This is a genomic window from Psychromonas algarum (assembly GCF_004376845.1).
GTDB lineage: Bacteria > Pseudomonadota > Gammaproteobacteria > Enterobacterales > Psychromonadaceae > Psychromonas.
Genome location: NZ_SNUW01000013.1, coordinates 1 through 55,362, shown reverse-complemented (window position 1 = coordinate 55,362; position 55,362 = coordinate 1). Strand labels below are relative to the sequence as shown.

Annotated in this window: 52 protein-coding genes; 29 read left to right on the top strand and 23 right to left on the bottom strand. The window is 35.4% G+C overall.

Annotation, left to right across the window (positions count from 1 at the left end):
• Positions 1-103 precede the first annotated feature (103 nt).
• Positions 104-871, bottom strand: coding sequence for an AraC family transcriptional regulator (locus E2R68_RS12175; RefSeq protein ID WP_134277957.1), 768 nt, complete (start codon positions 869-871; stop codon positions 104-106).
• 176 nt (positions 872-1,047) lie between these two features.
• On the opposite strand from E2R68_RS12175, the gene E2R68_RS12170 reads away from it, so the two are divergent.
• From E2R68_RS12170 to eat, 3 genes are read left to right on the top strand one after another with little or no spacing between them, the layout of a single operon-like run.
• Positions 1,048-2,445, top strand: coding sequence for an ethanolamine ammonia-lyase subunit EutB (locus tag E2R68_RS12170; RefSeq protein WP_134277956.1), 1,398 nt, complete (start codon positions 1,048-1,050; stop codon positions 2,443-2,445).
• Positions 2,445-3,290 (top strand): ethanolamine ammonia-lyase subunit EutC, encoded by an 846-nt coding sequence (gene eutC / locus E2R68_RS12165; protein ID WP_134277955.1) that lies wholly within the window; start codon positions 2,445-2,447, stop codon positions 3,288-3,290. The genes E2R68_RS12170 and eutC overlap by 1 nt, the downstream gene beginning before the upstream one ends.
• 39 nt (positions 3,291-3,329) lie before the next feature.
• Entirely contained in the window at positions 3,330-4,721 is a 1,392-nt protein-coding gene (gene eat, locus E2R68_RS12160; protein ID WP_208380233.1) for an ethanolamine permease, read from the top strand.
• 434 nt (positions 4,722-5,155) lie between these two features.
• Here eat and E2R68_RS12155 read toward each other — a convergent pair whose 3' ends face one another.
• A complete protein-coding gene (locus E2R68_RS12155) occupies positions 5,156-5,443 on the bottom strand; it encodes a pyocin activator PrtN family protein (RefSeq protein WP_134277953.1) in 288 nt (95 codons plus the stop codon).
• A 948-nt stretch (positions 5,444-6,391) separates the two neighbouring features.
• Between E2R68_RS12155 and E2R68_RS12150 the strand changes: the two genes are divergently transcribed.
• The 5 genes from E2R68_RS12150 (at position 6,392) to E2R68_RS12130 (ending at position 9,113) form a co-directional block, all read left to right on the top strand.
• Positions 6,392-7,327: a hypothetical protein gene (locus E2R68_RS12150; protein WP_134277952.1), complete on the top strand. Its 936-nt coding sequence runs from the start codon at positions 6,392-6,394 to the stop codon at positions 7,325-7,327.
• Between the two features lie 89 nt (positions 7,328-7,416).
• Positions 7,417-7,788: a hypothetical protein gene (locus E2R68_RS12145; RefSeq protein ID WP_134277951.1), complete on the top strand. Its 372-nt coding sequence runs from the start codon at positions 7,417-7,419 to the stop codon at positions 7,786-7,788.
• A gap of 13 nt (positions 7,789-7,801) precedes the next feature.
• Positions 7,802-8,215 carry a hypothetical protein gene (locus tag E2R68_RS12140; RefSeq protein ID WP_134277950.1) on the top strand — a complete coding sequence of 138 codons (414 nt, stop codon included), beginning with the start codon at positions 7,802-7,804 and terminating at the stop codon, positions 8,213-8,215.
• 45 nt (positions 8,216-8,260) lie between these two features.
• Positions 8,261-8,707, top strand: coding sequence for a hypothetical protein (locus tag E2R68_RS12135; RefSeq protein WP_134277949.1), 447 nt, complete (start codon positions 8,261-8,263; stop codon positions 8,705-8,707).
• Positions 8,697-9,113: a hypothetical protein gene (locus E2R68_RS12130; RefSeq protein WP_134277948.1), complete on the top strand. Its 417-nt coding sequence runs from the start codon at positions 8,697-8,699 to the stop codon at positions 9,111-9,113. Before E2R68_RS12135 ends, E2R68_RS12130 begins: the two co-directional genes overlap by 11 nt.
• A 74-nt stretch (positions 9,114-9,187) precedes the next feature.
• Here E2R68_RS12130 and E2R68_RS12125 read toward each other — a convergent pair whose 3' ends face one another.
• Positions 9,188-10,615: a zincin-like metallopeptidase domain-containing protein gene (locus tag E2R68_RS12125; RefSeq protein ID WP_134277947.1), complete on the bottom strand. Its 1,428-nt coding sequence runs from the start codon at positions 10,613-10,615 to the stop codon at positions 9,188-9,190.
• 228 nt (positions 10,616-10,843) lie between these two features.
• On the opposite strand from E2R68_RS12125, the gene E2R68_RS12120 reads away from it, so the two are divergent.
• Genes E2R68_RS12120 through E2R68_RS12100 form a run of 5 tightly spaced genes read left to right on the top strand, consistent with a single transcriptional unit; the run spans position 10,844 to position 19,362 of the window.
• On the top strand, positions 10,844-12,082 hold the full coding sequence (locus tag E2R68_RS12120; RefSeq protein ID WP_134277946.1) for an SIR2 family protein: 1,239 nt from the start codon (positions 10,844-10,846) through the stop codon (positions 12,080-12,082).
• Complete coding sequence (locus E2R68_RS12115) at positions 12,083-14,050, top strand: ATP-binding protein (RefSeq protein WP_134277945.1); 1,968 nt, start codon at positions 12,083-12,085, stop codon at positions 14,048-14,050. It abuts the gene before it with no gap.
• Between the two features lie 45 nt (positions 14,051-14,095).
• Positions 14,096-16,468: an EcoAI/FtnUII family type I restriction enzme subunit R gene (gene hsdR, locus E2R68_RS12110; protein ID WP_134277944.1), complete on the top strand. Its 2,373-nt coding sequence runs from the start codon at positions 14,096-14,098 to the stop codon at positions 16,466-16,468.
• Entirely contained in the window at positions 16,469-17,878 is a 1,410-nt protein-coding gene (locus tag E2R68_RS12105; RefSeq protein ID WP_134277943.1) for a class I SAM-dependent DNA methyltransferase, read from the top strand.
• Complete coding sequence (locus tag E2R68_RS12100) at positions 17,869-19,362, top strand: restriction endonuclease subunit S (RefSeq protein ID WP_134277942.1); 1,494 nt, start codon at positions 17,869-17,871, stop codon at positions 19,360-19,362. The genes E2R68_RS12105 and E2R68_RS12100 overlap by 10 nt, the downstream gene beginning before the upstream one ends.
• A gap of 40 nt (positions 19,363-19,402) precedes the next feature.
• On the opposite strand, the gene E2R68_RS12095 is transcribed toward E2R68_RS12100, so the two are convergent.
• Both E2R68_RS12095 and mobC read right to left on the bottom strand, forming a co-directional pair.
• Positions 19,403-21,217 carry a relaxase/mobilization nuclease domain-containing protein gene (locus tag E2R68_RS12095; protein ID WP_134277941.1) on the bottom strand — a complete coding sequence of 605 codons (1,815 nt, stop codon included), beginning with the start codon at positions 21,215-21,217 and terminating at the stop codon, positions 19,403-19,405.
• A complete protein-coding gene (gene mobC, locus E2R68_RS12090; RefSeq protein WP_134277940.1) occupies positions 21,217-21,591 on the bottom strand; it encodes a plasmid mobilization relaxosome protein MobC in 375 nt (124 codons plus the stop codon). Before mobC ends, E2R68_RS12095 begins: the two co-directional genes overlap by 1 nt.
• Before the next feature lie 359 nt (positions 21,592-21,950).
• Between mobC and E2R68_RS12085 the strand changes: the two genes are divergently transcribed.
• The gene (locus tag E2R68_RS12085; protein ID WP_134277939.1) at positions 21,951-22,364 is read left to right on the top strand and encodes a hypothetical protein; all 414 of its coding nucleotides are present in this window, start codon (positions 21,951-21,953) and stop codon (positions 22,362-22,364) included.
• Positions 22,365-22,687: 323 nt separating this feature from the next.
• On the opposite strand, the gene E2R68_RS12080 is transcribed toward E2R68_RS12085, so the two are convergent.
• Positions 22,688-23,626 carry an HNH endonuclease gene (locus E2R68_RS12080; RefSeq protein WP_208380231.1) on the bottom strand — a complete coding sequence of 313 codons (939 nt, stop codon included), beginning with the start codon at positions 23,624-23,626 and terminating at the stop codon, positions 22,688-22,690.
• A 362-nt stretch (positions 23,627-23,988) separates the two neighbouring features.
• Between E2R68_RS12080 and E2R68_RS14210 the strand changes: the two genes are divergently transcribed.
• From E2R68_RS14210 to E2R68_RS12070, 3 genes are all read left to right on the top strand, one after another.
• Entirely contained in the window at positions 23,989-24,120 is a 132-nt protein-coding gene (locus E2R68_RS14210) for a hypothetical protein (protein WP_279587481.1), read from the top strand.
• A gap of 144 nt (positions 24,121-24,264) precedes the next feature.
• On the top strand, positions 24,265-24,954 hold the full coding sequence (locus E2R68_RS12075; RefSeq protein ID WP_134277938.1) for a hypothetical protein: 690 nt from the start codon (positions 24,265-24,267) through the stop codon (positions 24,952-24,954).
• A gap of 58 nt (positions 24,955-25,012) precedes the next feature.
• A complete protein-coding gene (locus E2R68_RS12070; protein ID WP_134277937.1) occupies positions 25,013-25,726 on the top strand; it encodes a hypothetical protein in 714 nt (237 codons plus the stop codon).
• Between the two features lie 23 nt (positions 25,727-25,749).
• Here the strand turns inward: E2R68_RS12070 and E2R68_RS12065 are convergent, their stop codons facing one another.
• Together E2R68_RS12065 and E2R68_RS12060 are read right to left on the bottom strand one after the other, a co-directional pair.
• Positions 25,750-26,661, bottom strand: coding sequence for an Abi family protein (locus E2R68_RS12065; protein WP_208380229.1), 912 nt, complete (start codon positions 26,659-26,661; stop codon positions 25,750-25,752).
• 155 nt (positions 26,662-26,816) lie between these two features.
• Positions 26,817-27,947, bottom strand: coding sequence for a site-specific integrase (locus E2R68_RS12060; RefSeq protein ID WP_134277936.1), 1,131 nt, complete (start codon positions 27,945-27,947; stop codon positions 26,817-26,819).
• A gap of 178 nt (positions 27,948-28,125) precedes the next feature.
• Between E2R68_RS12060 and dusA the strand changes: the two genes are divergently transcribed.
• Both dusA and E2R68_RS12050 read left to right on the top strand, forming a co-directional pair.
• Positions 28,126-29,118 carry a tRNA dihydrouridine(20/20a) synthase DusA gene (gene dusA, locus E2R68_RS12055; RefSeq protein ID WP_134277935.1) on the top strand — a complete coding sequence of 331 codons (993 nt, stop codon included), beginning with the start codon at positions 28,126-28,128 and terminating at the stop codon, positions 29,116-29,118.
• A gap of 9 nt (positions 29,119-29,127) precedes the next feature.
• Positions 29,128-29,745 carry a DUF4136 domain-containing protein gene (locus E2R68_RS12050; RefSeq protein WP_134277934.1) on the top strand — a complete coding sequence of 206 codons (618 nt, stop codon included), beginning with the start codon at positions 29,128-29,130 and terminating at the stop codon, positions 29,743-29,745.
• Positions 29,746-29,883: 138 nt separating this feature from the next.
• Here E2R68_RS12050 and panM read toward each other — a convergent pair whose 3' ends face one another.
• From panM to gpmM, 4 genes are all read right to left on the bottom strand, one after another.
• Positions 29,884-30,309 carry an aspartate 1-decarboxylase autocleavage activator PanM gene (panM, locus tag E2R68_RS12045; protein WP_134277933.1) on the bottom strand — a complete coding sequence of 142 codons (426 nt, stop codon included), beginning with the start codon at positions 30,307-30,309 and terminating at the stop codon, positions 29,884-29,886.
• Between the two features lie 18 nt (positions 30,310-30,327).
• The gene (locus E2R68_RS12040) at positions 30,328-31,146 is read right to left on the bottom strand and encodes a divergent polysaccharide deacetylase family protein (RefSeq protein ID WP_134277932.1); all 819 of its coding nucleotides are present in this window, start codon (positions 31,144-31,146) and stop codon (positions 30,328-30,330) included.
• A 1-nt stretch (position 31,147) separates the two neighbouring features.
• Complete coding sequence (locus E2R68_RS12035) at positions 31,148-32,356, bottom strand: murein hydrolase activator EnvC family protein (RefSeq protein WP_134277931.1); 1,209 nt, start codon at positions 32,354-32,356, stop codon at positions 31,148-31,150.
• 237 nt (positions 32,357-32,593) lie between these two features.
• Positions 32,594-34,123 (bottom strand): 2,3-bisphosphoglycerate-independent phosphoglycerate mutase, encoded by a 1,530-nt coding sequence (gene gpmM / locus E2R68_RS12030; protein WP_134277930.1) that lies wholly within the window; start codon positions 34,121-34,123, stop codon positions 32,594-32,596.
• 212 nt (positions 34,124-34,335) lie between these two features.
• On the opposite strand from gpmM, the gene E2R68_RS12025 reads away from it, so the two are divergent.
• From E2R68_RS12025 to gpsA, 4 genes are read left to right on the top strand one after another with little or no spacing between them, the layout of a single operon-like run.
• Entirely contained in the window at positions 34,336-34,764 is a 429-nt protein-coding gene (locus E2R68_RS12025) for a rhodanese-like domain-containing protein (RefSeq protein ID WP_134277929.1), read from the top strand.
• A gap of 2 nt (positions 34,765-34,766) precedes the next feature.
• Complete coding sequence (grxC, locus tag E2R68_RS12020; RefSeq protein WP_134277928.1) at positions 34,767-35,015, top strand: glutaredoxin 3; 249 nt, start codon at positions 34,767-34,769, stop codon at positions 35,013-35,015.
• Between the two features lie 48 nt (positions 35,016-35,063).
• Entirely contained in the window at positions 35,064-35,519 is a 456-nt protein-coding gene (secB, locus tag E2R68_RS12015; protein WP_134277927.1) for a protein-export chaperone SecB, read from the top strand.
• Positions 35,520-35,547: 28 nt separating this feature from the next.
• Positions 35,548-36,552 carry an NAD(P)H-dependent glycerol-3-phosphate dehydrogenase gene (gene gpsA / locus E2R68_RS12010; protein ID WP_134277926.1) on the top strand — a complete coding sequence of 335 codons (1,005 nt, stop codon included), beginning with the start codon at positions 35,548-35,550 and terminating at the stop codon, positions 36,550-36,552.
• A 233-nt stretch (positions 36,553-36,785) separates the two neighbouring features.
• On the opposite strand, the gene asd is transcribed toward gpsA, so the two are convergent.
• Together asd and nadE are read right to left on the bottom strand one after the other, a co-directional pair.
• The gene (asd, locus tag E2R68_RS12005; RefSeq protein ID WP_134277925.1) at positions 36,786-37,898 is read right to left on the bottom strand and encodes an aspartate-semialdehyde dehydrogenase; all 1,113 of its coding nucleotides are present in this window, start codon (positions 37,896-37,898) and stop codon (positions 36,786-36,788) included.
• Between the two features lie 212 nt (positions 37,899-38,110).
• Positions 38,111-38,941, bottom strand: coding sequence for an NAD(+) synthase (gene nadE, locus E2R68_RS12000; protein WP_134277924.1), 831 nt, complete (start codon positions 38,939-38,941; stop codon positions 38,111-38,113).
• 220 nt (positions 38,942-39,161) lie between these two features.
• Here nadE and glmU point away from each other — a divergent pair, with 220 nt between their 5' ends.
• Positions 39,162-40,520 (top strand): bifunctional UDP-N-acetylglucosamine diphosphorylase/glucosamine-1-phosphate N-acetyltransferase GlmU, encoded by a 1,359-nt coding sequence (gene glmU / locus E2R68_RS11995; protein ID WP_134277923.1) that lies wholly within the window; start codon positions 39,162-39,164, stop codon positions 40,518-40,520.
• Between the two features lie 164 nt (positions 40,521-40,684).
• Here glmU and E2R68_RS11990 read toward each other — a convergent pair whose 3' ends face one another.
• Entirely contained in the window at positions 40,685-42,412 is a 1,728-nt protein-coding gene (locus E2R68_RS11990; protein ID WP_134277922.1) for a DEAD/DEAH box helicase, read from the bottom strand.
• 404 nt (positions 42,413-42,816) lie between these two features.
• On the opposite strand from E2R68_RS11990, the gene yjeH reads away from it, so the two are divergent.
• A complete protein-coding gene (gene yjeH, locus E2R68_RS11985; RefSeq protein WP_134277921.1) occupies positions 42,817-44,091 on the top strand; it encodes an L-methionine/branched-chain amino acid transporter in 1,275 nt (424 codons plus the stop codon).
• A 13-nt stretch (positions 44,092-44,104) separates the two neighbouring features.
• On the opposite strand, the gene nfuA is transcribed toward yjeH, so the two are convergent.
• Positions 44,105-44,686, bottom strand: coding sequence for a Fe-S biogenesis protein NfuA (nfuA, locus tag E2R68_RS11980; protein ID WP_134277920.1), 582 nt, complete (start codon positions 44,684-44,686; stop codon positions 44,105-44,107).
• 153 nt (positions 44,687-44,839) lie between these two features.
• The gene (locus tag E2R68_RS11975) at positions 44,840-45,583 is read right to left on the bottom strand and encodes a ComF family protein (RefSeq protein WP_243834677.1); all 744 of its coding nucleotides are present in this window, start codon (positions 45,581-45,583) and stop codon (positions 44,840-44,842) included.
• A gap of 30 nt (positions 45,584-45,613) precedes the next feature.
• Between E2R68_RS11975 and bioH the strand changes: the two genes are divergently transcribed.
• The gene (gene bioH, locus E2R68_RS11970; protein WP_243834676.1) at positions 45,614-46,393 is read left to right on the top strand and encodes a pimeloyl-ACP methyl ester esterase BioH; all 780 of its coding nucleotides are present in this window, start codon (positions 45,614-45,616) and stop codon (positions 46,391-46,393) included.
• A gap of 86 nt (positions 46,394-46,479) precedes the next feature.
• Here the strand turns inward: bioH and pstB are convergent, their stop codons facing one another.
• The 6 genes from pstB to E2R68_RS11940 form a co-directional block, all read right to left on the bottom strand.
• The gene (pstB, locus tag E2R68_RS11965; protein ID WP_134277919.1) at positions 46,480-47,229 is read right to left on the bottom strand and encodes a phosphate ABC transporter ATP-binding protein PstB; all 750 of its coding nucleotides are present in this window, start codon (positions 47,227-47,229) and stop codon (positions 46,480-46,482) included.
• 12 nt (positions 47,230-47,241) lie between these two features.
• Complete coding sequence (pstA, locus tag E2R68_RS11960) at positions 47,242-48,087, bottom strand: phosphate ABC transporter permease PstA (protein WP_134277918.1); 846 nt, start codon at positions 48,085-48,087, stop codon at positions 47,242-47,244.
• Positions 48,087-48,980, bottom strand: coding sequence for a phosphate ABC transporter permease subunit PstC (pstC, locus tag E2R68_RS11955; RefSeq protein ID WP_243834675.1), 894 nt, complete (start codon positions 48,978-48,980; stop codon positions 48,087-48,089). Before pstC ends, pstA begins: the two co-directional genes overlap by 1 nt.
• 77 nt (positions 48,981-49,057) lie before the next feature.
• Positions 49,058-49,870, bottom strand: a complete 813-nt coding sequence (locus E2R68_RS11950; RefSeq protein ID WP_134277916.1) for a phosphate ABC transporter substrate-binding protein — start codon at positions 49,868-49,870, stop codon at positions 49,058-49,060.
• A 333-nt stretch (positions 49,871-50,203) separates the two neighbouring features.
• Positions 50,204-50,794 carry a peptidylprolyl isomerase gene (gene slyD / locus E2R68_RS11945; protein ID WP_134277915.1) on the bottom strand — a complete coding sequence of 197 codons (591 nt, stop codon included), beginning with the start codon at positions 50,792-50,794 and terminating at the stop codon, positions 50,204-50,206.
• Positions 50,795-50,806: 12 nt separating this feature from the next.
• Positions 50,807-51,031: a YheV family putative zinc ribbon protein gene (locus E2R68_RS11940; protein ID WP_134277914.1), complete on the bottom strand. Its 225-nt coding sequence runs from the start codon at positions 51,029-51,031 to the stop codon at positions 50,807-50,809.
• 136 nt (positions 51,032-51,167) lie between these two features.
• On the opposite strand from E2R68_RS11940, the gene E2R68_RS11935 reads away from it, so the two are divergent.
• The 3 genes from E2R68_RS11935 to E2R68_RS11925 all read left to right on the top strand — a co-directional run bounded on the left by E2R68_RS11935 (position 51,168) and on the right by E2R68_RS11925 (position 54,871).
• Positions 51,168-53,081, top strand: a complete 1,914-nt coding sequence (locus E2R68_RS11935) for an ABC transporter ATP-binding protein (RefSeq protein WP_134277913.1) — start codon at positions 51,168-51,170, stop codon at positions 53,079-53,081.
• 236 nt (positions 53,082-53,317) lie between these two features.
• Positions 53,318-53,605, top strand: coding sequence for a pyrimidine/purine nucleoside phosphorylase (gene ppnP / locus E2R68_RS11930; protein ID WP_134277912.1), 288 nt, complete (start codon positions 53,318-53,320; stop codon positions 53,603-53,605).
• A gap of 225 nt (positions 53,606-53,830) precedes the next feature.
• Positions 53,831-54,871, top strand: a complete 1,041-nt coding sequence (locus E2R68_RS11925; protein ID WP_134277911.1) for a polysaccharide lyase family 7 protein — start codon at positions 53,831-53,833, stop codon at positions 54,869-54,871.
• Positions 54,872-55,362: the final 491 nt, after the last annotated feature.

Genomic DNA, 55,362 nt, shown 5'->3' with positions numbered 1-55,362 from the left:
ATCAAAGAAATGGACGATGCCAATAAGAAATTGGAAAACGGCCTTGAATCGTTTTATGATAACGTTCGAAGACCGTCTTAAAGACTACGTTTAAAAACCGCAGTTACACAGAATTATTTACAGGGTCATTGGTTATTTTGCATAACTCAGTCACAGTTAATGGATACTGGTTATTTTTTTTAATGTAATTGTTCACATTAGCGATGACTCGTTGCTTTGTGTAATGCGTGATATTTAATTCCGTATTGTCATATTCTAACTTCCCTAATAAATCGATAACCTTGGATGTAATGAGTGGTGCTAATGTTTTTAATCTAGAGGGTTTATTATTCTGAAATAGTTCATGACCGTTGAGCAATAAGTCAATTAATTTTGTTAATTCATAGCTTACATAATGGTTGGGTTTTGAAGCTGTAATTTTTGTGTTTATCTTCTGCCATAGTTCAAGATCAGAACCAAACATTCCATTGTAAAGAGTCGCTTTATTTATCACTAATCCATAGATGTGAAAATCAGATGGTGTTATCAATTCGAATGGAATGTTTGAAGGACGCGTCATTATCTGGTCAGTAAGAATTTTATCATTATTAATTCTAGGTCTTTGTGCTTGTTGTGAGAAACCAAGCCATAAACTTTCCTCTTTTACATTACATTCTTGTTGTAATATGCGGCTAGTAAATTCTTCAAAAAAATGAATTCCCTCTAACTTTAATTCATCAAGGTAACCATTAAATATACCACTACCATGTTGATTATAATGTTGCTCCCATTGAGATAGACTTTCTGCTTGCTGATTAACATCAAAAGTAAAAGATTTGCACCTCTCCAGTGCAAGAGCGCTACTTTGTTGGTACTGCTTTACATCAGTCATTTTTTTACCCTCCTACATAGGCGCATCAATTTGATGCATAGTAATCATAATTAACTGTTTTTAAATGCTTTCTTGCCTTTGCATAATTCCGTCGGCTATTTGGAACGTTCTTCGCTTCTATTACTTCATATAGGTTGCAAAGTTTGCGCCGAATTTGTTTTTTAGGGGTATTTAAGATGTCTAGTTACCGTTATCAGCTTGGTTCTCATGTTTATCAATTTGATAATCTTGCTGACTTGATGGCAAAAGCTTCTCCATTGAGATCTGGTGATCAGTTAGCTGGTGTTGCTGCTCTTTCTTCGGAGCAACGAGTTGTTGCACAAATGCTGTTAGCTGAGTTGCCATTAAAAACATTTTTGCAAGAGACGCTTATTGCTTATGAGAGTGATGAAATTACGCGTTTAATTATTGATGAGCATGATGCTGTTGCTTTTGCGGAAATCTCTCATTTAACGGTTGGTGACTTCCGTAATTGGCTTTTGCAAGAAACAACCACTTGCATAGAATTAGCACGTATTCGTCAAGGTATTACACCTGAAATGGTAGCGGCAGTAAGTAAAATTATGCGTAACCAAGATCTAATTTTGGTCGCTAAAAAATGTAGCGTGATCACGAAATTTCGTAACACTATTGGTTTGCCTGGTCATTTATCAACTCGTTTACAGCCTAATCATCCTACAGATGATGTTAATGGCATTGCTGCAACTATTTTTGATGGCTTGATGTATGGCAGCGGTGATGCGGTATTAGGTATTAATCCTGCAACTGATAGCGTCTCTCAGGCCGTTAAATTAATGAAGTTAATGGATGATGTAATCCAACACCATGAAATTCCTACTCAATCTTGTGTATTAACTCATGTAACAAATACCATTGAAGCCATTGAACTTGGAGCCCCTGTTGATTTAGTTTTTCAATCCATTGGTGGTACAGAGGCAACAAACCAAGGATTTGGAGTAAATCTCAATGTGTTAGCTGAAGCTCATCAAGCGGCATTGGAATTAAAGCGCGGCACTGTAGGCAATAATGTTATGTACTTTGAAACTGGCCAAGGTAGTGCTTTATCAGCTAATGGTCATCATGGTGTTGATCAGCAAACCTGTGAAACTCGTGCTTATGCCGTCGCTCGAAAGTTCAAGCCATTATTAGTTAATACTGTTGTTGGATTTATCGGTCCAGAGTATTTGTTTGATGGTAAACAAATTATTCGTGCTGGTTTAGAAGACCATTTTTGTGGAAAGCTACTGGGTCTACCGATGGGATGTGATATTTGTTATACCAATCATGCTTATGCCGATCAAAATGATATGGATAACTTATTAACTTTGTTAGGTGTTGCTGAATGCTCTTTCATCATGGGAATCCCCGGTTCGGACGATATTATGTTGAATTATCAAACCACTTCTTTCCATGATGCACTTTATGCAAGGCAGGTTTTAGGTCTACGTCCAGCGCCAGAATTTGATCAATGGCTAAAAAATATGCACATCTCCCCTATAGATAATTTGACTCAATTAAATAAAAAACTGCCTAAAAGATTTGCTCAACCACTACAGCTAATTAAGGAACTTTAATGAGTACTTTAGAATGTCTTGTAGAAGAAAAAAATAACAAAATTGTTCATAAGGATGCTTGGGAAAAATTACGTCAATTCACTGATGCGCGTATTGGACTTGGACGTGTAGGTACTAGCATCCCTACGGCAGAATTATTGCGCTTTCAATTGTCACATGCACAAGCGATTGATGCAGTTCATGTTCCATTAGATATTGATGAATTATGCCTGCAGTTTTCCTCTTCAGAATTATTAACACCTTATTTACCACTACAGAAGCTGCATAGTAAAGCACGCGATCGAATGGAATATTTACAGCGTCCAGACTTAGGGCGGCAATTAAATGAAGCCTCTATATCTTCATTAGAGTCTTCAGTAGATGCGCGTTATGACTTGGTATTTGTTATTGCAGATGGGTTGTCTTCTTATGCCATTAGCCATCATGCCAAACATTTTTTAGAAATGTTGATTAGTCGTCTTACTGAAGATACGAGTAAGCATTGGAATATCGCACCAATTTATGTTGTTCAACAAGGTCGTGTTGCTGTGGGTGATGATGTTTGTGAAACCTTAAATGCAAAGCAAGTTGTATTGTTAATTGGTGAACGTCCTGGATTAAGTTCTCCAGATAGCATGGGGTTATATATGACATGGAATGCTAAACGAGGTGTTGAAGACTCTCTGAGAAATTGTATTTCTAATATCAGGCCACAAGGACTTACATATCAAGCGGCAACACATAAGGCACATTATTTATTAACTGAATCACATCGAAGAGAAGTATCAGGAGTGAGCTTAAAAGACCGTTCAGAAGACTTGCTTATTGAATCAATAAATACACAAAAATTTTGTTTAACAAGTTAATTTTTTAACTACTTCATTAATACCTAAGAGGGAAATATTATGTCTAATAACGAAGAGTATCTAGCTCAAAGACAATTAAAAAAAGGAGCGGCTGGTTGGATCTTACTTGCTGGTTTAGGTGTTTCATATGTAATTTCTGGTGATTTTGCAGGCTGGAACTTCGGTATTGCCCAAGCTGGTTGGGGTGGATTTATTGTTGCAGCTATTTTAATGGGAGTTATGTATTTAACGTTAGTTTTGTCGCTAGCGGAAATGTCTGCTGCTATTCCTGCTGCTGGTGGTGGTTATAGTTTTGCTCGTCAAGCAATGGGGCCTGCTGGTGGATACCTAACAGGGTTAGCGGTGTTAATTGAATATACATTAGCACCGGCTGCAATTGTTATTTTTATTGGGTCGGCTGTGAATGAATTGATAGGAGTCGATGGCCCAGTTATCTATGCTGTTTTCTATCTTCTTTTTGTCGGAATTCATATATTTGGAGCAGGTGAAGCACTAAAAGTGATGATGGTCATTAGTGCATTAGCTGTACTTGCCATTATTGCTACAGGCGTTGCTTTATTACCTCATTTTAATGTCGATAATTTATTCAATATTGAAGCAATTGCTGGAGGAACTGAGTTTTTACCAATGGGATATTATGGTGTTTGGGCTGCTTTACCTTTTGCAATGTGGTTATTTTTAGCCGTTGAAGGTGTTCCATTAGCAGCAGAAGAAGCTAAAGATCCTGCGAAAGATGTGCCTAAAGGTATTATTGCTGCAATGATTTTCTTATTATTTACCGCGACACTTGTTGTCGTACTTGTTGCAGGTGCAGCTGGCGCTCAAGTGACAGGTGCTAGTGCTGTTCCTTTAGTTGATGCGCTGAACATAACTGGTAATCCTAATCTTGCGACATTTGTTAATGTATTGGGATTAGCGGGTTTAGTCGCTTCTTTTTTCTCAATTATTTATGGATATAGTCGCCTTGTTTTTGCTCTTTCTCGTGCAGGTTATTTACCACAAAAATTATCTTTAACAAGTAAGCGAAAAGTGCCAGTTCGTTCATTAATTTATCCCGGTATTTTAGGTTTTTTACTCTCTTTAACGGGAGAAGGGGATCTAATGTTATCAATGGCTGTTGTTGGGGCAACCGTTTCATACGCGATGATGTCGGGTAGTCATATTTTATTACGAATTAAACAGCCGAACTTAAATCGTCCATATAAAACTCCTGGCGGTATTGTTACTTCAGGCATTTCATTTGTTTTATCATTAATCGCATTAACGGGTGTATATGCTTATGACGTAAGAGCCTTTTACTTTACATTGCTATTGTTTCTTATTGGTATGATTTATTACACTTTTATTGGTCGTAATAACTTAGTTGCTAGCTCGGCTGAAGAAGAGTTTGCTTTGTTATCTCAAGCTGAAGGTGAACTTGCTACCAATTAACTTAAATTAATGAGTTAGTCATAACCCTAAACTTATATCCATATTAGTTTAGGGTTATTTTTTTGTGTGATGAATAATTTATTAAATTAAGAGGATGATTTCCTAGAACATTCTTAAAGGCTATTTCTCTGTTATAATGATGCAATCTAAAAAGCCATTAAAATTAAATTTTTAATTGGTTACTTTTGTCTATCTTATTTTGAGACTCATTCTTTTATGCCAAGTTACCCAACAAACCGCTTTTCAATAGCCCCCATGCTTGATTGGACAGATCTTTAATTTAAGTTGTTGTTTATTATTGATTTTGTTGTTTTTTGTATAATTTGGGATCGTGTCTGGGATGTTTTTCTTTATGGGATCATAAATTGAATTAGGGTTAAAAGTGGCGCTAACTCCATCTAAAAGATGAAGTAGCACCGATTTCGACAAACACATTAGCGATACTGATATTCATTCCATAAACCTCTAGCCTCATTCGTGCGCTTATCTATATACTTCACTAATTCCACCAGATGAACAACATAAGGAGACTTTTGACTCATACCCATCTTAAAGCAAGGAAAAGGTAACTCGTTACTTTTAGCCTTTCTTTTAGCGGTATTAACAGCAATCCCCAAATACGATTCAGCCAGTTCTTCTACTGGTATTAACAGTCTATTACTAAACTGAGCCAATAAAATGTGGTGAGTCATAGTTACAGTATTTTCTTGTTTCTTTTTCATAGTGGACCCCAATTAAAAGCGGGTCTAGTAAGCCGATATTAAAATCGGCAGTGTGAGACATCCATTTACTCATCACGATTGAAACAATACCAACTCGAATCTTTTCTGTCTATATTCCCAAGTAATCACTTATTGAAAAAGGGTTGTTGCACAGTATTTTTATAAAAAAGAAAAACAGAAATGAAATTTTTTTACTTGTCAATAATTAAAAAATTTATTTGTTGACTTGAGTATGTGTTTAATGTTATTATATGCTCAAGCTAAATCTTATAGGTGAATTTCACTATATGAGGATGTATATTTAGTCAACTGCATAGAATGGATATTCTTTAGATACACGCAGAATCAAAGGTTAATCTTGGACTAACTCTCCAAAGTGGACTCACTCTCCAATTAGCCACCAAATAGAGAACACAAAAGTTGTTCTCATATCAAAGAAAACCTATTGAGGTTTTCTTTTAGAAAGATGATTTTTTACTTACATTAACAGAGGAGTATTAAGTTTAGAGACATTTTAATTACACAAAATAGATCCAATTATTTATCGGTTAACGCTGGCTTATTGTGCCTGTTAGTCGAAAAGTAACTAATGCAATCAATACAAAAGTATTGGTGTGATCTGGTGTTTTTATTATACCTGTTTTAACTTGATACCTGACGTAAGTAACTATTTCATCTGAATTGGTGGTTTAATTTAGAAGGAGAGTTATATGTCAACACAATCAATCACACCCCAAAATAGAACCCTGTCACCTATGTATATCATCGGTGAGGTTTTACTGCGTCTAAAATTCGCTAACAAAATATTTCACTCCTTATATTTAATGCATTTCCCATAGTGCAAGGCTCAGTTCGTCCGAACTTAGTTTTTAAATAACACAAACAATCATTAAAAAAATTACGCCCGCTGGGTGGGGCTTTTTGCACCCTAAATATAAGGAAAACACTATGAAATACACAACATTATACCGCAATCAACAAGAGCTAATTAAATCATCCCCAACGGGTAGAAAGGCATTAAAAGCCCTTTTTGGTAATAAGCCTGTGAGCTTTCAAAAATATGCCCACACAATGAAAGACATATTTAATAATGGTTCAGAAAAAGGAAAAAACTCCACTAAACTTCTTAATGAAGAATTGCAATGGCATAAAGGGGGCGCTCCAGTTGTTTTTCTAGAAACACAAGAGCTTGTTCGCTACTTATATGAAGCAAAGTTTAATTATGAAAAAGACTTTAATGTAGCACCTCCCTTTCAATCATTTGTAATGGCATTTCCTGAGCATACAGAAATTAATGGTGTGGCGCTTAAAAGTGCGCTTATTACTATTATGACTCGTGATGAGTTTATCAATCTTTATGGGCCTTCTGTCACTACGTTATTAGATTTCTTCAATACTGATTATGACGATGATGAGCTATGCATTAGCGTTAACTATACAACTTCTAGTGGTCGTGTCGATACGAACTTTAGTCACTTATCCAGCCTCACTACAACATTCAAAAGAAATGCAATTAATCCACTTCCAAATAACGGCACAAATATGCTGGAAGCCCTTACCAAAATAGCGCTTGCCTTGTGTGTTTATCACAGTGCGACTGATGGTAAAAAGTTGGAAAAAGGCTACCCATCTTCTGCTATTTCCCTACCTAAAAGTAAATCTAAAGGAAGTTATAAAGCCGTAACCATTCGCTCATTTAAAGAAAAACAAAGCAGTGATGGTGATAGCACAAGAAAAATTACACATCGCATTCCGCATTACAGAAACCTAAGAGCAGAAAGGTTTTATAAAAAAGATAAATACAAAAATATGAAGCGTGGAACTCGTTGGACGTTTGTTAAAGAAGTCGATGTTTACGGCAGTTTGAACACCTTACTGAGTTAATTTTATTGGAAGCCAATGATGATGAGCAAAATAAAAATGAAACAAATTAATAACCAAAAATTACCCACAAAAACAGAGGAGAAATAAATATGTGTGTATTAGGAATTATGAAAGAGATGGCAAAAGAGTGTGAGAGTTTTGAGAGTGATCGCCACTTGTTGGCGACATCAATGCGATTTTTCGTAGATCTTGATCTATTGAGACATCGCAGAGAAGAGCTGAAAGAAACACTGGAACTGCTCTTATTAAATGAGTGCCTTGGTGCAATTCGACTTGAATATTTAATCAATGAGTTCATTGAAGAAGCTGATGATCTTGAGCATATCTTTGATGAGCTTACGGAAGATCATATTGATGCAAAACTTCATTTTAGCTTGCTGATTAGAACACTTCAATGCACTGCCAGTTTCTTTGAAACGGTATTAAATATGTTTAACAACTTACAACAAACCAACCACTAAAGAGGATAACAATATGGAAAATATAAACAAATATAACAACTTAGCAAATCAACACCCTAAACATTTAGCATTAATCGAAACCTTATTCCATCAAGGCGAATTAAAGGAGATGTTATTGAGGCTGTCTAAAGAAAAAATAGATTTTATGTCGATCCCTAATGAAGAAAATGGCTTTGCCTGCGTTTCTTCGAGAGATGTAAAAAGGTTTACAAAAGACGGCTTTTGTTTGATTGAAAAAGACAAAATTATGCTATTTGGACTCACAGAATATTTAGCTGATAAAGAAATAGCATTTGGAAAGAAAATAGCGAAAAAGATTAAATGTAAAGCTCTGAAAAAATTAGCTAACTCGTTAATTGAAGATTTTGAGTTTTCTTATCAGCTTGAAGAGATGAAAAACAATGGTGTGCAAATCATTCAACTTTAACAGGAACTTAACGCAACAAGGAGGTTGCATTTATGGAGAAAAAAAATGTGTAAAGAAAAAAATATAACTGTATTTGACGAAGAAATTAACGCAAAAAGAGCCTTAATTAAGCTTGAAAAAGTAGTAATTGATTATGGAGGTTGGTTTTGGCACGAAGAACTAACAGATATTGAGCAATTAGAAGAAAAAATTGATGATTGTTTTTCGTGTAAAACGCCTGACTTTGAATATTTTGCTTTAGAAATATTGAAATACTTAGAAGTCATTAATGAATATCACGTTGTTCAAACTGAAACTATTCAGTTTAAAGGTGATATTTGGTGTGATGAAGAAGAGTTTCTTTCGAGAGGTGGAAATGATGATTTTGATAGTTTTGATGAATATCTTGAATATAAAAAAACTGAAATATTTGAAGATTTAAGAGAGATACTGATCACCGAGTTAATTGATATTCACACTAAATCTGGTAAGGAGATCAGTAATGAAAAATAAATTATTAAAATTACAACCAAACTGTGAATATGAAACGGCTATGTATATCAATAGACTTGGTATCTGTAATGGCAAAGGCATAAATATTAAATATATATTCATAAGAAATGGAAAAGAGTTCGTTGAAGTTATGCATTTTGCAAGAATGATATTAAATAACTTGGATAGTTCAAAAATAGATTATATATGTCGTAATGCTAAAGGAGATATTCAAAAAGCTTATAGTAATTTGGTTGATATTCTTAAACAGCAAGTTCATTTTGAGTTTCTTCAAGGGTTTTCGCTTGATGATATTGATATTTGGGCTGATGACGTAAATGATACATCTAACCCTTTGTTTTCGGGCATTATGCTCTTCTGTGAAGAGAATTGGGTATATGATAAAGTAGAGGATTTTGCCAAGTAACGTAAGATTAGTTTGGACTAATGTAACGCAAAGAAGCCCATCTAGGGCTTTTTGTCGTTCTGGGATGGGTAAAATCATATTGATAAACGTGATGATTTTAGCTTGTTTTTGGTGGGCTTGGCTTCATCGTTATTATCAACAGACACATCAAGGATAATGGACTGTAGCAACTTTAAGTTGTCCAATTCTCGCTGAACAATAGCGCCTGATACACCTGTAAGCGCCACTTTTTTATCGGGTGTGAAAACCTCAATCCCATCTTTAGACTCATTGTAACCGATTATTTTTTGGTTTTTTAACGGTATCAGTGGGCTGTGGTTATTAGCACTTTTTACAATATAATCATTTAATGCATCGGTATGTTTGTCTGCTAATTTAAGCTCAAAATCTAACTTTTCAGGCACTTTATAAGGAGATTGTATCGACAAGTCTAATTTATGTTTCATCACTTTACGGCTGATATAGTTTTGTGCTTCCTTAGCCTGTTTACAGATACTTAACAGTGCTTTTTTCTGATCTTTAAATTGGCTAGCGTAACCCTCTAAATAAGATGCGTGTGCATTGAAAGTTTCAAGTCCTTCATCTAAACAAATGAACATTGTGCTCGTCTCTGCAATTAATTCCTCTGAAAAATAAGCTTTAGAATTAGACGCATTATTTTGTTTTCTGTTTAATCGGCAGGGATGACCAGTGCTATGTGAAAGCTCGTGTAAAATTACAGCAAAATAAGCTTTATCAGATTTAAACTTATTTCTGGGTGGAATAGTAATACAGTCATCTTTTGGAGAATAAAAAGCTCGATCTTGATTTTTCTCAACCACTGGAACACCCATTGCATCAATGATCAGCTGTGCTTTTTCTACAAACTCAACATCCTCCATCTCAGGTGACATTTTTTTATTTTCCAGCTCTTCTTGTCGTGCAAAATAATCACGCTCTTCAATAAACGACTCTGGTAACAAATGCTTGATTTTTTCTATTGCAAAAACTTTGTATGGCTTTAATCCTTTGCGCTTTTGATATCCATTTTCACGCATTTCATTGAATGACATACCTCGTGTCTCTTTTTCAAAAACACTTTTGCTGATCAATTCCCCATCTTTTTTATAGGTTTCAAGATATTTTACGACTTGAGCGTCAAGCGTCATACCTTTGAGTGGCTTATCTGGATCGAATGTTTCAGATTTAGGTGGAAGCTGGTCTTTATGTTGTTCAAGTAAATCAGAAGCTTGTTTGAAAGTTGAGTAAATTGGAACTTTGGTTGCGTTGCTCTCTCCTTCTTGAAGCAACATTATAATATTTACTCCATTATATTCATTGTTGTGAAAGTTGAGAGGCAACTTTTTTAAAGCACTGCGATAAAAACTTACTTCAACATCACTGTCTGAGGTTGGTTTTTCGCCTTTGGGTTTAGAGAAGTAATCGAATAATCTATCGAGGATTTGTTTCTGTTGGTCTGTTTTTGCGGTAGAGCGTCCAGCTCTCGATCTTGTGTTTTTCATAAGTAACTCCTTTTATGAGGTGGTTACTTATGTCGTATCATTTACTTTACTTCTTTCAATAGAAGGTTTTAATTTAGTTTTTTTTGCGCTATTTAACTAACTTTTTTATTTTCTTCACTAAATATTTTACTGATAAAAATTCAAATTTTTACCTTATATCATGTCTTTGCACTTTATTGTTTGATATCTTGAGTTAAGGTGCTTTTTTCAAAAAACGGTGAGAATAAAATGAATGTCAATTTTTATCAAGGTAAAGAAGATTTAGTTAAAGATGATGAGCCATCAGCCAGCTTAGATAAAATTAAGCAAAAAATTTTAGACTTATCAAATGTAAAAAATGTTCATTTCTTACTTGGAGCTGGAGCAAGTTCGGGGGCAATTCCCACAATGAAAGAGATGGTCTCTAGTATTGATTTAAAGCTGTCTATTCCAGAACCCCCTAAACTCCCTAACTCACCTGATGCAAAAACACCTCTGCGTTCATCATTAAAAACACTATTTGAAAAAATAAAGTCTTCTACAAAATCAAATCTTGAAGATATATTAGGGGTTCTTTATTCAAGAAGAGCTTATATGATTGGATCTGGTGAAGAAGCTTCTCCGCAATACACTGAGACCACTTTTTTGATAGAGGTAATTGAAAATGAGATGTTTAACCAAATTAACATTGATTTTGAAACGCCTAATTCGCAAAATAGTTTAGCGCTATATAAAGACTTTTATCAAAAAATAACTCTAAGAAATAAAGACTTATCAAGAGTTAATATATTCACAACAAACAATGACTTATTTAATGAGAAAGCTCTCGATTACTCAAACATTAATTATAATAATGGATTTGGTGGTGGCTTAGATCGTTTGTTTAACCCTGCTCGATTCAATTATACTTTTTCCAGAAAAATTGACGCAGAAGTGCATAAATATGAGCCGTTGGATAATATGGTTTATTTATATAAATTGCACGGCTCAATCAGTTGGAGAGAAAGTAAGACTAATTCTTTTTTTCAAATCCAAGAAGTAGCTACTAAACATAGTGATGAAGTTCCTAAAGACAATATCTTAATATACCCAACCCCATTAAAACAGAATAAGAGCTTAGGTGCTCCATACTCTGATTTAATTAGAGAGTTCCAAAAGAAGCTATTACAGCCTCATAGTGTTTTATTTGTTGTTGGTTATAGTTTTAGCGATGAACACTTAAATAATATTATATATCAGGCATTAGCTTCAAACTCATCTATTAGTATTGTTGTTTTTGGGAATTACGCTGATAAAGAGATTTTTAAGGTAAATGATAGGCGGATTTATAAAATATTTGGTGAGGTAGAAAGTGAAAAAATACATTATTTCAAATATATAGTGGATAATTTTTTACCTGATTTAGAAGAGTTTGAAGATATTAGTTTACTTAAAAACTTTATTAGTAATTTGACTGCTGAAAAAAATGGTGCAAAAGGAACTGCATAAATGAATATAGGGAAAATAATATCAGTAAATTACAACCAGTTTAAAGTCAAAGTGTCCTCGGAGATTCGAGGCAACTCAATTAATCTTAATGGTGATATATATTACTTTGGTAATATTGGCAGTTATTTAAAATCAACAAATGCAGTAGGTGAAACTATTGTTTCTGAAGTCATGTCTATTTTTGATAATGACTTACAATATAACGAAAAAGCCTTTGATTTAGAGGGAAATAGAGAACTATTGTTGAAGCCAATTGGGACTATATCTCGTGATCATCGGTTTAGTTTAGGAGTAGGCGTTTTCCCAAGTCTTTATAGTAATGTTGGAATTATTACTTTTAAAGATATGGAAGTGATATTAGGTATTACAGCAAACGATAAAGAAAACCGAATCCACCAAAGTTTTTCATTAGGTAAAAGTAAAAGTTTAATTAACTACCCCATTGATATAAATATTGATAAGTTTTTTAATATTCATTCTGCTGTTTTGGGTAATTCTGGTAGCGGTAAATCAAATACAATTGCTCATATTATTCAAGAGATCCATAAGAAACAAAATAATACTGCTTTAGGTTCGAGAATATTGGTTTTTGATGTAAATGGTGAATACCAAAATGCCTTTAAGTATTCATCTGACAATAGTATTAAAGTGAAATTATATAAGCCGAACCTTAGTAATTTTAATTCCGACTTTAAACCCTTTTGTTTACCCCATTTTTTGATGTCGATTGATGAGTGGAGTGCGTTTTTATTAGCGACAGAAGCCACGCAAAGACCATTTTGGGACAAAGTTCTCCAAGAAGCATTTATTTTCTATAAGTTACTTTCAAATGATGGGAATGAGGTTGCTAAAACGGTTGATTATTTAAGGTATAAAATCTGTTCCATCATATTGAATATTATTAACCAAGGTGATTCTGATACTACTAATATCACAACAGCATCAAGCATCATCGCAAGCTTACAGTTGATTATTAATTCAAATACGTCTTTAAAATTAGTCGCAAATCAATCAGAACTTAGCTCGGATTTAGAGACATTAAAAAATGCTTGCCGATTAAGTTATGGCTCTAATAATGATGAGTTATTAAACAAAACCAAAGTCGTTATCCAAAAGATTAATAGTGAAAATGTTGATTCAGTTGTTTGTGAAAAGTTACCTCATGGTGAATATTTCGATTATAAGTTTTTAAAGATTGCTTCAAACCTAGCGCTACTTGAAGAAGACTCTCGTGGTAATAAGCGTATGAGGGAATATACTTCTACCATGCTTACTCGTTTAGATTATTTTCTGGAAAATACTAATTGTGAGTTTATGCGTGCTCGTGCCAATGCATCAATTACTGATGCAAAATCATTTCTAGATGATTTTTGGGACTTTGATGAAAATAATGCACATCAAACTCAAATGGTGATTATTGATACAAGTGAGCTATCACCTGATTCTCTAGAAACCCTAACAAGCGTTACATCACGTTTAATATTTGAAGAACGTAAACAATATTTAAATAAAGAAAGGCGAGAGAAGCCTATCCACCTGATACTTGATGAAGCTCATAGGTATATTAAAAAAGATTATCAATATGTTTTTAAAGAAAATATCTTTGAAAAGATAGCAAGGGAAGGTCGTAAATATTCGTTATATCTTCTAGTTTCTTCTCAAAGACCATCGGAACTATCAGAAACAGTTTTATCGCAATGCGCTAATTTTATTATCCATCGGATTCAAAATGAGGTCGATATGCGTTATGTGTATGCAATCTTGCCATTTTTTTCTGATGACTTTGTTAATAAAATTAAACAGTCTGTTCCAGGTGAAGCTTTAGTTTTTGGTAATTGTGTTTCAATGCCGTTACATCTAAAAGTTCATGAGGCTAAACCTGCACCTGATAGTGAAAATTGCAAAATATCAGAAGAGTGGTTTAAAGCTCCTTTGAGTCACCCATCTAATAAACAAACTCCTAATTAGACCTTAATGTTAACTGCCCTTAATGGGTATGAAGGAAGTCGCACTATGAATAAAAAAGATTTATCTGAATCCGATATTAAGGCTAAGTTTATTACTCCCTCAATATTAAAGTCTGGCTGGGATGAGCAAACGCAAATTGGAAGAGAGATATTTTTTACCGATGGACGTATTTATGTAAAAGGGAAATTAACTACACGAGGCAAAAGAAAGTTTGCGGATTATATTCTTTTCTATAAGCCTAATGTCCCTATTGCAATTATCGAAGCGAAAGATAATAAAAAATCAGTAAAATCAGGTATGCAACAAGCTTTGGATTATGCAGAGATATTAGATATCCCCTGTGTTTTTAGCAGTAATGGGGATAGTTTTTACTTTCACGATAAAACTAATACTAGCGGTGAAATGGAATCTGAATTAACACTAGACCAGTTTCCTACTCCAGAACAATTATGGGAAAAATATAAACAATATAAAGGGATAAAAACGAAAGAAATTGAAACAGTTGCTTCTCAAGATTACTTCTTTGATACGTCTGGACGTTCACCTCGTTATTATCAGCAGATTGCAATAAACCGCACAGTAGAAGCTGTTGCTAAAAAACAAAATCGTATCATCCTTGTGATGGCTACGGGAACAGGTAAGACATATACCGCTTTTCAAATCATATATAGGTTATGGAAAAGTGGTATGAAAAAAAGAATCTTATTTTTAGCCGATAGAACCGCCCTAATAGATCAAACTGCTCGTGGGGATTTTAGGCATTTTAAAGATGCGATGACAATTATAAAGCATAAGAAAATAGATACGGCATACAACATATATTTAGCGCTGTATCAGGGGCTTTCTGATAGTAAATCAGATGATGCATATAAACAATTTAGCCCTGACTTTTTTGATCTTATCGTAATAGATGAGTGTCATAGAGGAAGTGCAAAGGAAGACAGTAAATGGCGTGAAATATTAAAGTATTTTAATGGAGCTACTCATGTTGGTTTAACTGCTACCCCAAAAGAAACTGAAGATGTATCTAATCAGGATTACTTTGGCGATCCTATTTATACTTATTCTCTCAAGCAAGGCATTGATGATGGTTTCCTTGCCCCTTATAAAGTTGTAAAAGTTACTTTAGACATTGATGCCGAAGGTTGGCGACCACCCAAAGGCTTTAAAGATAAAGATGGAGAGCTAGTAGAAGATAGGATATATAACCGTTCTGATTTTGATAAAAATATTGTCGTAGATGATAGAAGAAAACTGGTAGCTAAAAAAATAACGGAGTTTTTAAAAGGTAATGACCGTTTCTCTAAATCAATTGTATTCTGCATTGATATTGAACATGCTGAAGGTATGAGAAGCGCATTAGTTAATGAAAATGCAGATTTATTCTCTGAGAATAATAAATATATTATGCAAATCACTGGTGATAATGAAGAAGGAAAGCGAGAGTTAGATAATTTTATTAATCCTAGTGAAACTTACCCTGTTATTGCCACTACCTCAAAGTTAATGACTACAGGTGTTGATGCTCAAACCTGCAAATTAATTGTGCTTGATAGTAACATTGCTTCAATGACTGAATTCAAGCAAATCATTGGGCGTGGCACACGTATTAATGAAGAGTATGGCAAACAATATTTTACTATTATGGACTTTAGAAATGTAACTAACCTGTTTGCTGATCCCGATTTTGATGGCGATCCTGTCATGATCAAAGATGTAATAGAAGTTGATGATTTAAGTGGTATTGAAGATGAAGCGACTGATGATCCAATTATTGATATAGAAACGGGTGAAGAAGTCGATTTAACTGAGCCTCCAGAATTAACGGGCGGAGGAGAAATTACTGAGCCTCCTCGTAAAAAAGTTCGTATCAATGGTGTATTAGTTAAAGTAGTTAATGAACGAGTTCAATATTTAGGCGAAGACGGAAAAATTATCACTGAGAGCTTTAAAGCCTATACAAAGGATAATATTAATAAACAATTTGCTACGCTCTCTGATTTTTTAAAAAAATGGAATAATACCAATAAAAAAACGACAATCGTTGAAGCATTAGAAGAGCAAGGTATATTTTTTGATATACTAAAAGAAGAAGTAGGGCAAGATTTCGACCCTTTTGATCTAATATGCCATATAGCTTTTGAACAACCCCCTCTCACTCGTAAAGAGCGTGCTCAACAAGTAAAAAAACGACATTATTTCGCTAAATATGGCGAAAAAGCTCAAGCTGTTATTCAAAGTTTATTAGAAAAGTATGCTGATGATGGTTTATTAACCATTGAAAGTATGGAAGTGTTGAAACTTGATCCTATCAATCAACATGGATCTCCGATTGAGATCATAAAAGCATTTGGAAATAAATTAGGCTATTTAGAAGCATTAGCTGAACTAGAACAAGAATTATACAAGGTAGCATAGATGGCAAATATTAGTGCAGTAGTAAGTAGTATCAGAAATATCATGAGGCAAGACAGAGGTATTTCAGGCGATGCACAGCGATTAGAGCAACTTGGGTGGATGCTTTTTCTTAAAATAATGGATGATAAAGATCAAGAGCTAGAAGTAATAAAAGACGACTATATTTCAGCTATACCCGAAGACCTGCAATGGAGAACATGGGCAACAGACCAAGAAGGAATAACAGGAGAGCCATTAATTAAGTTTATTGATAATGAGCTTTTTCCTGCTTTAAAAGAATTAACCCAAAAAAATAAAACTAAAAGAGCCGAGTTAATTCAAGAAGTTTTTGATGGTAATAATAATTATATGAAATCAGGCTTTGAGATGAGAAAAGTCATCAATAAGCTAAATGAAGTTGATTTTAATAAGTCTGAAGATAAGCATGTTTTTGGTGATATATATGAAAGTATATTACTAGAATTAAGAGATGCAGGTAACAAAGGAGAATATTATACTCCTAGAGCTGTTACTGAATTAATGACCCAAATGGTAGATCCTGTTTTAGGTGAAAAGGTATTAGATCCAGCTTGTGGAACAGGTGGGTTTTTAACGGCCGCTATTGATCATGTCAGATCTGAATATGTTAAGACGGTTACAGATGAACAAACATTGCAACAAAGTATATCTGGCTGGGAATTGAAGCCAGTTGCTTATGTATTAGGGCTAACTAACCTTATTTTACATGAGATTGATGTGCCTGATTATCATTACATTGATAGCTTAAAGAAAGAATATAATAGCATCAGTAAAAAAGATAAGGTGAATGTGATTTTAGCTAATCCTCCATTTGGTGCGAGTATTGCTGAAGGTGTTGAAACTAACTTTCCTGCAACATTTCGATGCAAAGAGAGTGCAGATCTGTTTGTAATTTTAATGATTCAACTATTAGAAGATAAAGGGAGAGCTGCAATTGTTCTACCTGATGGGTCAATTACAGGAGATGGTGTAAAGGCTCGTATTAGAGAGCGATTACTGACACAGTGTAACCTTCATACTATTGTTCGTTTACCACAAAGCACATTTTTTCCAGCCACAGTAAGCACGAACCTTTTATTTTTCACCAAGGGTGAACCTACTAAAGAGATTTGGTATTACGAACATAAACTTCCTGAAGGTCAGAAAAGTTATTCAAAAACCAAGCCTATCCGCTTTAATGAGTTTGAACCACTTATTAAGTGGTGGGGAAACCGACAAGAAACAGAACTTTCTTGGAAAGTTAAGCTGGAAGATTTAAATAATTTTAGCTTAGATATTGATAATCCCGATGAAGGTGTTGAAGAAGTTGAGTTTTCAAAAGGTGAAATTATTGAAAATATTCAGCTCAGTCAAAAAAGAATTGCTTCAATTCTAAGCGAATTATGTCTATGAGTTTTCATTTCAAGTTTATTCCCCTTACTTTTATTAAAAAAGAAGAAGAAATAAGAAAGCAGATAAAAAATACTATTATATTGAAGCATTTCTTTGATAAACACGAGAGGTCTTTAAAGCTTTGTGATGTTATTGAAAGCACCCAATATGGCTATAATGCTTCAGCCCAAAAAAGTGGGAGAAATAAATTTCTTAGAATCAGTGATATAACAGATGGAAAAGTTAAATGGAGTTCTGTTCCATTTTGTGATTGTAAAGATGAATCAACCTATATGTTAAACTCAGGTGATTTATTAATAGCTAGAACAGGAGGCACGACAGGAAAAAGTTTTCTTATTTCTGAACCCCCAAGCTTATCAATATATGCAGGCTACTTAATTAGAATAAGAGCAAATAAAGAGAGCAAGCCCGCATTTATTAATTTATTTTTAAATAGTTATGCCTATTGGTCTCAAATTGTTTCTTTAAATAAAGGTGAATTCAGGCCAAGTATAAACGCTAATAAATTAAAAAACTTATCTTTCCCATACTGTACCGATGAAGAGCAATCTGACGCTATTAAACTATCGAAGGGGGTTAAAGTTAGTGGGTATGATCAATTAGAAGTCAAAATTGCACGTGCATTATCTGGGTATGATTCTTGTAAAAATATGCTCTCTGAATGCTTGGCTCAACAAGAAAATGTTAAGCTTTTATATAAATCTATTCTGTCTGATGCAATTCAAGGAAAAGGAACAGAAAATTGGCGTAAAAATACGAAGTTTGAGCCTGCAAATAATTTATTCAATAAAGTTTATTCACAGAAGTTAGAACTTATTTCAGAAAAAAAAATTAAAAAAGAAAAAAAATTAGCTCCAGTTTTGAATAATACAGTTCCATTCTTAATACCTGATAATTGGGAATGGGTTCGCTTAGGAGATCTATGCTCTAAAACTGGTTCTGGTAGCACTCCAAGAGGTGGAAAATCTGCGTATATCGAGCAGGGTATTAAGTTTATTAGGTCCCAAAATGTATATAACGATGGTTTACGGTTGAGTGATATTGCGTATATTTCAGATGAAATCCATAAAAAAATGCAAGGAACTAAAGTTCAACCTCACGATCTATTATTAAATATAACAGGAGGATCAATCGGACGTTGCTGTATTGTAAATACTATATTTGATGAAGGTAACATCAATCAACACGTGGCAATAATAAGGCCTGTGTTTACATTACTTACTGAATATTTACACATTGTTATTTGTTCTTCTTATTTTCAAAATGAAATTATTAATGTTCAAACAGGGGCTGGTCGAGAGGGACTTCCAAAAAATAAGATGGATAATATATTGATACCTTTACCCCCAGAAAAAGAGATATTAGAAATAAAGAAAAAAGTTAAATTATCCATAAAGTTACTAGAACAATTAGAAAGAGAGGTATTATATTCTGAGATAGAATCTAAAAAACTGCTAATATCTGTAATAAACGAATCATTTTAGGTAATAGTGGATGATTTAAACTCCTATTCTTTAAAATTAATCATGGTTTATTAATTTTTGCCGTTACCTTTGATTTAACATCAGAGGTAAGTGGCTCATACTCATCAATTGCTTTTGTTATATCATCGAGAGCAGTTTGACGACCATCTTTTAATTTTTCGGTAGATAATATTGTTTTACTTGGTGATTTAATTGTATTGAAATATTTTTTTTTATGAAAAGTTGCTAACTCTTGTTCTGTTTTATTATCAAGATCTTTAATTGAAAAGCCTTTTTTAAGTGCGTCTGCAAATCCTATTGCCTGCGGAGTTTTAGCTACTTCTTTTAACGCTTCAATCATTTTATGGGTGTCTTTCTCGCAGATTAAATTATTTCTTATTGCAGTTTTTAACTCTGTGGCGGTAAGGTCATTTTTAATCGCTTTTAAATCATCATAAGTTAACAAATTAGGTTTATCAGACTGAAAATAAAACAATAGCTTAGGATCTTGTTTATAAGCAATCGCCATATTACGTTTTAAAAAATCACGGCTACAGTTAGATATAATTGCACCTTTCCAGCCGTTTTGTAGTGCAACATCAAGCGCTAATTTCAGGTCAAAATCATTGGGTGTTGCTGGGCCAAAGCTGATTTTATCTCGTTGGTGCGATAATTTAAGGTTAAAGTTATGAGGTCTTTGCTCTACATTTTTCTTGCCAAAATATATTAAAATATCTCCGTTATTTTTGTTACTGCGCTGTTTATAATATTTGTTAATCTGCTCTATATGAAAGTCCAGTAGGCTAACTGGTTTTGCTCCTTTTTGACTAAATGTAGGTGGTTTTTCAAGTGTGTTAATGAAGTTTGGAAAGCGTTGTTTAATCTTGCCTAATGTCATTGAACTAGATATTTTTCCTCCAGAAATAGATTGGTCTTTATAGTGAAAAACGATGCCTTTATTTTTGCCTGATTTACTGTGTTTAAGCAGTTCAACGGTAATTTTTTTATCGGTGATTTGCTTTAAAAACTCCGCTTCATTTTCTGATTTTTTATAGAGTGAAAATATTGTTTTTTTAATGCTGTTTAACTCGTTATTAACCTCTTCTTTATCAGATATTTTAATATTTACCGCTTCAAAGCGTTGCTGTTCTTCAATTTCTAAATCACTTTGGTAAGTCGTAGTGAGCATTACATTATGAACATTTCGTTTTAGCTTAATGAGTGGAATATCTTGATTTATCGCCTCGTTGAGGCGTTTCTGGTGCAGATAATTAGCTTCTGATTTTTTATTTTTAAACACTTTTAGCATTGGATCATTTTTGATTTTGGGTGTGTTTTTAATATTTTTACCCGTTAGCACAAGAGAGTGCTTTTTCTCTGCTTTTTCGCAAGCCGATCGTAGTTTCAATTTTGATTGTTTAACTCGTTGATACTCGCCATTATTGGAATACATTGAACGAACGATATGAAAGTGTAACCCGTGTTTATTGTCTGTTTGTGGCCATAGAATATAAGGCGTGTTATCCATATCATAAACCGTGTTTAGTATTTCTAGACTAATTTTAGTTAATTCATCTTGTGAGCGTTGCTGGTTATCGAGTTCCGCAAAACTCACTACATCGTGAGAATAAAGCTTAGTCTGGCGCTTATTGGTTGAAAGGGATTTATTTAATGTGACTTCTTTAATAAACTCTTTCATAAACTGATCATAAGCTTGCTGATCGGTTATATCAATAACTCCCAAGTTTGATAACGCACCAATTAAACGAGGGTTATCTGCTGAGTTCAGCCACTCTTTAGCAACACTATTATATTTAATGGTTCTTTTAAGCTGATATAGTTTTTCGCCCTCATGAAGGATTTTGGCAATAGCCATTAAGCACCTCCTTTTTTAGCTCTTTTAACAACAAAAGTTTTAATGACTTTGTTTTTTAATCGAGAAACAGAGGTTGCTAATTTTTTCAACTGTTTAACTTCATCCAGTGATATTGCTTTGTTGGTATTACAGTGCCTAGTTAGCTGGTTTAAATTATTACCAATCCGCCTTAACTCAGTGAGTATTTTCATTAGATACTGATCATCTTGAATGATGGTTTTAGGGGGAGCTATCTCTTTTTCACTGATTAATAGCTCAACCATTTCTAGCCAAGTATCTACCTGTAAACTCTCTTTAATTGCCAATAACTCGGCTTTTTTTTCACCTGAACAACGAACAATTATTTTTTCTTTATTTTTACGATTGCACTCCATTTTTACTTTCTCCTTAATAATCCAAATGTAATGAGGAAGTAAAACAGGCAATGCTTGATGATGGTTTTAAGCGAAGATTGATAACGGGAAATGTTTTTAAAATATCGAATGCAATAAGATTTTTAAATGTATTTTTGGTTATCAATCACCACTCTTTTTTAAAATGATTTATCATTTTTAAAAACAAGGCTACGGACCCGTGGCACAACTTGCCGAGCTATAAAACTGTCTTATTTCCTAATATCTATCCACTCATATTTTTACGATTTGTCAAATAACCCAAGTGGGCCAATTACTTATGTTTCTTGCAAAGCCTGTTAGCTATGCTATTGCTGTAATAGATGACTAAGGAAATAGGTATGAAAAATAATAAGAAGAAAGATAACAAACAATGCCTGGTTAATACGGCAAAAGCAGAATTACAAAAAACACAGGCGTTGAGTGTGTCTGAGTTTCTGACTGATAAATTGTTAATGATGAAAAATGATAAGTTAAAAAACAGTATTATTTTACGAGATAAAATATTGGAGAAGATAGAAGCTCCTTCAAAAAATCTGCTGGATCGTATTGAGTCCGAACAGTCATTAGTTGAAGAGATACAGGCAGAAGTAGACTCGCTTGATACCACACTTTATCTATCACTTGATCAAGTGAATAGGGCTATTTCAGCGCTTCGAGTGGTTGATCCAAAGCTTGCGAATGAGCTTCAAAATGCCATTGCTTTAAAGCATAAAGCTAAGAAAAATCGAACTATCACCAAGAAACGACTTTAAACAGCAAAATAAACGCCTTTTTATAAATGCCTCTATCATTTTATCCAATCAGTAAATAATGGCTTATTTGGACTAATTTCGATTGTATTTAAGCCTGTTTCAGTTTTGATTTTCGATAATCAGTCTGATTAATCGACTCTCACCAGAACTGAAAATCTCTGATTTTTTGCGGAGCGGTTTTGTGCTTTTCAAACAATATTTAAACTAATTTCACTAACTAAAAGAAAATTAATTAAAGTTTAATATATTAATATGATGCATTATTACGAACTTTTAAATGCAGAATAGCGAACCCATTAATGCAGAATTACGAAACGAGTAAATTAAATATTGAATGTATTTAATTGAGTTTGATAATCATTAATTAAGTATTGAACTGGTCCCCATATCCTTACAACATTATCATTTACTTCAAATATTTTGGCGTGGTTTCTTTCAACGATAATACTCATCTGATTGAAGTTACTACGAAAGGTAGTCATTTCAGGGAGGGAATAGCGTAATAAATCTATTGTCACTGTTTCGTGTGTGCTCTTTAATGCTAAAAAACTATTTAGTATTTGAGAGTTTATTTGAGTTGGATTATTAATCCAGCCTGAAAGCTTTCTTTGCACTTTATTTATTTCGTTTATTTCTACTGGTGAAGGATCTGTTGTATGTGGCTCATTATGAGTTGAATGTGTTTCTGTTGTGCTCTGCGGAATGTCATTTGCCAATAAGCCCTTTATTTCATTTGCAAGAAGCTGTGATTGTTCCATTGTATCGATCACTAACTGCCAATTGTCCCAATGCTGTTTCCATTTTTTTTCACCAACTATCGCTTCAAAATCTATTTTTGTTGGTATTTCCCATTCTTGATAATTTGTTAACTTTGTTATGCGACTTTCAATATCACTTATCCCACGTGATGCAGGTGATAATGTTGCTTCGCTGGTGATCCACGTTTTCCAGTTTTTATTGCCTTTAGACTGATTACACTTACCACAGGAAGGGACTAGGTTTTGTATTTCAGAGATATAGCCTGTTGGTTTTTTATTCAAAACTAAAGGTCTTAAATGATCCCATTCACTGGCTGTATCACCGCAATAGGCACATTGAAAGTTTTCATCATTCATACCTAAAATAGCGAGCGCTTCTTTAACTTCATCATTATTCGGATAATTAATTGGAATAATGGCGTTAATAAATGCATTAGTAATGGTGGAAGATCTACCTGTTATTTTCATTGGGGTAGGCATTTTGAATAAAGATAAATAAGACATTAACAAGTCCAAATATTTTTTTGAGAAAATCGGGTTTAATACAATAAACAGTCTGCTTTAGTCTTGTTTTAATTCAAAGCGCTTAATTGCTTAAATAAGCGATTGATTTGATTTCTCTGTGCCTTTTAACCTGAGTTAAGAAATAATGATAAAGTGGTAGGGTTAAAAGCCTATTAAGCCTATCTGATAATTTTTTCCTGAACATCTGTCTAATATTCACCTCCCACCAGAATTGAAAATCTCTGATTTTTTTGCGAAGCGGTTTTGTGCTTTTCAAACAATATTTAAGCTAATTTCACTAACTAAAAGAAAATTAATTAAAGTTTAATATATTAATATGATGCATTATTACGAACCTTTCAATGCAGTATTACGAAGGGTTGAATGCAGAATTACGAAACGGCGCTATTGTAAAAATCACTGTTAAAAAAGATGGATTATTTGCATTAATTATTTTCTATGATTTATTAGATGATAAAGAAAAAGCGCATTGACGTGCGCTTTAAAAATGAATATCTCAATTGCCGTTGAAGATGATTTTAATATATCAACCCATTTAATTTAGTCAATTATCACTGAGCTTGTTATGTAAAAAATCCTTTTATATTGGGAATATTTATCCAATAAAAGAGGAAATTATGTTAACAAAAAATCTATTTATACCCATCCCAAGTATTTGCTTCAAGAATAAAAATGAAGCGCAACGTAAACTTTATCAGGCAAACAACCCATTGGAATTAAAGTTTGTTTTTGCACTGATCGCCCACGCTATGATGCTCCGAACCGTTGCAAAAAGTAACGAACTCTCTTTTAAACTTAGTTTAAAAAATCTCAGTAGTAAAAAAGGATTGTTTGGCTCTAAAAAATTAAGCTTAAGCGCTGTTAAAATGCTTCTAAATAACATTGACCACTCCTATATTAAAATCAAAAAGCTAACGTGTGGGGTTGATGAAGTAGAATACTTTCTAACAGAAGAATATATTAAGGACTTATTTAAAAAGGCTACCCATAATAAAAATGTCACTTTATCTGAGTTGATGGGATATAAAAATATCTCTGCGATGAAGGCACATCTGCAAATCGGTTATTTTGAGTGCTATAAAATCTCATTTTATGGCGCAGTAGATTTTTTTAATATTTCAAAAGAAATGAGTCACTCTAATCAGCTTGTTGCAATCAAACGTATTCTTAATTCCGCTAAAAATGGCAAAAAGCCAGTTTACTACGGTGAAACCTATGATAAAAAAACTCGCTATACGATAGAAACACCTCGTTTAGATGATTATCAGTTTTATGATGATTTAAAGATAGACTTTGATGATGAGTAGGAGCTTTGCTTTTTGTTAAAATGCTTAATAGCTTTTGTTAACAGATATGGGAATTAAAATGAATTGGGAAATTGGAAAGCTGAAAAAAGTAGCTCTTGAATTGTATGGTGATGAACACGGAAAATTGCTTGCTAAAGCATTAGATTCAATATTTGAAAATCAGGATTTTGCCAGATTTCATTATGATGAGTTAAAACAGTTGATTGAGTCTCATTCTGAAAATAAAACAAGGCCACAAGATTATTTCAGGTTAGTCTTTATTAATGATGTAGATGTTTTGAATGATGAGCATCATTTTAAGGTGGCTTGTAAAGCTCATATTTTTGCCTTGCTCAGGTGTTTGCATTGCACTCCTGATCTATTGGCTCACGTTATTTATTATAGTTTGAACTTAGAAGTTATTAAGCCATTGGGGGAGCGAAATATTTCTCTATTTAATGTTAAAAAGCTACTTTGTGAAAAGGAAGTTTTTCCTGATGTATTGGCCTCGTTAAATGACTTTAGCTCTGATGAAAATTATTTACACTTAATCGCTTTAATCAATCATACTAAGCATCGCTCTAATATCACACCTCAATTAACATACAGCTTAGTGGAGCCTGTAAATAAAGCACATAAGTTTAATTTTGAAGCATTTTGTTACGATAAGAAGAAATATCCTGCAACTGAGGCTTTATCTTTTCTTCACCAATCTTATGATTACTTAAGTGAAAATGTTATCGAAATTGGCTGTCAAATTAATCAGCTTGTTTTAGAAAAAGAATGGATTTAATGATGAGTAAAGTATCACTTTATTTATTGTGATACTTTTGTCACCATATAAAGATCACCGTTGTAGGTGTTTACAATATCAAACTCATCTTTATCAAGTTTTTTTAGCTTACCCCTCAAGTTTCTTTTATAGAGACTATATTTTTCTTGTAAATCGGTTACCTGTTTTCGTTGGCATAATTGCAAATATTCTTGAGAAGTAACTCTTCTCGCTTCTGACTGGAGCATATGCACTTCTAGAAGATCAACTTTTTCACTTGAAAGCCATTTGATGATCTCAATAATTTTATCTATTTGAGTATTGACGTAGCTAATAGCTGTTTGTTCATCTATTACGCTTTTGTGTTTCCAAATAGGTGAGTTATGAGCTATATCGTTCCTTAATTCCCTTAGAGCTGATATTTCTAACTGAACAGAAGCATTTGTTTTTCCCTTGGGTAAGTTGGGAAAAACTAAGGGCATACATTGGGGCCAGAGTGCTTTTTTATCACCATTGATTGAAAAGCACTCTCTTAAAAGATTATCCCAAAAACCAAAGTCCATTTTAGCAACAAGTAGGTCGTGCATTGTCAGGCCTTTTGGTGCGGTTTGTATTTTACGAGCAATCTTTTTCTTTATATCTGCAACTTGCGCTTTATGCCATTTGATGTTGTTATGATCTCGTTTACCTGCTTTCCAGCTTTTACGTTCTTTAGTGCTAATTTTGTCATACCAATCTGTTGATATTGTTTGTGTTGCACTAATATGGATTGAGTTTCGTAACGCAACTTCTAAGGCACCAAGCAAAGGGTGGATGCTTGCGGCCACTTTAATTGACCAAATATAAGCGCCGTGAAGCCCTATAGGGTCACTAGTTTTAAACACCTTCTCATACATAGATAAACGCTGATGTGGAATAACATTGGCGAGGGCGGTATATGTAATCGTGTTTGGCATATTAATTCTTCTGGTTTTAGTTGACAGTCATCGTGCTGTTGCTTAGTATATATCTATCAGCTTGTAGATGACCACTGATTCAAGCCACTACATAAGCAACCGTTTATCGGAGAGAAGCCCTAATCATTTGATTGGGGCTTTTCACTTTCTACAGCTTAGGAAATATCTTCTTTTAGATACTTTGCATATCCTTTTTTACCGAACTCTTTGATATCAATTTGGGCGTAGATGTTGTGCAATATATTAATGTTTTTATGCCCTGTTATTCGAGCAACTATGTTAATTGGCAAACCCATTTCAGCTAATCGAGAAGCGGCCTCTCGTCTTAAATCGTGATAACGTAAATTGCTGATGTTTAGTTTTTTTCTAACTCTTTGCCAACCAGCAGTTACAGAACGAGGGTTATAAGGGAAAATTAATTCGGGTTGCTCTGGATCTTTTTTCTGCTTCATTATAATTTCATAAGCCCCTCCCAATAACGGAATTTCCCAATCATTGCCTTCTTTACTCCTTGGATCTTTTCTATCTCGAATTATCACTGTTTTATTTTCGTGGTCTAAATCAGTCCATTCTATTCGTGTGATTTCAGAAATACGCATTGCAGTAAGTAACGATATTTGTAAAATATCGCCGTAAGGGATTTTAGCTGACCTATGCTTAGAGCGTTTGATTAAATGCTCTTCCATTAATTTTAGCTCTTCTCTGGTTGGTCTGCGGCTTCGTGGTTTGGATCTTCCGATTAGATTTAGCAGCTCTAAAGATGAAATTGCTTCATTATGGTATTTACTATCGGCATTAACCTTAAGTCCACCTTTGGCCGCATCCATTACCGATTTTAAGTAGGTTACATCGTGATAGATGGTTTGAGGTAATGGATTAGTAGGTTCGCTGAATCGTTCTTCACAATGTTTAACTACATCACTAGCTCGCAAGTTACTCGCTAGAATAGATGATATTTCATAATTTAATAAGGATCTAAGAACAAAGCCTTTAGTTCTACCAATTGTTGGGGATATACGAGAGTTTGTAAGATACCTCGTTATTAGCTCGCCAATAGTAACTTCTGCTAATTCTGATTCAGGGCGATAAATACCAGCTTTGACTCGTTCAAACTTATCTTCCATCTCTTTTTTAATTTTATTCGCCCACGTTTTGGCAAGTGTTTTTGTTTTGAATGTCTTAGATAGCCTGTCGATTACTTTTCCACCGTGCGTTTGCTGGACTTTTGCTCGGTGGGTAATGTTACCTGTTTTACCAACTCTTTTTTCAATAATTACAGATGCCATGTATAATCCTTTCTATTAAACGCTATGTTAGTAATGGGATCATAAATAACAGCTTGGGATCGAATTGGGATCAATTTGGGGTGTTATTTGGGATCATTTAGAATGGAAAATATAGCAAAACAACACATAACAAACAAACTTCGATTTAGAGTTATCGTGGTTTTAGGTGGTTAACTCATTGATAAATAGTAAAGAAAATAAAAAACACGTTTCAAATAGATTTTCCATAGCCCCTATGCTTGATTGGACTGATCAATATTGCCGATATTTTCATCGTTTAATGAGTAAAAATACTTTGTTATACACAGAGATGGTCACTACTGGGGCTATTTTATATGGTAAAGGTGATTACTTACAAAAAGATGCTGCGGAACATCCTGTTTGTTTGCAACTAGGTGGTTTTGCACCATTAGATTTAGCTCAATCAGCTAAAGCTGCTGCGACACGCGGTTTCGATGAAATCAATTTAAATGTGGGTTGCCCATCTGACCGCGTACAAAATGGTCGCTTTGGTGCTTGTTTGATGGCAGAAGGTGATCTTGTTGCTGATGCAGTAAAAGCGATGCAAGATGCCAGTGGTTTACCAGTATCGGTAAAAACACGCATTGGTATTGATGAATTAGACTCTTATGAGTTTTTATGTGATTTTATTGAAAAAGTGAAATCAAAGGGTTGTGACACTTTTATTGTGCATGCGCGAAAAGCTTGGTTAAGTGGTTTAAGCCCTAAACAAAATCGTGATGTTCCTCCATTAGATTACCAACGTGTTTATAAATTAAAGCAAGACTTTCCTGAATTAACGATTGCAATTAATGGTGGTATTAAAACACTTTCTGAATGTGAAGCACATTTACAACATGTTGATGGTGTAATGCTGGGTAGAGAAGTTTATGCTAACCCATATATTTTAAGTTCAGTTGATAAGCAGTTGTTTGGTTGTGATAAAACACCTTTAACACGTTTTGAAGTATTAGATAAAATGTATCCTTATATCGAATCACAACTTAGTCAGGGTGTGCATTTAAATCGAATAGCTCGTCATATGTTAGGATTGTTTCAAGGATTACCAGGTGCACGTGCATGGCGTCGTCACTTGAGTGAAAATGGACATATACCAGGTTCAGGTATTGAAGTGATGCAAAAAGCAGCTTCATTTGTTAACGAAGATTAAGGCCAGAATATGAAAAAGAATTGTTTTTTAATGACGTTTTTTGTTGCGCTGCAGTTTCTTCTTGTTGCTTGTAGTTCACAAGATGCGAACATGGAAAAAGAAGTAAAAAAAGCACAAGAACAAAGTGAAGTTCACCGTTTAACAGTCGTGAGCAGTGGTAAACCCGCAGAGGTATTGCCAGCTTTCACTACTTATACTTGGAGTGAGCAATATAATCGCGTGTTATCTGGTTTAGCAGGACATAATGAGAAAGAATTGCAAACCTACATTCGTTCTCAAATTACTGAGTATTTAAGGACTAAAGGTTACCAGTATCGTGAAAATCCTAAACAAGCAGATGTTGTGATTGGGTTTTTATTTGCTCTAGAAGATGATGTCGCAGATCAAAGTATTCAAGAGAAGTTTGGTTTGTTGCCTGGCTTATCTCGCAGTCATGTAAACGATCCTCGTTATGAGAAAGGTACATTATTATTAGCAGTATTAGATAATCAGCAAAAAGAGATCTATTGGCGTTCTGCGGTACAAGGTTTTCTGGATTTAAAAGACGATAAAATGAATAGTTCAGGCTCACGAATGCAAGGTATTTTAAACATGATGCTAGGTGATTTTCCTGGCGCAGGTAATTAATAAACATCGGCTTTGGAAAAGTAAACTGATACGGTAGCACTATTTTTGTGTGTTAAATAAGTTTATATCGATATAAAAACCACACTCCATGCAAATGAAGTGTGGTTTTTTTATGTCTTTAATTGTCGGGAATTAAAGTTAAATAGCTTTGCTTGCTATTGTATCCTTGATGATATAACCGCTATTCATCAAAAAGGCTTGAGTACTTAAATACTCATCTTTTGCGACTTCTTGTAAATTATATTGAATTTGCTCGATCCCTTCAGCATGTAATGTGCTTTCGATCTGTTTTAGTAAGTTTTTACCAACCCCACGACGTCGAGTAATGTCCCGAATACATAACTGTGACAATGTTGCTTGAGTTGCTTTTGTTTGTACTTTCACTGCGCCGATATGACGTTCATTAAACATAGTGACATACAAACGAGTAGAATCTTGCTCAAGTAGTTGTTGTATTGCTTGTTGAGTTAATGAATCTTCAACTAGGTAATTTAGATAGATCTTTTGTAGGTCTATAACAAGTTGTGTTGATAAGGTATTAGCAATAAAAACGGATAATCGCATACAGTACTCACTCTTATTTTATTGAAGTTGTGTGGTGGTTTGCTCTGCAGGAGTTAATAGTGTTTGTTGATATTCTACTCTTTTCTCTTGCAATGCTGTTCGTTGTTTTTCAGAAATTAACTGGCTAACAGTAACTAGTTGATAAGTGTTATCGGTCAGGCTAAAATGATCTGTTAGATATTGTAATGTTTCAGGGTAGGGATGTGCAATAACAATGGTATAAGGATATTTCTTGCTATGTTGGATAGCTAACTGAAATTGTTTATCCATTGCTTCTTGTGTGCGTATATTATCTAAGAATATATGTCTTCTTAATGCTGGAAGTCCGGCTGTTGTTGCACTACTTTCTGCAATCGTCTTAGCGGTCGTTCGACTGTCAATAAAGAAAAGTCCTTGTTGAGATAATAACTCCATTGTCCAGCGCATAGGGGCAACCTCTTCTGTTAATTGGCTTCCCATATGGTTATTAACACCAATAGCATGCGGGATTGCTATTAAGGCATTGTTCAACGTTTTAGTAAAAGTCTGTTTTGTCATTTCCTGTGTTAATGCGCCGGCACCTAATAAATTATTATGTGAATGGGCTTGCATAGGGATGTGTAATAATACTTCTCGTTTTTGTTGATAAGCTGAATTGGCGATATTTTTCGCAAAAGGAGTAAAAGGTAAAATCGCTAAGGTGATTGGTTGTGGTAATGTTAGGAATGCTTGGTCATGTCGATTATTACCAATATCATCAATAATAATCGTTATTTTGCCTACCGTTGTTGCATGACTCACTGAGCAAGCAAATAAGTAGGCAAAAATGAAGATAAGCTTGGAAATTATATTTTGCACTTTATCTTCTTCTTGGTGCTAACCAATTTAAAGGGTCTTGTGCTTTTCCTTTGTGGCTTAACTCAAAATATAAGCTGTTCTTATCTTGTCCACCACTGTGTCCTGCTAATGCGATTGCATCACCTTCGAAAACAACATCACCTGTTTTTTGTAGTAGTGTTTGATTATAACCATAAAGAGTAATGTAATTATCACTGTGATCGAGTGCGATCACCATACCATAACCTTTGAAATAACCTGCGAATAAAACGCGTCCTGTAGCAACCGCGCGGACTTTTTCACCTTCATTGGCTGCAATCGCAATACCTTTCCATTTTACTTGGCTACTACGAGAACTGCCAAAAGTATGCAGAACTTTACCTTGAATAGGCCACTTCAGCTTATTTTTGTTCTTCGCAAATCGGGAATGTGTTTGGCTTTCTGTTCTAATTTTAAATTTATTAGCGGCTTGTTTTTTAGCTGCTGCTAGCTCTCGCTCTTGACGGGCTTCTGCTGCTTTTTTTAGTTGCGCATTTAGTGCTTTTTCTGATTGACTAAGCTCTGCTAATTTTGCTGTCTGATAATTGATATCTTGGTTTAACTCTTTTAATGCTTTATCACGTTTGGCCTTTTGGGCATTTACTGTCGCTTGTGTTTGTTTTTGATCTTCATACATCACTTCTAATGCAGCGAGCGCAGAAGCTTGCTCTTTTTCATTATTATCTAGTTCTTGCTGAGTATTATGTAATGTTTCAATGCTTTCTAAACGCGCTTTATTAAGGTAGTGATAATAGCTTTTAGCACGAACCACTTTACTTAGATCTTCTTGATTTAAAATCAGTTTAATAAGGTCATTTTGACCAGCCATATAGGCACTGATTAATTGTTGCTGTAACAAAGCCTGTTGCTTGGTTTTATCTTCTTTCAGCTGCGTTGTCTTTTTCTGTAATTTAATTAATGAGGCGCGTTTTTCATCAATTGTTTTTTTAGTTTCAGTAACTTGTAGTGAGGCTTTAGCAATGGCTTGATCACTTTGTGCTAATTCTTGTTCCAGCAATTTTTGTTGTTGCTCTTTTTGCGCTTTGGTTTGTTTACTTTGTTCGATTTGACGATGTAATTTATTAAGATCAGCCGCTGATGCTTGGCCATGGAAGATAATAAGGGTTAATAAAGAAAGACAGGCTAATTGACCTAAGCCTAGTAGCTTCTTTGAATGGATTTTTTTGAACATCACTGTAATTATCGGCCTTATGAACTTAATAATATAATTGATAAATTTATCAATTTGCTATGTTACCAATAATTTTTTTAGAAGTTGAGTAAAAAAACGATTACTGAGGTGTAGATTTTATTTTATTGAATAAAAAGAGATATTAGTGTGATTAAGTCAAACTTTCACGTTGGCTAATCTGCTTTCAGGAAGATAACTATCAGACGCTACTTAATAAAGCGCCTGATAATCCATGCATTACTTAAGCGTAATTAATGGTGTGCCCGTCATTTCTTCTGGTACTTCCATATCCATTAACGTTAGCATTGTTGGTGCTAAATCGCATAAGCGACCACCGTCAGCAATCGTTGCTTCACGGCCAACATAGATAAGCGGTACTGGTAGGTTAGTATGAGCTGTGTGTACTTCACCTGTATCAGGATCAATCATTTGCTCTGCATTACCATGGTCAGCTGTGATTAAACATTCGCCGCTTACTTCTTTAACTGCTGTGATGATTTCACCAATACAGCTATCAACTGCTTCACAAGCTTTTACTGCTGCTTCATAAACACCAGTGTGACCTACCATGTCACCATTTGGATAGTTACAAATGATCACATCGTATTCAGCACTCTTAATTGCACTAACTAATTTTTCAGTTAATTCAACAGAGCTCATTTCTGGTTGCATATCGTATGTTGCAACAGCAGGTGAGTTGATTAAAGTACGATGTTCACCTGGGAATTCATCTTCAACACCACCATTAAAGAAGAAAGTTACATGTGCGTATTTTTCAGTTTCAGAAATACGTAATTGTGTTTTTTCATTCTTAGCTAACCATTCACCTAAAGTGTGTGTTAAATCTTCACTTGGGTAGGCTGCTGGTGCTTTAATTGCAGCAGCATATTCAGTTAGTGTTACAAAATGAATTTTAGGAGTTACTGCGCGTTCAAAACCAGTAAATTCTTGGTCCGCAAAAGTATGCGCTAATTCACGCGCTCGGTCAGCACGGAAGTTTAAGAATAATACTGCATCACCATCAACGATAGGAGCCGCTTCACCAATCACAGTTGCTTTTACAAACTCATCATTTTCATCACGAGCGTAAGCATCTTCAAGGCCTTGTAATGCACTGTCAGCAGTGTGTTCTGCTTTTGCTTGTGTTAATAAGTTATAAGCTTGCTCAACACGATCCCAACGATTATCACGATCCATTGCAAAGTAACGACCGATAAGAGAAACAGTACGACCTACGCCCACTTCTTTATATTTATCTTCAAATCGAGCTAAAGGTCCTTTTGCACTTCGTGGCGGTGTATCACGGCCATCTAAGAATGCATGTACGAATACTTTTTTTGCACCACGTCTTGCTGCTAATTCAATAGCTGCCACAATGTGATCATCATGAGAATGAACACCACCTGGTGAAGCTAACCCCATAATATGAACGGCTTTATCTGCTGCGACTGCTTTATCTACCGCTGCTACAAAATTAGCATTTTCGTAGAAATCACCATCAGCAATAGATTTAGTTACTTTAGTTAAGTTTTGGTAAACCGTACGTCCTGCACCAATATTAGTATGACCTACTTCTGAGTTACCCATTTGACCATCAGGTAAACCTACGTCCATACCTGAAGCTGAAATTAGAGAATTAGCATAATCTTTACATAGTTGGTCTAAAACAGGTGTTTTAGCATTTGATACTGCGTTATCTGGCATGTCTGGGCGGTAGCCCCAGCCATCTAAAATTAATAAAACTAATGGTTTCTTAGGAGTTGTCATATCAAACCTCTGTAATGTTTAAAATTATTTAGCACGGATTTTACTACATTTGTGCTACTTGTCACTGAAAAAGCCTAGTATGAGATCAAAGCAAGCTAAAATAGCGAAGAAAAAGGCGTTTTCATTTATTAATCTAAATCTCGAGGCTGATATTCTGTTTTCCAAAGGGTATACTCTGGCTCAAATTATCCCTCACAAAGAAGAAACTAGTTATGCAAGAGTATATTGATTTTATTTCTAACAACCCTATGTTATCCATCGCGTGGGTAGCTATTGCCGGAATGTTAATCCATACCACAATTAAAAGTAAATTGAGTAATGTCACAGATGTTGATCCGCAAGGTGCAACAATGTTGATGAATAAACAAGATGCAATCGTGGTTGATCTTCGTTCTGCAGAAGAGTTTAAAAAAGGACATATTGTTAACGCTAAAAATATAACTGTGTCACAGATTGAACAAGGAAAATTATCTGCTATTGAAAATCATAAGCAGACCCCCATTATAGTTGTATGTGCATCAGGAACTCGTTCTGCCGGTGCTGGAGAGAAACTTGTTAAAGCGGGTTTTGAGCAAGTAAATAACTTGTATTCTGGTATGAGCGGTTGGACTGCTGCTAACTTACCAACAACTAAGAAATAATTATGACAACTATAACAATCTACACAACTTCTTATTGCCCATATTGTGTTCGTGCAAAACAATTATTGGACAACAAACAAGTAGCATATCAAGAGATTGATGTATCTGATCGTTCGTTACGTTCTAAAATGACTGAGTTAACAGGTGGAACAACAGTGCCACAAATTGTCATTAATGGACAAGCAACCGGCGGTTGTGATGAGTTATACGCACTAGAGCGTGCAGGTGAACTTGATAAGCTTTTAAGCTAATTTAAATTATTTAAAAAATCATTATTTTTAAGAACTTAAGGAAAGAACATGTCAGAACAACAGCAAGTAGAATTTAATATCCAACGTATTTATGTAAAAGATATCTCTTTTGAATGCCCAAATTCACCTGAGATCTTTAAGAAAGAGTGGACTCCAGAAGTCACAATGGATATCGATACAAAATCTAATAAATTAGAAGAAAATGTATACGAAATTACTCTTTCACTTACTGCAACTGCAAAAGTTGACGGTGATGTTGCTTTCTTATGTGAAGTACAACAAGCTGGTATTTTCTCTGTTCCACAGCTTGAAGGTGCACAATTAGCGCATTGTTTAAATGCATTCTGCCCAAATATCTTATTCCCGTATGCACGTGAAGCAGTATCAAACTTAGTAACTCGCGGTACTTTCCCACAGTTAAACTTAGCGCCAGTTAACTTTGATGCTTTATTCCAACAAGCAATGGAAACTAAGCAAGCTGAAGCAGAAAAACTAAATTCTTAATTAAGTCTTTACTTAAATAGGTGATCTAATGGCTGAACAAATTGCCATTACAGTAATAGGAGCAGGGTCTTACGGCACTGCTCTTGCTGTATCTTTGGCTCGTAATGGATATAATACGTTACTTTGGGGTCATGAACTTGACCATATAGAACGGTTGCAAGCAGAGCGTGAAAACAAAGAATTCTTACCCGGTGTTGCTTTTCCTGAACGTCTTCAAGCTGAAAATGATTTAGCTAAGTGCCTTGCCTCAACAGATACTATTTTACTCGTGATACCTAGCCATGTTTTTGGTTTGGTACTCTCTCAAGTTAAACCTTTTTTACGTCCAGAGCATCGTATCGCATGGGCTACAAAAGGCTTAGAAGCTAAAACTGGACGTTTATTGCAAGAGGTTGCTGTAGATATTGTCGGAGATAATTATCCTCTTGCAGTATTATCGGGACCTACTTTTGCAATGGAAGTAGCGAAAGGTTTACCGACTGCTGTTGCAATCGCTGGATCTAATACTGATTTTATCCAGGATCTTGCTGAACTTTTTCATAATGAAAGTAATTTCAGAACGTATATTTCGGAAGATTTCACTGCTGTTCAATTAGGTGGCGCAGTTAAAAATGTTATTGCTATTGGAGCAGGCCTTGCTGATGGTTTAGGTTTTGGTGCAAATGCTCGTACCGCTCTGATCACTCGAGGTTTAGCTGAATTAACTCGTTTGGGCGTTGCATTAGGTGCAAGCGAATCTTCTTTTATGGGGATGGCTGGTTTAGGTGACTTAGTGTTAACTTGTACAGATAATCAGTCTCGTAATCGTCGCTTTGGTTTAGCATTAGGTAAAGGCAAAGGGATTGATGAAGCGCAGGTTGAAATTGGTCAGGTTGTCGAAGGTTACCGCAATACTGAAGAAGTATATAACTTAGCACGTCGAGTTAATATTGAAATGCCAATCTGTGAACAAATTTATTATGTACTCTACCAAGGCAAAGCAGTGCAAGAAGCTGCTATGGATTTATTAGCACGTAGTAAAAAAGGCGAGTAAACATTACTTCTACTTTATGCTTTAAAAACCTCTTCGGAGGTTTTTTTGATTTAGGGTGAGAGTAATAGCAATACATTAAATAAGAGCTCTAAAGTTTGCGCAGAAAAAATGACTTAGTTTAACAAGTAAAATCGATCTGTTAATTAGTGTAATTTCTATAAATTATAGATACAAAAAAAGGCCTCATCAGAGGCCTTTTTATTAACAAGATTTATTATTAAAAAATTTTGTAATTAAGCTTCTTGTAATATATTCAGCATACGACGTAATGGCTCAGCTGCACCCCATAGAAGTTGATCGCCTACAGTAAATGCACTGATGTATTCAGGACCCATTGCTAGTTTACGAATACGGCCTACTGGAATACTCAGTGTACCTGTTACTTTTGCAGGAGAAAGTTCTGATACAGTAACTTCACGCTCATTTGGAATAACTTTAACCCACTCATTATGTGATGCTAAGATCTTCTCAATTTCAGCAACTGATACATCTTTTTTCAATTTCATTGTGATTGCTTGGCTATGACAACGCATTGCACCAATTCGGACGCATAAACCATCAATAGGTGTTTGCTTGTCGCTAGTACCTAAAATCTTGTTCGCCTCAACTTGTGCTTTCCACTCTTCTTTTGATTGACCAGAAGGCATTGGCACATCAATCCATGGGATCAAACTGCCTGCTAACGGAGCACCAAATTGTTCTGTTGGTAATGCATCACTGCGAATAAATTCAGCTACTTTTTTATCTAGTTCTAAAATAGCTGATGCAGGATCCGCTAACTCAGCAGCTACTGATGATTCAATTGCACCCATTTGGCTGATTAATTCACGCATATTACGTGCGCCTGCACCTGAAGCTGCTTGATAAGTATGTGGAGAAACCCATTCAATTAAATCTGCTTCAAATAGACCACCTAATGCTAATAGCATTAGTGAAACAGTACAGTTACCGCCAACATATGTTTTTACACCATCAGCTAAACCTTGCTGAATAACATCTTTATTTACAGGGTCTAATACGATAATGCTGTCATCTTTCATGCGTAATGAAGATGCGGCATCAATCCAGTAACCATCCCAACCGCTAGCACGTAACGCAGGATAAACAGAGTTTGTGTAATCACCACCTTGACAGGTAATGATGATATCCATTTTTGATAATTCTTCAATTGAAGAGGCATCTTTTAAGGTTTCGGTTGGCTTGCCAACCTCTGGTGAAGGTAGACCAACTTGTGAGGTGGTGAAAAATACTGGCTCAATCGTTGCAAAATCATTCTCTTCACGCATTCTTTGCATAAGAACAGAACCAACCATACCGCGCCAACCAACTAAACCCACTTTTTTCATGGTCTACATTTCCTTAAAATTTATAGTTAAATAGAGTTCGATTAATTATTAATCGAGCAGATAATTTACCATTAGAAACCTTATTAAGGCTAGTGATTTGATGATTTGCTGAAAAAAAAGTGCATAAATTTACCATAATGGCTTAATTTCTATTAAGCCATTAGATAAGGAAACTATTCATATACAACTGAGAACGTTGAATACTAAGGTGTTTAGTCGTAAATAGTTGGGATAGGTTGGCGCTTATGTTGAGTTCGTAAATAGATGGCAATTAATTTTTCTTCTATCTCTGGAGCAACAGATTTTCCTTCTAAGAAATCATCTATTTGGTCATAAGTCATACCTAATGCAACTTCATCTTCTAGCTGAGGCTTATTTTCTTCTAAATCTGCTGTTGGCGCTTTTTCAACTAGTAAGCTAGGTGCACCTAGGTGCTTTGCAAGTGATCTTACTTGGCGTTTGTTTAGACCAAATAGAGGGGCTAAGTCGCAAGCGCCATCCCCATGTTTTGTGTAAAAACCGGTAATGTTTTCTGCACTGTGATCGGTTCCAACAACTAAACCTCCCGTTAATCCGGCTATTTCATATTGCGCAATCATTCGCATACGCGCTTTAACATTGCCCTTAACAAAATCTAGGTTAGTCTCTTCAGAATAATGAATACTGCTATTTTTTACTGCATCTAAAGTACTTTGATGAATACCATCAGCGCCAGCTTGAATATTTACTGCCACGCTGTGTGAAGGTTGAATGAAACTTAACGCAAGTTGTGCTTCATCTTCATCTTTTTGTACTGCATAAGGTAAACGCACAGCAATAAATTGGTAATCGTTTGTTTGTGTTGATTGGTTAAGTTGTTCAACAGCTAACTGGCATAGACGACCGGCAGTACTTGAGTCGACACCACCACTAATACCTAATACTAAAGTTTTAGTATGAGATTGTTGTAATGTCTGTTTAATAAAGTTGATACGTTGTTGAATTTCTGTTTCGATATCAATGCTTGGTAGCACATGCATTTCAGCTAAAATTTGCTCTTTCATTGAACATCCCATTAATTTTTTTATTGAGTAGAATAAGATCTATTATGGTAATTTTTTCTATTGAATCATAGTGTTTCCATTAAGCTATTTATTATTCACACTCTGTGAAGATATTCCATTTATTTTTTTAAATAAAAAGTTAGTTAATATTGCTTTGTGATTCGCTATCGCCGGTAATTCAGTTAAAATAATATTTTTCTGATTTTCTGGAGTTTTATTTATGTCACTTAGTGTTGTTATTCTCGCTGCCGGCAAAGGCACCCGCATGTGTTCTCGTTTACCAAAAGTGTTACATAAAATTGCAGACAAACCCATGGTGCAGCATGTTATTGACACCGTAAAAGGGATTGGCTCTGAAAACATTCATTTAATTTATGGGCATGGTGGCGACATCATGCAAAAGAATATTTCTGACCCTTGTTTAAATTGGATAGAACAAACTGAACAATTGGGGACAGGGCATGCAATGCAAATTGCACAACCTCATTTCCAAGCAGAAGAAAAAATATTAATGGTCTATGGTGATGTGCCTTTATTATCAGCGACTACATTACAAAAATTAATTGCAGTGCAACCGCAAGGTGGGATTGGACTATTAACAATTAAATTAGATGATCCAACTGGTTACGGTCGTATCGAACGTGCTGGTGGTGATGTTATTGGTATTGTTGAACAAAAAGATGCCAACCCAACTCAACTTGCCATTCAAGAAGTGAATACTGGTATTTTAGTGGCGAATGCAAGTGACTTAAGTCGTTGGTTGCCAGCTCTATCTAACGATAATGCCGCGGGTGAATATTACATCACTGATATTATTAAAATGGCTCATTTAGAAGGCTGTTCAATTGAAACTGTTCAACCTGAGCATGCTTTTGAAGTTGAAGGTGTTAATAACCGCTTACAACTTGCTAATTTAGAGCGAGCATATCAACGTCAAAAAGCTAATGACCTATTGTTAAGTGGAGTTATGTTGCGTGACCCAAGTCGTTTTGATTTACGTGGTGAATTAACTTGTGGCCAAGATGTTGATATTGATATTAACGTTATTATTGAAGGTAAAGTGACCTTAGGTTATGGCGTAAAAATAGGTGCAGGCTGTATTCTAAAAAACTGTGATATCGCTGATAACACTGAAATAAAAGCAAATTCTATTATCGAAGGTGCAAGTATAGGAGAGGCTTCATCAATTGGTCCTTTTGCTCGCATTCGTCCTGGTACTGTACTTAAAGAAGATGTACATATCGGTAATTTTGTAGAAGTGAAAAAATCAACACTAGGAAATGGCACTAAATGTGGGCATTTAAGTTATATCGGCGATAGTGTGATTGGACAACGTGTAAATGTAGGTGCAGGTGTGATCACTTGTAACTATGATGGTGCAAATAAGCATTTAACAACAATTGGTGACGATGTGTTTGTTGGTAGTGATTGTCAACTTGTGGCTCCCGTTACTATTGGTAATGGTGCGACAACGGCAGCAGGAACAACAATTGTTAATGATGTCCCTGAAAATGCACTAACGGTTGCACGAACTAAGCAACGTCATGTTGAAGGTTGGAAGCGTCCAATTAAAAAATAATATTTGTTATTAAATGTAACTCTTTTAAAGGTCGTTGATATTTGTCATCGGCCTTTTTTATTGCGAATAATAAAAATATTAGCAGAGGAAGTTTAGCGAGTTAATTTTCTTACAGGCACAAAAAAGGAGGCGCTAGCCTCCTTGATATAAAGTCTTATTTAAACTTAGACTTTTTTAAGGTTTAACGGACGTTTACATACTTGCACACCTCTAAGATGCGCTAATGTGTTTTCCGGCATACCTTTTGGTAATTCAATTGTTGAGTGATCGTCATTTAAACGGATATCACCAATGAAACGGCTGTTGATGTTTGCTTCGTTTGCAATAGCACCTACGATATTTTTAACCTGTACACCATGCTCACGACCAACATCTAAGCGGAACATTTCAAGTTCAACGTCAGTAGGACGTCCGCGACCACGTGGTTTATCTTCGTTGCGAGAACGATCATTACGGTCAGGACGATCTCCGCGAGAGCGATCGTTACGATCACGACGAGGGCGATCACCACGAGCAAAATCACGATCATTGCTACGAGGCTCTACAAATTTTTCTTCAACTGGCTGTAATGGTTTTTCTTTTTGTGCCAAGAATAATAATGCTGCAGCAAGATCGGTATCATCAATCTCAGAATTATTAACCATTTGCTCAAATAAAGTACGGAAGAATGTTAAATCTTCACTTTCACATGTTGAGAAGATTTGTTTTTGGAAGTTATCAATACGTGTTTGAGTTACTTCATCACGTGTTGGTAAGTCCATAATAGTAATTGGTTGACGAGTAGCACGTTCAATTGCTTGTAATAAACGACGTTCACGTGGTGCTGCAAATAAAATTGCTTTACCAGTACGGCCAGCACGACCTGTACGACCGATACGGTGAACATAAGATTCAGTATCAGTTGGGATGTCGTAGTTTACTACTAAGCTAATACGCTCAACGTCTAGACCACGAGCAGCAACGTCGGTTGCTACTAAAATATCTAAGCCACCAGACTTAAGGCGTGCAATGGTACGTTCACGTGTTTGTTGGTTCATATCACCATTTAGTGCAGCACTGCGGTAACCACGAGCTTCTAAACGTTCTGCTAATTCAACGGTTGCTGTTTTAGTACGAGCAAAGATGATCACGCCATCAAACTCTTCAGTTTCTAACATACGTGTTAATGCATCTAACTTGTTAACACCACGTACGATCCAACATTTTTGTTCAATGTTTGAAACAGTAGATGTTTTAGCTTTGATTTTAACTTCTGTCGGGTTGTTCATGTAACGCTTAGTAATGCGCTTGATTTGATCAGGCATTGTTGCTGAGAAAAGCGCAGTTTGGTGCTTCTCAGGCATCTCTTTCATGATTGTTTCAACATCATCAATGAAACCCATACGTAACATTTCATCAGCTTCATCAAGTACTAATGTTTGTAGGTTTGATAAATCTAATGTTTTACGTTTTAAGTGGTCCATGATACGACCAGGCGTACCAACAACTACTTGTGGTCCACGAGCTAGTTGTTTGAATTGAATGTTGTAGCTTTGTCCACCGTAAATTGGCATAACGTGGAAACCACGCATGTGGCGAGAATAAGATTGAAATGCTTCAGCTACTTGGATTGCTAATTCACGAGTTGGTGCTAATACCAATACTTGTGGATGATTTTTACTGACATCAATATTTGCTAATAAAGGAAGAGCAAAAGCACCCGTTTTACCTGTACCCGTTTGTGCAAGACCTAATACATCTTCACCTTTTAATAGGTGCGGTATTGTTTGTGCTTGGATAGGAGATGGTGTTTCGTAACCCATTTCTGAAACAACTTGTACAAGTGCTTCTGGTAAGTTTAATTCTTTAAAAGTTGGTCCTGCTTTTTCTACTTGGTTTTCTGACTCTGACATAGTGGCCTCATGAGTTTATAAAATACTGTACGTTGCTCGAACGCACGTTAAATTCAGCCTATTCCTACATCAGTTCAACAAGTTAAATGCTAATTGAACCATTTCCATTAATTTTTCGCGGAATCAACCGCGTAGTAGGTTTACTCTGAATATTTTGCTTCGCTTTAGATGGATCCGTGTGCGAGGGAGGCGCATTCTACTTTATTTGTTTATAAAATGCTCGCATTATTTGACAAACTGCACGTTTTTTATAAATGAAGTGTTATACAAGGCTAGAATTTCAATAAGTGGCTTGTGATTTCTCTATTTCAATGGTTGCTTTGCTTTTTCTGTGAAGATGCTTTATTTCACTACTGAGTTAATTGAAAACAAGTGGTAGACTGCGTGCAAATTAAGGAGAGTTTGTGACGTTGAAAACACATAAAATATCAGTACCTCAGGGTGTCGGCATCTTGGTTTCTGCATTATTGGGTTCGGGGGTTTTTATTATTCCTGCCATTGCCGCTCAAATCTCGGGCAGTTGGTCGTTATTAGCTTGGGCAATAATGGGGATATTAATCGTGCCTATTGTGTTTACCTTTGCGCAATTAGGAAAGTTTTATCCCAATGCAGGTGGCACAGCTTATTTTGTACAACAAGCATTTGGAGAACGTAGTGCTCGATTAGTTAGCTGGATGTTTATTTGGGTTGTTGCTCTAGGATCTCCTGTGATCACGATGACGGCTGCGAATTTTTTACAAAATGCATTAATATATTGGCATTTTATTAGTCCTCAAATGGATCTTCGACTCGAAATCTCAATCGTTATTTTATTGTTCTTATTAATGATTAATTTGTTAGGGTTAAAAACGGCTGCCATTATTCAATCCTTACTTAGTCTTGTTATTGTAAGTACTTTATTATTTGCCTCTATTGATAGTCAGTTGAGTTATCCTGTTGAATTACCTGATACCGCATTCAATATTAGCCATATTGCTTTAAGCGCAACTTTCATTCTTTGGTGTTTTCTAGGCATTGAAGCGATCACGCATATTGCAGATGATTTTAAACATCCTGAACGAGATTTTCCGCTGACCATTTTTATTGGCATTACCATCACTTTAATTGTTTATGGAGTGATTAGTGTTAGCTTATTACAAATGGGGTTTTATGGTGGGCAAGAAAATAACCTAAATTCAGTGGTACATTTGGTTGAGTCTAGTTTAGGAAATAAAGGTTATTTGTTAGTTAACTTAGTGGGCTTCTGTACTTGTTTTATTTCTATTAGTCTTTATTTTGTTGGCTTCTCTCGTTTGTTACAAAGTATGGCTCAACAGCAGCAAATCTATAGAAATTTTCAACATACTAATAAGCATAATGTGGCTTATCTAGGGCTCTCTTTGGCCATTTTATTGTGTTTCATTGTGTTGTTAATTACCCATATGATTCATTTACCTATAGATACTTTAATTGCTAATGCGAATGGTTTGTTTATTTTGATCTATTTAGCTGCTGCAATTGCAGGCGTTAAATTGCTTAAGGGTAAAGGTAAATGGATTGCAGGCTTTGCTAGTTTGACATGCTTTATTTTGTTTTTAGCATTAGGTCGAGAGATGATTTTTGCGTTGCTATTAGTATTAGGTTTAGCTGGTTATTATGCGGTTATCTATCAAGCAAATAACCGCATCAAATTAGACTAACTCTTTATAGACATTATTTGTAGAAAGAGTGATCGCCGCTAGCGTGTTCAGTTACGTCACGTACTGCATTTAGCTCGCCAGAGAACTCTTCAAGTAATTCTTTTTCAATGCCTTCTTTTAGCGTTAAATCTACTTGTGAACAACCATTGCAGCCGCCACCAAATTCAATGATGGCAACGTTGTCATCAGTAATTTCAATTAGCTTAATAAAACCACCATGGCTTGCTAGCTGTGGATTTATTTGTGTTTGGATTACATATTCAACACGTTCAATTAATGGTGCATCGTCTTTTACGCGGCGCATTTTGGCATTAGGTGCTTTTAATGTTAATTGAGTGCCTGCTTCTTCTTCAACAAGATCAACAAAAGCATCTTCTAAGAAAGGTAGGCTAATCTCATCAATTAATGCGTCAAAGCCATCAAGTTTTAAACGTGTATCGCTACTTTCAACAGCTTCTGGTGGACAATATGAAACACCACATTCCGCTTTTGGTGTACCCGGGTTGATTACAAACACGCGGATGTTAGTGCCTTCTTTTTGTGGCGCTAGTAGTTTTGCAAAGTGTGCTTGTGCAACTGGTGTAATTTCGATCATGTTAAACCTTTATGCTTGAGTAATTTACTTGGGTATTATAGCGAGAATTGAACGCAATAATAAAGCAAAGAGTGATATTGCAGTAAATAATAAAATAAAGATGCTTATATAAGCAATCAATCACCTCAAAATGTTGGTTATTGAACGGTAATATTATTGCAATTCAGTGCGGCAAATACACCAGACATCAACCCGTTTAACTTTCGCTGCTAATAAACATTGGCATAAACTGTTAATTGTTGCGCCTGTTGTTACAACATCATCAAGCAATACAATATATTTTCCTGCTAATGCAGCTTTGTCTTCTGCACTTAATGAAAAAGCATTGTTTAGATTAAAGGCTCGTTGCTGGCGAGACAACCCTTCTTGAGCTTGAGTAAACTTATTTCGTATTATCGTTTTTTGTGCGATTTTAACGGGAAGGTTTTGAGTCAGTGCATTACTAATAAGTTGTGTTTGATTAAAACCTCGTGTTCTTTGTTTTTTTGCATGCAAGGGCACAGGAATAAGGTAATCAATAATTTGTAATTGTTGTTGGTTATAACGTTGTTTAAGGGAATCAGCTAATAATAAGCCTAATAGGTCTGCCACTAATAATTGATTGTTATACTTTAGTTGTTTGATTAATTCAGGAAAGGGCGATTGGTAACTCGCAACAGCATGTAATTGTTGAAAATCAAAATGATGTTGTAAGCATTCTCCACAAAAATCTTGTGATGCAGTTAGCCCACATCCGCAGTGCAAACAATAAGTTCTCTCTGTTAATATGGCGTCATGACAAAATGAACAAATCAGTGACTGCTTACTTGCTAGGTTACACAGCAAACAGTGGCTTGGTAAACAAGCTTCAAGTAGTCTTTGACTATGTTGGTAGATATTACGTAAAAAGTGTTGCAAATAAACAGCCTATAGAGAGATGAAGTTATAGTGAGTATAGAACAGCAAAATAATGAGCAAGTTGATTATCAAGTGCTTGGTGAAGGCCGTGATCTTGTTTTAGTTCATGGCTGGGGAGTTAATAGTGCCATTTGGAGTATTGTTGCAGAACAATTAAGTCAAGATTATCGAGTGCATTTAGTTGATTTACCGGGTTATGGGGAACAACCTGATGTTGATCATTACTCTTTGGCAAATATTAGCAACACTATTTTACAAAAATTACCGGAACACGCTATTTGGTGTGGTTGGTCCTTAGGTGGTTTAGTTGCTACTTACGTTGCTGCTCATTTTCCTGAACGAGTGGATAAACTTATCCAAGTATGTACTTCAATGAAATTTGTTGAACAGGAGCAGTGGCGGGGTGTTAAAAAAGAGGTGTTTGATGCTTTTAAAGTTGGGGTAAGCAAGCAATCTAAAAAAACATTAACTCGATTTTTCTCATTGCAAGCAATGGGAAGTGACACAGTTAAATCTGATATTATGACCATTAAATCATTATTAACTGGTCAACCTTTACCTACTTCAACAGCATTACTTTCTGGATTAGATTTATTAAATGATGTTGATTTACGAAATGACTTTGAACAATTATCTATGCCTTGTTTAAGCTTATTTGGTGAGCATGATAGCTTAGTGCCTATCACAAACTTACAGGCGGTAATGTTGTTGTCTCCATCTAAGAAAAAAGTGGTTTTTGAATGCTCATCACACGCGCCATTTATTAGTGAAAGTGAATGTTTTATAGAAGTGTTGAAACGTTTTATCTAGATCTTATTTTTACTAGAGTGGCTGTTTTCTGAAGTAAGCAGATATAAATTTCCCCCTAAAAATATGTTTTTAGGGGGAAGGTAAGGTTAACCAAATTCGCCGCTAACGTAACCTTGAGTGCGTGTATCGATTGGATTGTTAAATATCTGGTCAGTTTCACCATGCTCAACCAATTCACCCATCCAGAAGAATGCTGTTTTATCTGCAATTCGTTTTGCTTGATTCATTGAATGCGTCACAATCACTATGGTGAATTTTTTACGTAATTCATCCATCAACTCTTCAATTTTATGCGTCGCAATCGGATCTAATGCACTAGTAGGTTCATCCATTAAAATAACTTCAGGCTCCATTGCAATCGCTCGAGCAATGCATAAACGTTGTTGTTGACCTCCTGACAAGCCAAATGCGTCACTGTCCAAACGGTCTTTTACTTCATCCCATAATGCAGCACTGCGAAGAGACTCTTCTACAACAGCTTTAATCTCTTCGGTACTTTTAACTCCTTGCGCTTTTAATCCAAAAGCAACATTTTCGAAGATGCTCATAGGAAAAGGGTTAGCTTTTTGAAATACCATTCCCACGCGTTTACGCAATGCCTTAACATCACTTTGCTGATAAATATCTTCACCATCAAAATGGACATCACCGGTTATTTTTACGTTCTCAACTAAATCGTTCATACGGTTTAAGGTACGTAATAAGGTTGATTTACCGCAACCTGAAGGCCCAATTAATGCCGTTACTTTACGATTAGGGATATTTAATGAAATATCTTTTAATGCATGGTTTTCACCATAAAACAGATCTAGGTTATTTATTGTAAGTTTGTTCATGTTGTTCTGCCTTTAATGGGATACTTTGTTGTAACGGTTAGTAATGATCTTAGTTGCTAGGTTTAAAGCAAGTACAAGGACAATCAATATTGTTGCCGTTGCATAAGCTTGATCCCATTCGGATTGTGTAAATAATTCTTGAGTTAGTTTGTATAAATGTACTGTCAGCGTTCGACCGGATTCTAAAACTGATTCAGGAATTTGTGTCACCATACCTGCAGTTAAAAATACCGGTGCAGATTCACCAATCACACGCCCAATACTTAAAATAATTGAAGTAATAATACCCGGCATTGCACTTGGTAATATTAAACGCCAAATGGTATATATTTTTGTAGCTCCTAATGCATAGCCGCCTTCTCTATAACTGATTGGTACAGCCATTAATGCTTCTTCAGTGGTACGAATGATCACGGGTAAAATAAGCATAGATAGTGTTAGAGAGCCCGCTAAAATAGAGAAGCCTAACCCTAAAGTTGTCACGAAGAAAGTCATACCAAATAAGCCATAAACAATAGATGGAATACCTGCTAGTGACTCTGTACAAAAACGGATAACTTTAACTATTTTACTACCTGGTTTTGCATACTCGGTTAAGTAAATCGCAGTCATAATTCCAATAGGAGCGGCAATGGATAGTGACAGTCCAACCATATAAACGGTAGACACAATCATTGCCCAGATACCTGATGCTTCACCAATACGAGTATAAGCACCAGTGATAAACTCCCAGCTAACGTGGCTTAAACCATTACTTAAAATATGCCACATTACCCATAGTAAAAATAGTATTGTGATTGACGCTGATGCCCAGATGGCACCTAGTAACACTTTGTCTTGTTGTGTTCTGTTTAACATTAGTGTGATCTCTTGTGATTAAGGTATAACAAGCTAGCGTTTAACAGCACAATAAATACTAATAAAACAATACCTGTTGAATACAGTGCACTTGCATGAATGCCGGTTGCGTATGACATTTCCATGGCAATATTAGCTGTTAGTGTACGAGCCGGTTCAAGTAGAGAGCCAGGCATCGCAGGTGCGTTACCCATTACCATGATAATGGCCATCGTTTCACCAATTGCGCGGGCAACCCCTAGTGAAATACCTGTATAAATACCACTGCGTGCTGCAGGAATAAGTACTCTAAAAATACTGTAAATATGTGAAGCACCGAGTGCTAGTGCTGCTTCTTTATAAGTGCTTGGTAGTGCACGTAAAGATGTTTCTGAAATTGTAATAACTGTTGGCAAGATCATGATTGCAAGTACGATTATGCCTGCCAATATTGTGTTACCTGCCGGAATGTGAAATAGCACTTCTATCATTGGTACTATGATAACTAAACCAAAGAAACCATAAACAACAGAAGGAATACCTGCTAACAACTCTACAGCGGGACGAACTAAGTTTGCTAACCACTTAGGGGCTAATTCAGCTAAAAATACTGCAGTTAAAATTGCAATAGGTACACCGATAATAACAGCACCAAGTGTTGATATTAAAGAGGCTACGATCATTGGTGCAATACCAAAGAGCGCTGGAGGTAACCATTCTCGACCAAATATTATTTCACTAATACCTGCTTGTTGAAAAGCGGGTAAACCTTCATGAAATACGAACCAAGCAATGGTAGCAACTGATAGTACTCCAACCATTGCGCACCCTAAAAATAACAGGTGAAAAACTGTCTCTATCCAGTCGCGTTTTTTTGTTGCTTTTTCTGGCAACTTTAATGTGTTGGTTGTCATTGCACTATCCATCACTACCTCAATACTCTTAAAAAAATGAGTGGTTAGTCATTAGTTAATGACTAACCACAAACTGCTTAGTTAACGCGGATATAACCTTGTGCTTCAACAATTTTTTGACCATCTTCAGAAAGAATGTAATCAATAAATTTATTTGCTGCCGGATCAACATCTTCTTTAATTAAAAGAACGAATGGGCGTGCAATTGAGTAATCACCTGAAGCGATAGTTTTAGATGAAGGAGCTGCGCCATCAACACTGACTGCTTTTAATGAATCGTCAACAGAGCCTAGTGAAATGTAACCAATCGCATAAGGATTGTTTGCAACAATCGTTTTAACCATTCCGTTACCGTTACCTACTTGTGCAGATGATGTAATTGCAGATACTTTCATGCCATTAACTTCACGCTTTAATTTCATGATGTCTTCAAATGCACCACGAGTACCAGAAGCTGCATCACGTGTTACTACAACGATAGGGCGATTTTCACCACCAACTTCATTCCAGTTTTTTAGTTCACCACGGTAAATTTTTGCTATTTGCTCTTTACTTAAATTGCTCACTGCGTTTTTATTGTTAATCGTTACAGCGATACCGTCACGAGCAATAACTATTTCTTTAGTATCAGCAGTGACTTCACTATCTTTTACGTCACGAGATGACATACCAATCATACTAGTGCCATCTTTTGCTGCTCGAATACCTGCAGAAGAGCCTGTTCCTTGAACTTCAACTGTTTGATTTGTTAGTTGTTGGTATGTTTCACCAAGTACTTCCATTACATTGGTAACCGATGTCGAACCTGAAACGGTAATTGCTGTATTTGCTTGTGTTAAAGGGCTTGCCATCAAACCCAATGCAGCTACTAAACCAATAACTTTTTTCATCTTATATCTCACTTTATATTCTTATAAAATTATGTGTACTTCTTAAGAAGCGAGTGCATTTAAACAAGCAAGTGTGACAATTTGGTTACAGTGTTTGTTATTTGATTTTTTATTGATACTAAAGTGGCGTGAGTATCACAATGATTTTTACCGTTATTTGAATTGTTATTGCAATTCAAATATTGAGTGAAGTTTGCGGTAATTGCTATTGGTAGGGGTTTTGGGGCTTGCTGGATAAAAATAAACTGCATATTAATGCAGTTTATTTTATTATTTTAAATTGTAATTATTTGATGTTTTTACCATCAGTAAATCTAATGTTGTAGGTTACTTTTAGTGACAGCTGTCACAACAGCCTTCAGCTTTTTCTTCTTTTTTCTCTTCGTGCCCAGCACCACCACAACATGATTCACCTTCAGCATGTTTGCTTGAATCACCACCACAACAAGTGTGGCTTTCTGCTGAATGGATATGTCCATGTGCAATTTCTTCTGCTGTTGCAGGGCGAATTGCAACAACTTCACCAACAAATTGTAACGCCATACCTGCTAATGGATGGTTTGCATCAATGCTAACAGAATCTTCAGTCACAGCCGTTACTTCAACAGTACGTGGGCCTTGTTCTGTTTCTGCTTGAAATGCCATACCCACTTCAATTTCATCAACGCCTTCAAATAAAGAGCGTGGAACTTCTTGAACTAGTTCTTCTTGGAATGGGCCGTAAGCATCTTCAGCTTCTAATTTAACATCAAATTTATAACCTACTTCTTTGCCTTCTAACTCTTTTTCTAATCCAGGTACTAAGTATTGTGAACCTTGGATGTATTGTAGAGGGCTACCGTTTTCTGTGCTATCTAGTGCGTTACCATCAACTTCTGCAACACCGAAGTGAATTGAAACTGCTGAATTTTTTTCGATTTTCATTACTATCTCTCTTTATTCTTTATCATGCTCAGATGGATCAAAAACACCAATCATATGTTCAAATTGGCGAGTTGCCGATTTAGCCTGAGTCGGTGTTTGTGTCTGCGTATAACCACAGGCAACACAGGTTAAGGTTTCAACTGCATTTTCCAGTGTCAGAGCAATACTGTCAATAGTCTTGCATTGCGGGCATTCAGCCCCTGCAATAAAGCGTTTTTTGTTTTTGGATACTGGCATATAAAAAATCACAAATAATAAAAAGTACGTAATGATAAACAAATCGCTGTTCATTTACAGTAGCTATGGCTCAAGTTTGCAAAGTTCGTTATTATCTTGCTCTAATTTATCCCATCTATATTGAGATCCTGAAATTATGATTGTTGCAACTAATATTGAATTCATTCGTGGCGGAAAACCTTTACTTGAAAATGCCAGTGCGACAATTAATCCAAAACAAAAAGTAGGCTTGGTAGGAGCGAATGGCTGTGGTAAATCCAGTTTTTTTACTTTATTAAAACAAGATCATCAAGTTGATGCGGGTGACTTAACGATCCCTCATCATTGGCGATTAGCTAGTGTTGCACAGGAAACACCTGCTTTAGACACTAATGCATTACAGTATGTTATTGATGGTGACCGTTATTTTCGGGAGTTACAAGCTAAGCTCGCTCAAGCGGAAGCGGATGATAATGGAACTAAAATAGCCGAAATGCATATCCAACTTGATAATGCAGGTGGTTATACCATTGAATCAAGAGCGGCAGAATTGTTAGCCGGTCTGGGTTTTAGTGAACAAGCACAAGGGCGCCCAGTGAGTGACTTTTCTGGTGGTTGGCGTATGCGATTAAACTTAGCACAAGCATTGCTTTGTCCATCTGACCTTTTATTACTTGATGAACCAACCAATCACCTAGACTTAGATGCCGTTATTTGGCTTGAAAAATGGTTGCATCAATATCAAGGCACATTAATTCTTATTTCTCATGACCGAGACTTTATCGACAGTATTGTTGATAAGATAATTCATATTGAACAAAATAAATTATTTGAATATACAGGCAACTACACCAGTTTTGAGCGCCAACGAGCTGAAAAGTTAATGCAGCAACAATCTTCTTATGAAAAGCAGCAAGCTCAAATGGATCATATGCAAAGCTATATTGATCGTTTTCGTTATAAAGCCAATAAAGCCAAACAAGCGCAAAGCCGTATTAAAGCGCTGGAAAAAATGGAAACTTTATTACCTGCGCATGTTGATAATCAGTTTAGTTTTTCATTTAGAGAGCCTGAAGCGTTACCAATGCCTCTATTAACATTAGAAAAAGTGAGTGCAGGTTACGAAGATGTATTAATTCTTGATGAAATTAAATTAAACCTAGTACCAGGAAGTCGCATCGGTTTATTAGGCAGAAATGGCGCAGGTAAATCGACTTTAGTTAAGTTGTTGTCGAATCAACTTCAGCCTAAATCGGGTAAAATTGAAATTAATACTAATGCTAAAATAGGTTACTTTGCACAGCATCAATTAGAGTTTTTACATCTAGACGAAAGTCCTATGCAACATCTGTCACGTCTCGCGCCTGATGAAAAAGAACTTCCATTGCGTAATTTCTTAGGCAGTTTTGGTTTTCAAGGTGATAAAGCTTTTGATATCGTTGCTCCTTTTTCTGGTGGAGAGAAAGCCCGTTTGGTCTTAGCTTTATTAGTGTGGCAAAAACCTAACTTATTATTACTTGATGAACCAACCAATCACCTTGATTTAGAAATGCGTCATGCACTTACCGTAGCCCTTCAAGCATTTGAAGGAGCGATGGTCGTTGTTTCACATGATCGACATTTACTTCGTACCACAATCGATGACCTTTATTTAGTGCATGATAAAAAAGTAGAGCCGTTTTCTGGTGACTTAGATGATTATCATCAGTGGTTGTCAGATCAACAACGTATTGAGAAGCAATCAGATCAAACAACTGAAAAAACGGTGTCAGCAAGTGCCAATCGTAAAGACCAAAAAAGATTAGAAGCAGAGTTTCGTAAAAAATTAACTCCTTATAAAAAACAATTAACGGCTGCTGAGAAAAATATGGATAGTTACTCTGAACGTTTAACTACCATAGAAGAACAGTTAAGTGACAGTACGCTTTACGAGCAAGAAAATAAAAAAATGTTAACTGACTTATTAAAAGAGCAAGGCGAAGTGAAAGAAGCTCTCGAAGAAGCAGAAATGTTATGGATGGAGGCTCAGGAACAAATTGAGTTATTACAATCAGAATTTACAACCGAGTAAACAACCTAGTTATTAAGCAAACAATTAAGTACTTAGGAATAAAGTAGCTAATTATATATTTAGCGCTGATTTTTTTGGATAGTTATTTAATTAACTTCATCATTAACTTTATAGTTCTCGTAATAATGTAAAGCGGCGAATAAGCTAAATTAAAAATCGTGTAAGGTTGAGTTTTAAACCACGCTTCGACATAATCAGCTTCGGTTGTATCACTAGTAAATATAAAAGGAAGTAACATGAGTTTTGAAACAAATGAATATTTTGACGGAAATGTAACATCAATCGCATTCCAAAGTGAGACGTTACCGGCAACTGTTGGTGTTATGGAAGTGGGTGAATACACGTTTGATGCAGGTGCAAAAGAATATATGACTGTTGTTAGTGGAAACCTAACGATTCAATTTCCAGGTTATCCTGAATGGACTACATTCAATGCAGGTGAAACGTTTGAAGTGCCTGCAAATACAAGTTTTAATGTAAAAGTAACAGTACAAACTGCTTACCTTTGCCTTTACGAAAAATAATCATAATAGCTATACATAAGGGAGCTCTGGCTCCTTTTTAATTAATATTGAACTTCAATACATTAACCTTAAACATCTACCATTATTCTTTTTACCTCCTCATTAACAGCTCTATTGAAATTAGATGTGTATATAGTATTTTATTAGCCTGCCAATAAGATCACATATTCTCGGTAACTATTCTTATAGAATTTGCATACAAATTATAATAATAAAGGCACTTCAATGAAAAAAATCTATTTAAGCGTAATGGTTGCAGGCCTTCTTGCTGGTTGTGCAAGTAATGGTGAAGCACCAAAAGCAACAGCTGGGCAGCCCACAAAAAATACAATTGCATTAATGGCTAAGTTAGATCCAACAAAAGCACCGGCTCAAAACTTTGATTTGAGTAAATGGAAGCTGAACATTCCAATGGAAGATGATAAACCAGAGCGTGCTGGTAAAGTGATGGAAATTTATGTCCACGATTTAAGTAATCAAGAAAAACCATTTTCAAACCCTGACTGGTTCTATACCGATAAAGAAACAGGGGCAATGGTATTTAAAACGCCTAATAAAGCAATGACAACTCCAAATAGTAAAAATGCACGAAGTGAATTGCGTGCAATGTTAGCGACAGATTACGGTGATCCAAAAAATAACTTTACCATTGCATCTAATCCTGATGCTGCATCTTATGGAGCTGTTGGTGGTGAATTATCTGCAACGCTTTCTGTAGATTGGGTAAGTACAAGTGGCAACGATAAAAAGAACGGTGCATTTTCAACTGTAATTGGTCAAATCCATGGTTCAACCAATGAACCTTTAAAGATTGTTTATCGTAAATTACCTGGTCAAGAATATGGTTCTTTGTATTGGAGATATGAAATAAACGCGACAGGTGAGAATCGCTCTAAACGTAAAGATATCTATCATAACGTATTTGGTGCTTACAATTTACGCACAGGATCACCTGAACCAACTGATGGCATTAAATTAGGTGAAGTTTTTTCATATGATATAAATGTTAAAAATAGCGTTATGAACCTTACTTTTGTTAAAAATGTCGGTGAAGCAAATGAAGTAGTGAAAACATTCTCTGTCGATTTATCAAAAGGTAAATACCAAGGTAATGAATACGATGAAGGTTATGCAACTGACTGGATGTATTTCAAAGCAGGTAACTACAATCAATGTAATGTAGGCTCATCAGAATGTACTAATAAAGGTATTGCTGCAGGAGATTATGCTCAAGTCAGTTTTTATCAATTAGACTTGAAACAATAATTTTAACTATTTTGTTTAAGCCCTTCACCTAGGTGAGGGGATTTTTTGTTTTTAATGCACTTAGTATTTGAATCTAAGTTTGAATCCAAACTGTTATTTACTCTATTTTTAATAAGCATTATCAAGGTATTAATAAGGTGGAGTATTGTAAAAAGAAGTTTATTACCTAAACGTGCAGTAAGAAATCACAAAACCCCTTACCTTTTTGAATGAAATATATTCATATTGTTGCTTAATTAATCACTTGGTCATTAAATTTAAATAATTAACAATAAACGCTTGCCAATACTTTTGTGATCCCTATAATGCGCATCCACAGACACGGGACGGAACGCAAGTTACCCAGCGAGTTTGAGAATGATTTACAACGTATTAACGCTTCGAGGTTCGCTTCGAAATTAAGTTAAATTAAAACGTTGACATTGTTCGAAAGGCGCGTAATATACGCCGCCTAGCCGAAAGGCACGCTCTTTAACAATTTAATCAAACAA

Coding starts and splice junctions, on each gene's coding strand:
- E2R68_RS12175 (WP_134277957.1), bottom strand. CDS start 871: ATGACTGATGTAAAGCAGTACCAACAAAGTAGCGCTCTTGCACTGGAG.
- E2R68_RS12170 (WP_134277956.1), top strand. CDS start 1,048: ATGTCTAGTTACCGTTATCAGCTTGGTTCTCATGTTTATCAATTTGAT.
- eutC (WP_134277955.1), top strand. CDS start 2,445: ATGAGTACTTTAGAATGTCTTGTAGAAGAAAAAAATAACAAAATTGTT.
- eat (WP_208380233.1), top strand. CDS start 3,330: ATGTCTAATAACGAAGAGTATCTAGCTCAAAGACAATTAAAAAAAGGA.
- E2R68_RS12155 (WP_134277953.1), bottom strand. CDS start 5,443: ATGAAAAAGAAACAAGAAAATACTGTAACTATGACTCACCACATTTTA.
- E2R68_RS12150 (WP_134277952.1), top strand. CDS start 6,392: ATGAAATACACAACATTATACCGCAATCAACAAGAGCTAATTAAATCA.
- E2R68_RS12145 (WP_134277951.1), top strand. CDS start 7,417: ATGTGTGTATTAGGAATTATGAAAGAGATGGCAAAAGAGTGTGAGAGT.
- E2R68_RS12140 (WP_134277950.1), top strand. CDS start 7,802: ATGGAAAATATAAACAAATATAACAACTTAGCAAATCAACACCCTAAA.
- E2R68_RS12135 (WP_134277949.1), top strand. CDS start 8,261: ATGTGTAAAGAAAAAAATATAACTGTATTTGACGAAGAAATTAACGCA.
- E2R68_RS12130 (WP_134277948.1), top strand. CDS start 8,697: ATGAAAAATAAATTATTAAAATTACAACCAAACTGTGAATATGAAACG.
- E2R68_RS12125 (WP_134277947.1), bottom strand. CDS start 10,615: ATGAAAAACACAAGATCGAGAGCTGGACGCTCTACCGCAAAAACAGAC.
- E2R68_RS12120 (WP_134277946.1), top strand. CDS start 10,844: ATGAATGTCAATTTTTATCAAGGTAAAGAAGATTTAGTTAAAGATGAT.
- E2R68_RS12115 (WP_134277945.1), top strand. CDS start 12,083: ATGAATATAGGGAAAATAATATCAGTAAATTACAACCAGTTTAAAGTC.
- hsdR (WP_134277944.1), top strand. CDS start 14,096: ATGAATAAAAAAGATTTATCTGAATCCGATATTAAGGCTAAGTTTATT.
- E2R68_RS12105 (WP_134277943.1), top strand. CDS start 16,469: ATGGCAAATATTAGTGCAGTAGTAAGTAGTATCAGAAATATCATGAGG.
- E2R68_RS12100 (WP_134277942.1), top strand. CDS start 17,869: ATGTCTATGAGTTTTCATTTCAAGTTTATTCCCCTTACTTTTATTAAA.
- E2R68_RS12095 (WP_134277941.1), bottom strand. CDS start 21,217: ATGGCTATTGCCAAAATCCTTCATGAGGGCGAAAAACTATATCAGCTT.
- mobC (WP_134277940.1), bottom strand. CDS start 21,591: ATGGAGTGCAATCGTAAAAATAAAGAAAAAATAATTGTTCGTTGTTCA.
- E2R68_RS12085 (WP_134277939.1), top strand. CDS start 21,951: ATGAAAAATAATAAGAAGAAAGATAACAAACAATGCCTGGTTAATACG.
- E2R68_RS12080 (WP_208380231.1), bottom strand. CDS start 23,626: ATGTCTTATTTATCTTTATTCAAAATGCCTACCCCAATGAAAATAACA.
- E2R68_RS14210 (WP_279587481.1), top strand. CDS start 23,989: ATGCAGTATTACGAAGGGTTGAATGCAGAATTACGAAACGGCGCTATT.
- E2R68_RS12075 (WP_134277938.1), top strand. CDS start 24,265: ATGTTAACAAAAAATCTATTTATACCCATCCCAAGTATTTGCTTCAAG.
- E2R68_RS12070 (WP_134277937.1), top strand. CDS start 25,013: ATGAATTGGGAAATTGGAAAGCTGAAAAAAGTAGCTCTTGAATTGTAT.
- E2R68_RS12065 (WP_208380229.1), bottom strand. CDS start 26,661: ATGCCAAACACGATTACATATACCGCCCTCGCCAATGTTATTCCACAT.
- E2R68_RS12060 (WP_134277936.1), bottom strand. CDS start 27,947: ATGGCATCTGTAATTATTGAAAAAAGAGTTGGTAAAACAGGTAACATT.
- E2R68_RS12050 (WP_134277934.1), top strand. CDS start 29,128: ATGAAAAAGAATTGTTTTTTAATGACGTTTTTTGTTGCGCTGCAGTTT.
- panM (WP_134277933.1), bottom strand. CDS start 30,309: ATGCGATTATCCGTTTTTATTGCTAATACCTTATCAACACAACTTGTT.
- E2R68_RS12035 (WP_134277931.1), bottom strand. CDS start 32,356: ATGTTCAAAAAAATCCATTCAAAGAAGCTACTAGGCTTAGGTCAATTA.
- gpmM (WP_134277930.1), bottom strand. CDS start 34,123: ATGACAACTCCTAAGAAACCATTAGTTTTATTAATTTTAGATGGCTGG.
- E2R68_RS12025 (WP_134277929.1), top strand. CDS start 34,336: ATGCAAGAGTATATTGATTTTATTTCTAACAACCCTATGTTATCCATC.
- grxC (WP_134277928.1), top strand. CDS start 34,767: ATGACAACTATAACAATCTACACAACTTCTTATTGCCCATATTGTGTT.
- secB (WP_134277927.1), top strand. CDS start 35,064: ATGTCAGAACAACAGCAAGTAGAATTTAATATCCAACGTATTTATGTA.
- gpsA (WP_134277926.1), top strand. CDS start 35,548: ATGGCTGAACAAATTGCCATTACAGTAATAGGAGCAGGGTCTTACGGC.
- asd (WP_134277925.1), bottom strand. CDS start 37,898: ATGAAAAAAGTGGGTTTAGTTGGTTGGCGCGGTATGGTTGGTTCTGTT.
- nadE (WP_134277924.1), bottom strand. CDS start 38,941: ATGAAAGAGCAAATTTTAGCTGAAATGCATGTGCTACCAAGCATTGAT.
- glmU (WP_134277923.1), top strand. CDS start 39,162: ATGTCACTTAGTGTTGTTATTCTCGCTGCCGGCAAAGGCACCCGCATG.
- E2R68_RS11990 (WP_134277922.1), bottom strand. CDS start 42,412: ATGTCAGAGTCAGAAAACCAAGTAGAAAAAGCAGGACCAACTTTTAAA.
- nfuA (WP_134277920.1), bottom strand. CDS start 44,686: ATGATCGAAATTACACCAGTTGCACAAGCACACTTTGCAAAACTACTA.
- pstB (WP_134277919.1), bottom strand. CDS start 47,229: ATGAACAAACTTACAATAAATAACCTAGATCTGTTTTATGGTGAAAAC.
- pstA (WP_134277918.1), bottom strand. CDS start 48,087: ATGTTAAACAGAACACAACAAGACAAAGTGTTACTAGGTGCCATCTGG.
- pstC (WP_243834675.1), bottom strand. CDS start 48,980: ATGACAACCAACACATTAAAGTTGCCAGAAAAAGCAACAAAAAAACGC.
- E2R68_RS11950 (WP_134277916.1), bottom strand. CDS start 49,870: ATGAAAAAAGTTATTGGTTTAGTAGCTGCATTGGGTTTGATGGCAAGC.
- slyD (WP_134277915.1), bottom strand. CDS start 50,794: ATGAAAATCGAAAAAAATTCAGCAGTTTCAATTCACTTCGGTGTTGCA.
- E2R68_RS11940 (WP_134277914.1), bottom strand. CDS start 51,031: ATGCCAGTATCCAAAAACAAAAAACGCTTTATTGCAGGGGCTGAATGC.
- E2R68_RS11935 (WP_134277913.1), top strand. CDS start 51,168: ATGATTGTTGCAACTAATATTGAATTCATTCGTGGCGGAAAACCTTTA.
- ppnP (WP_134277912.1), top strand. CDS start 53,318: ATGAGTTTTGAAACAAATGAATATTTTGACGGAAATGTAACATCAATC.
- E2R68_RS11925 (WP_134277911.1), top strand. CDS start 53,831: ATGAAAAAAATCTATTTAAGCGTAATGGTTGCAGGCCTTCTTGCTGGT.